Below are 53,403 nucleotides of genomic sequence, written 5' to 3'. Positions count from 1 at the left end.
CGATGAGACCACCGAAGATGGTGAGGCTCCCAGACCGGTACACATCAGGACGATTTCGGTGGCGTTGACCAGGCCGTGACGCCGGAAGACGAACAGCGACTCGTAACCGGACTCGCTGGTCATCAGTTCGGGGGAGTACCCCAGGAGATTGATACCCCACTGCGTCTGGACGGCGACGGTCTCGATGAGCCAGCCTCGGAGCGCGTCGCTCGTGAGGAAGGGGAGGTAGATGAGCCCCATCACGCCGACGGCCCGCGATGACGTCACCAGCCAACGAGTCACGGCCGCGAGCGAGGAGGTAGCCGGCGTAGAGACAGCCCGGAACCGCGACGGCGGCGGCGACGCCCTCGATGGCGCTCTGGACGACGAAGGTGAAGTGGGGGACCAGCAGCGCCCAGAAGACGGCGAAGACGCCCCACGCGAGGACACAGAGCGACCGGCCGAGGCGACGGTCGACGGTCACCAGCAGCGAGCCACCGGTGAACAGGCCGACGACGAGCCACGCCAGCAGGTCGGTCGTAGGTGATGCCATGAAATCCTGACTGTACCTCTGGCGCGGGTGGATAAGTCTCCTGTGGTCCGGGCGGGTCAGTACCAGCGAATCTCCGTCGCCCGGTGGCGCGTGTTGTACGCTTCGAGACCCTCACCCATCACGCCGCGGACGTAGAGGTCGTCGTAGAGCGTCGTGTGCGTGTAGTCGACGAACGTCGCCGGAACCACGAGGTCGCCGTCCTCGCGGACGACGCTGGCGAGTATCGTGTAGGCGTGTTTGTGCCGCGCGTCCCTGACGTAGCCGGCGACGACCGGGACCGACTGCTCGCGTGCCGGCCGCGCGTGGAACGCCTCGATAGAGCGGAAGACGAACTCGTAGCAGAACATCCCCGTCTCGCCGTTCGCCAGCAGAGCGTCGAACGCGACGGGGTCCGCGAACGAACTCCGGAGGTCAGCCGCACCGAACAGCACGTTGTCCTCGACCGACCCCGCGAGATACCGCTCGACGTCGTAGTCCGCGTACTCCCGAAAGCCGTCCGTCAGCCCGTGGACCACCGATTTGGGGTCCGTCGCGTCCGCCTCGGTGAACCGCTCGACGGTCGCCGCCGGTTCGTCGCGGAACCACGGGCCACGACTCGCCTCGACGACGGCCGGCCGTGGCTCGGCGTCTCGGCAGCGCTCGAAGAACGCGTCGACCGTCGAGAACTCGAAGCGAACGTCGCCGGCGTCGATGGCGGCCGCATCACGGACGAACGCGACCAGCGCACCGTCGAGTCCGTGGTCCGCGTCGACGGCCCGCGCTCGCTCGACGTCCGTCCGACCGAACGTGTGCTCGCCCGCCTCGGAACTGACGGTGAGGTCCGCCCCGTCCAGTCGGGCCGTCGCGTCACCGAGGGCGAACGTCTCGGCCTGTGGACCGAAGGCGTCGCCCGCGACGCTGGCGAGGTCCTGGTCGTGGAGGTTCGTGCCGACGAGCACGCCGTAGCCCAGCACGACGTTGTCGAGGGCTCTGAACCCCGCGAGGGCCGTGACACCCCCGCCGAGGAGTTTGAGGGCGCGGCGGCGACCGATGTCCATGGTGGTGTCTGTGCGGCGACCGGTAAGTATCTTCCAGAAGGAGTCGGGGCGCTGTCGCTGGCTGGTGTAGCGTCCGAAAGAAAGTATCGCGGGTGACCGGAGCGAGGTCCGGTAGTGTTACCAGTTAGTTGTCGCGGCGCACTGCGAGCAGTGCGGCGGCGACGAGTGCGACGAGCGCGACGATGATACCGAAGCCGGGCTGGCTGGTGTCAGTCGTCGGCGTGCCGTCGTCGGTCTGCTCACCCTCAGTCGTCGTCGGCTCGGACGGCGTCGGAGTCTCCTCCGTCGTGTCCGTCGGGGTGCCGGTCGTGCCGTCACCCTCTCCGCCGACCGTCAGCTCTGCGCTGTCGGTGACCGGGGAGCCGTCCTCGTTCGTGTACGGACCGTCGTCCGAGCCCTCGCTCGTGACGAAGTCGTACTGCTGGTTGTCGTTCGTGTCCATGTGCGGCATCGCGATGACCGTGGACGTGTTCTCGAACGCGGTGTCGAGCGTCACGTTGAGGTCGGTCACGTTACCGGCTTCCTGGTACTCGGACGTACCGCGGACGGACTCGATGACTGCGCCGTCCTGCAGCGTGTCGTCGTGGATGGTCACGAAGCCACCCTCGGGGAGGGAGGCGCTCGCGATGGTGACGACCGAGCCGTCAGTCGTCTGGTCCTCGACGGTGACGGAGGCCGACGTCGACTGGTTGCTCACGGTGATCTCAGCCGAGTCGACGACGGGCGAACCGTCATCGGTGTACGGACCGTCCTCGGAGCCTTCCGAGGTGACGAAGTCGTACTCCTCGTTACCGTTCGTGTCCATGTGGGCCATCGCGATGGCCGTGCCGGACTCGTTGTACGGTGCGTCGAGGGAGATCTCGATGTCCGAGCTCTCGCCCGATTCGAGGTAGTCGGAGGTGCCCCGGACCGAACCGAGGACCTCGCCGTCCTGCAGCGTGCTGTCGTGGATGGTGACGAAGCCACCGTCCGAGAGCGTCGCACTGTCGACCGTGACAGTGGAGCCGTCGGATTCCTGGTCGCTGATGGAGACTTCAGCCGACGGTGCAGGCTGGACGACACCGGGAACGTCGGTGTCAGCCTGGTCGAAGTCGCCACCGATGATGGAGGCCTCGAACGTCGTGTTCGGGCTGATGCCCGAGAAGTCGAACTCGGCCGAGAACGTACCGTTCTCGTCCGCTTCGACCTGGTCGCTGAGGAGGAACGGACTGTCGCCAGTCGCGCGGACACGGACGTTGAACGTCGTGCCGGGTGCGACGGACGTCTCGCCCGTGATGGTCGAGCCGTTCTCGGCGCTGACGACGACGGTGTCGACGTCGTCAATCTCCTCAGTGTCGAAGGATGCCGTGCGCGGAACGACAGTGAACGTGTCGTTCAGCGAGGTCTCCTCGTCGACGAGACCCGTGTCCTCGGTGAGCGTCAGCGTCGTCTGAAGCTCGCCGCTGAAGTCCTCGAGCGCGCCAGCGCTGGAGTCGACGTTGACGTAGACGACACCCTCGCCGTCGGTGACGACGTTGTAGTCGTTCTCGTCGAGGTCGTCCTCGAGGCTGATGGAGTCAGCGTCGGCGTTCGGGCCGGCGTCGACTTCCGAGATCGTGATCTCGGCATCAGTCTGCGAGAGGAACTCGCTGAGGCCACCGTTGGCCGTGACTGCGCCGAAGATGCCGGTCGCTTCGAGGCGGTGCGTGACGACGTCGCCCGCTGCGACGGTGTCGGAGTCGACAGAGACGTTCTCGACGTCGCTGACGGACTCGGCGTCACCGAAGGACGCGGCGGGAGCCGTGCCGATCTCGAAGGAGTCGACCGAGCCCTCGTTGATCGCGAGCGTTGCGACGTCGGTCTCGTCATCGTCGACGGAGGCCGAGAGGTCGTACGCTGCGTCAGCCGAGAGGATCTGGCTCAGCTTGGGTTCTGCAGACGGGTCTGCGTTGCCGTTGTCGTTGACAACGGTGACGGACGCGCCTTCAGCGCCGGAGAACGCGGTGTCCTCGCCCTCAAGCGTCTGGTAGGTGTTGAAGACGATGGTCGCGTTGCCGTCGCCGTCGGTGTCCTCGACGAGGAGGTCAACCTGATAGTTGACGTCCTCGGAACCGAGGGTGACGGTCGCCTGGTCCGTTGCGCCGGAGAAGTCGAGCGGAATCATGACGAGGTCACCGCGCGTGCCCTCGTAGACGGACTGCTCGAACTCGGCGTCAGCGTCGGGCGTGACGCCCACGCCGAGCGTCGCGTTCGCCTCTGCACCGGTGTCGACGACTTCGATGTCGAAGTCGTACTCGCCGCCCTCGAGATTGAGGTCGTCGGCGAGGTCGAGGCTACCGGTGTTGTCGACTTCCACCTGGAAGCCCTCGGCGTCGAGAGCGTCCTCGGCGGCGAAGACGCTCGAGACGTCGTCGACGTCGCTCGACGTGATCTCGACGAAGTAGTTACCACGGTTCGAGTTCAGCTCGAGGCTGTCCTCGCCGTCGAAGGAAGCAGAGATGGTCTGCTCGGCGACGGTGAAGTCGATCTCGGTATCGCTACCCTGCGTGCGGAGGGTGTACGTACCGGGCTCGAGGTCGGCGACGTCGATAGTGATCTGACCAGCGCCGTATTCCTGAACGAACTGGCCGTCACTGTCGACGAGCGTGTAGCCGTTCGCGCCACTGTCTTCGTACGTTACTGTCTGGCCAACGAAGACGACGTCCCCGTCGACGAGCGTGTCGATCGTCTCGGAGGACTCGTTGGCTGATTGAGCAGCACCGCTCCCTGCGAGCGCTGTGGCTCCGGCGAAGACCGAGAAGACCACGAGCGCAGCCAGGAAGAGGCTGCGGACTTTGTTGTTTCCTGTCATGGTTATCGTACCTGTCGGGTCGAGCACGGTTCACGACCGATGACCAGAGGGCCACCAGATTGGTCGGTACTTCGTACTGTCACCATGGGTAGGGGTACACCCGAAACGAACGCTCGGTATTATAAATGCTTTCTGGTGATGTCAGACGCGTGTGAACGCGCCACACTGCCGAATTCATGGGATATACGCTTTGTGGCAATGTCGGCCCAGCGGCCGACGGGCGTCTGACGAGAGTCGGCCAAACCGCCGTCTGGGACGACAATCGTCAGGAACCTGCCTGGTCACGACACCGGGGTAGTCACCCTATCGAGAGGCTCGAGAGTTACTCATCCGGCGAGTAACAATCGCCCGATACCCCCTCGAAACGATGTCCGTTTAAATAGTAGAGTCGGCACGCGCGGGCCGCGAGGCTCGCGCGCGAGTCGGTCTGACTCACTATGGTCCCTCCTCGGCCCGTGATGGCACCGCCCTCAGCGGGTGACGACTTCGACCTCGTGACCGTCGTTCGTCTTCGTGAAGGCGTAGTTGTGATCACAGGACTCGGGGTCGCGGTAGTCCTCGGCCTCGCGTTCCATCAGCGTCTCCCAGGCGTCGTCGAGGTCGTCACAGCGGACGGCGACGTGGCCCCAGGCGTCGCCCATCTCGTAGGAGCGCCCGTCGTAGTTGTACGTCAACTCGACGCTCATCGCCTCCTGGGCGGCCCCCCGTGGCGCGACGAAGTAGTTGGCGAAGGAGTCGGCTTCCCACTTGTAGTCCGGGAGGGTCTCGTACTCCAGTTTGCGCGCGTACCAGCCGATGGTGCTGTCGGCGTCCTCGACGCGCATCATCGTGTGGTCGAGGCTCCACTTCGCGCCGTAGTCGCGCTTGACGAGTTCTATCTCGTGGCCGTCGGGGTCCTTGACGAACGCGTAGCGGTTGTCACAGGACTCGGGGTCGCGGTAGTCCTCGACGCCCGCGTCCATCAGTTCGTCGTAGGCGTCCTGGAGACCGTCCTCGGGGACGCGGACGGCGATGTGACCCCACGCATCCCCCACGTCGTAGGAACGCCCATCGTGGTTGTACGTGAGTTCGAGCAGCGCGCCCTCCTCGTGGACGTCCTCGGGGCCGAGGAAGACGTTGGTGAACGTGTCGGCCTCCCAGCGACCCTTCTCTTCGTAGTCGATGGCTTCCGTGTAGAACTCCAGTGCGGCGTCGAGGTCTTCGACGCGCATCATCGTGTGGTCGAGAATGGCGTTCACGCCGAACTCCACTCGCGGACGAGCGATAAACGTTCGGTGCCCGTGTGTGACGCGCCGTCGGGTCAGTCGGCCCGTTCGTCGAGCCACGTCGTGAACGCGGGCCAGTAGTACCACCACGCCGCGACGAGCAAGAGGAGACTCCCCACGGGCAGGCCGAGCGTGTCGGGCCGTCGCGTGAACGACCACGCCAACGGGAACTGACTGACGCCCGCGAGCACGAGCAGCCCGCCGGTCAGTCGGCGGTCGTCCCACCCGACGACGCCGGCGAGGGCGCTCACGACCGCCGCGGCGTAGATGCCGACACCGACGAGCCACGCCTCGATGGCCGCCGAGCGGCCGTACGAGGAGAACCGCAGGTAGTCCGGGAGCCAGACGAGCGACCACGGGTCGTCGTTGAGCAACCCGAACGCGAACACGACGGTGAGGTCCCGGCCGGCGACGACGGTCCACGGCACCACCCCCAGCGCGAGCACGACCAGCACCCGGCGACGGGCGGGTCGCCCTCGCGTGCGCGTACGCGGAGACGAACCCGGCCCGTCTCCGAGAACGTCCCGTTGGTGAGCGTGTGGCGAATCGTCGTCCGGGCCGCTCGCGTCCGCCACGTCTATCGGCGCATGATGAGTCGCAGCACGTCCTCGTCCTGGAGTTCGTGCTCCATGCCGACCTGCTGTTCGTCGTGTTTGGCGCTCGGCCCCGAGACCCGTGCGAACCGGAAGCGTTGCCGGAAGTCGCTCCCGAGTTTGTCGAGCACGTCGTCGATGGTGCTCGCCCCCTTCCGAACGACGAGCGGTTCCTCGTAGTCGACGCCACGGCCGGGTTTGTCCATGTAGACGCGGATGAGACCGAGTGACTCCCAGATGGACTCCTTGAGCGACTCCAGCCCCCGCTCTTTCTCGGCGCTGATGAACACCGCCGTCTCCGGGTCGACGTCGCGCTCACGGAGCTGTTCGTTGACCGTCTCCAGGTAGTCCGGTTCGATGAGGTCGGCCTTGTTGACCGAGACGAGCGACGGGAGGTAGACGCGGTTGTCCATCAGCGCGTCGACCAGTCGGTCGATGGTCAACTGTTCGCGGACCGTGACGTCGGCGTTGATGTAGTCGTACTCCCGGAGCACCTCCTTGATGGTTCCCTCGTCGAGTCCCACGTCACCGCTCGTCGTCACCTTCAGTCCACCCTTGATGTTCTTCGAGACGCTGACGCTCGCCGGCCGACTGTCGAGGCGGACCTTGTTCTTGTACAGTTCCTCGCGCAGGCGGTCGTACTGGTCGATATCGAACACCGAGAGGACGAACAGGACGAGGTCGGCGGTCCGCACGACCGAGAGCACCTCGCGCCCACCGCCGCGGCCGTCTGCCGCCCCCTCGATGAGCCCCGGCACGTCGAGCAACTGGATGTTCGCGCCGCGATACTGGAGCATGCCGGGGTTGACGTCGAGCGTCGTGAACTCGTAGCTCCCGACCTCGCTCTCCGCGTTCGTGAGGGCGTTGAGCAGCGTCGACTTCCCGACGGAGGGGAACCCGACCAGCGCGACGGTGGCGTCACCGGTCTTCTCGACGGCGTAGCCCTGCCCGCCGCCCGCAGACGACTGGTTCTGCAGCTTCTCTTTTTTCTGTGCGAGCTTCGATTTCAGCCGACCGATGTGGGCCTCGGTGGACTTGTTGTACGGAGTGTTGGCGATCTCCTCTTCGATGGCCTCTATCTCCTCCTCAAGTCCCATTGTCCTGCCTTCGGCCACCGGGTACGAAAAGGGTGTCCTTCCGTCGCCGCGACGGGAGGAATCGCCCGACGCACACGCCTATACCGAACGGGAGCGTAGCGACGACATGGACAAGCGCACGTTGGCGAAGAACCTCGCGCTCGTCGGTCTCGGATTCGTCGCGGTGTTGCACACGGCGCTCAGCTTCTACTTCGACACGAACCTCGCCATCGTCGGAGCCGCGATTCTCATCGTCGTCTTCGTGGGACTGCTCGTCGTCAACCTCTGAGCCCACGGAAGACGACGGCTCGGTGGGCGCAGTCGGGAGGTGGCGGCCGCTCGGTGAGCGTGTTTCAGTACGTTAATACACGGGGCCGAGCAACGGCGAACGATGAGTGACGCCGCCCGGTACCGTGACAGCACGCAGATAATCCTCCCCAGCGACGCCATCGAGGACCTGCGCACGGACCTCGGGCGTGAGTTCACGCTGACGTTCGTCGACGGCGAAGCGACGAGAGGGTCGTCGAGGGACCGGGTCGGGACCGACGACCGTGACGACACCGTCCGCATCATCGGCAGTCCGGCCGAGATCAAAGACGCCAGCGAGTGGCTCACTCGCCACGGCGTGTTCGTCCCCTGAGTACCGCCGCGCCTCCGGACACGTCTCTCCCCCTCGCTCGGCAGCCCGTGTGAACCAGACCCGTGGCGCGGGAAACAAGACAACTCTTAAAACCGCGAGCGCGGAATTGAACCGATATGGGAGGTACCATCGAAGTGCTCGTCCCCGGCGGACAGGCCAATCCGGGGCCACCGCTCGGGCCGGAGCTCGGCCCGACGCCGGTCGACGTGCAGGCAGTCGTCAGTGAGATAAACGAACAGACCGCTGCGTTCGACGGCACCGAAGTGCCCGTCACCGTCACCTACGACGACGACGGGAGCTTCGACATCGACGTCGGTGTGCCGCCGACGGCCGCGCTCGTCAAGGACGAACTCGGCTTCGAGACGGGCAGCGGTCGCCCGCAGGCGGAGTTCGTCGCCGACATGTCCATCGACCAGCTCGTCACGGTCGCGGACCAGAAACTGCCCGACCTGCTCGCGTACGACACGCGCGGCGCAGCGAAGGAAGTCGCAGGCACCTGCGTCTCGCTCGGTGTGACCATCGAAGGCGAGGACGCACGAACGTTCAAACAGCGCGTCGAGGACGGCGAGTTCGACGAACAGCTCGGCTCGGCGTAGTCGCTTTCTCTCTTTCCGTCGTTCCACGCCACGAGGACCGAGAGGTCCGCCTTCGCGCGGTCGGCCTACGGCCGTCCGGCGTCCACCAGTGAGGAGAGCGCCCCCGAAACCTTCGACAGCACCTCTTTGCGGTCCTCGATACCGTGGCGGACCGCGAGATACTGTGGGTCGTTGTAGCTCACGTTGACCGTCCCGTCCGCGGCCTCCCAGACGAGCAGTTTCTGTGGCAGGTCGATGGCCGTCGTCTGTGCGGACTGCATCAACAGCGTCCCGACGGCCGGGTTCCCGAAGACGAGGAGCGTGGTCGGTCGAAGCTCCAGACCCACGTCCGCGGCGCTCGCGGCGTGGTCGACGGTCGTGACGAGCGTGAACGGGCCGGCCTCGATGGCGCTCGTGATGCGGTCGACCACCGCGTCGACCGAGTCGTCGACGGACTCGGTGACGAACCCTGGAACGGGGCGTTCGGCGACCGAGACGGAGAGTTCGTGCGTGCCGGCCTCGAACGTCCCCGACGTCGCGTCCACGAGCACCTGTTCGCTCGCCCGGTCACGGTCGAACCCCGGCCCCGACTTCTCGTAACTGACCAGCGAGAGGTCGAGCGAGCAGTCCTCGGCGACGGTGAACGTGACACGTGCCTCCCCGTCCTCGACGGCGATACCGTCGCTCTCCAGACAGCGTCGGGCCTCCTCGTCGGCGAACGCCAGTGGCGGGGAGCGACGGGTCACGGGCGTCTCCTCGCTCCCGTGGAGGAACTGGATCAGTCGCCCCTGTCGCGCGTAGAAGTCGTCTGGCGTCTCACCCAGTCGCTGCTCCGGGGTCCCGACGACGAAGTCGACCTGATAGTACGAGACGGCACCGGTCGGTCCCGGGCAGTTCGCCCGCTCCCCACCGGTCGCCGCCGCGGCGGTCGGCAGGCTCCCGAACCCCGCACCCACCCCCATCGTCCCCGCACCGAGCAGGGCGAGGTATCGGCGTCGTGCGACGCCACCGGACTCGTTCGACACTGACTGTTCGGTCTCACCGTGGCTCTCGTCGGACATCTCGGTCGAGCGTACTCTCGGAAGTGGTATAACCCCCGACACAAACGGGTTGCGACGAAGAGAGTCACGTCGTCGAACGGACCGTCGCCTCGAACCGGTCGGAGCCCGGAGCCGACCGGTGAGGGTGGTGAGCGCACGTCTCGGCACTTCCTCGCTCTGATTCACCTCGTCGCGGGTTCGACGTATTTAAGTCCGCGAAGTTAGTGACGTGAAACGAGACAGGCGTAGCCTGTTTCACGCCGTAGTAGCCTCACGGCGCACTACGGAGGTGAACAATGGCAGATCAGGAAATAGAAGATGCAGTCTCTCTCGCACTAGAGGACGCCCCGCCCCGGAACTTCCGGGAGACCGTGGACCTCGCTATCAACCTGCGAGACCTGGATCTCAACGACCCGTCTAACCGTGTCGACGAGGGCATCGTCCTTCCGAACGGAACGGGCCAAGACACACGTATCGTCGTGTTCGCAGAGGGTGAGACAGCCCTCCGAGCACGGGACGTCGCCGACCAAGTCATGGACGGAGACGACCTCGAAGACCTCGGTGACGACTCCGACGCCGCCAAAGACCTGGCCGGCGAGACGGACTTCTTCGTCGCCGAGGCGAGCATGATGCAGGACATCGGTCGCTACCTCGGGACCGTCCTCGGTCCCCGTGGGAAGATGCCGACACCGCTTCAGCCCGACGACGACGTCGTCGAAGTCGTCGAACGGATGAAGAACACGGTGCAGGTCCGCTCGCGCGACCGCCGCACGTTCCACACCCGCGTCGGTGCGGCCGACATGTCGGCCGAGGAGATAGCCGACAACGTGGACGTCATCCTGCGTCGTATCGAAGCAGACCTCGAGAAGGGGCCGCTCAACATCGACTCCGTCTACGTCAAGACGACGATGGGCCCCTCCGTGGAGGTGGCCTAAATGTCCGCAGAGTCCGAACGCAAGACCGAGGTAATCCCACAGTGGAAACAGGAGGAGGTCGACACCGTCGTCGCCATCCTCGACAGCTACGAGAGCGTCGGCGTCGTCAACCTCGCCGGCATCCCCTCGCGGCAGCTACAGGCGATGCGCCGTGACCTGCACGGCACCGCCCAGCTTCGTGTCTCGCGCAACACGCTGATGATTCGGGCGCTGGACGAGGCCGAACAGGACCTCGGTCAGCTCGAGGACCTCGTCGAGGGACAGGTGGGTCTCATCGGGACGAACGACAACCCGTTCGGCCTCTACCGCGAACTCGAAGCGTCGAAGACGCCCGCACCCATCAACGCCGGAGAGGTCGCCCCGAACGACATCGTCATCCCCGAGGGTGACACCGGTATCGACCCGGGTCCGTTCGTCGGCGAACTCCAGCAGGTCGGCGCGGACGCGCGCATCCAGGACGGCTCCATCCAGGTGCTGTCCGACTCCACCGTCCTCGAAGAAGGCGAGGAGGTCAGCGCGCAGCTCGCCAACGTCCTGAGCGAACTCGAGATCGAACCGAAGGAGGTCGGCCTCGACCTCCGTGGCGTCTACTCCGACGGCGTCCTGTTCGACCCCGAGGACCTCGCCATCGACATCGACGAGTACCGCGCCGACGTGCAGGCGGCCGCCAGCGCCGCTCGCAACGTCTCGGTCAACGCCGTCTACCCGACGGCCCAGACCGCGGGACTCCTGCTCGGCACGGCGAGCAACGACGCTCGCGCCGTCGGTATCTCGGCGGCCGTCGAGAGCCCGGCCATCGCCGACGACCTCGTCGGGAAGGCCGACGCACAGATGCGCGCGCTCGCCGCCCTCATCGACGACGAGGAGGCGCTCCCCGAGGAACTGCGCGGTGACCTCGCCGCCCCCGCCACGGACGACGGCGGCGACGAGGCCGACGAGGCCGACACCGCCGAGGACGAATCGACCGACGACCAATCCGCCGACGCGGACGCCGAGGCAGACGACACCGACGACGACGATGACGACGACGGTGGCGACGCCATGGGCGCGCTGTTCGGCTAATCACACACCCTTAGAACAATGGAATACATCTACGCAGCACTCATCCTGAACGAGACCGACGAAGAGCTCAACGAAGACAACATCACCGCGGTCCTCGAGGCCGCGGGCGTCGACGTCGAGGAGTCCCGTGTGAAGGCGCTCGTCGCCGCACTCGAGGACGTCGACATCGAGGAGGCCATCGACACGGCCGCCGCCGTCCCCGCCGCAGGTGGGGCCGCGGGCGGTGCCGCCGGTGGCGAGTCCGACGACGGCGGCGACGACGACGCCGACGAGGCCGAGGAGGCCGACGCCGACGAGGGTGGCGACGACGACGAGGAAGAGGAGGACGACAACTCCGGCGAAGGTCTCGGCGAGCTGTTCGGCTAACTGCTCGACGGGTCACCTCGCAGTCGACTCGACACGCCAATCTCCTTCGATTTTTCACGGCGGCCAGCGGCGGCGCTCCCGACCGAACGGCCGTGTGGCCCCCGTCGCTCCGAACGTTCATCAGTGAGAGCGGGGCCACTCCCGAGCGATGGTCCCCGATGTGGTCGTCGCACCGGAGTTCGCCCTCGCCGTCTGTGGGTCCGTCCTCGGCGGTATCGCGCTGGGGACGCTGAGCGGCCTCGTCCCCGGCCTCCACGCGAACAACGTGGCGCTCCTGCTGGCGGCTGGAGCGGCCGCCGCACCCGGTCCGCCGACGCTCGTCGCCTGTGCGATGCTCGCGGCGGGCGTCGTCCACACGTTCCTCGACGTGGTGCCGGCGCTCGCACTCGGCGTTCCCGATCCGGCGATGGCGGCGAGCGCACTCCCCGGTCACCGACTCGTCGTCGAAGGGCGTGGCGAGGAGGCGCTCCGACTGTCGGCGCTGGGGAGCGTCCTCGCCGTTGCGCTCGCCGTCCCGCTCGCTGTGCCCATCACCTCGGCGATGACGGCGCTCTACCCGCACGTCGTCGCCAACCTCTCGTTCGTGCTCGGCGGTATCGCGCTGGCGATGGTCCTGACGGAACCGACGTGGACCGGCCGTCTCGGCGCGACCATCGCCGTCGGCGCGAGCGGCGGTCTGGGACTCCTGACGCTCGACGCACCCGTGTCGGGACCGCTCGGCGGGTCGACGCTGATGCCGCTGTTCGCCGGCCTGTTCGGCGTCCCCGTCCTCCTCGACGCGATGGACGGGGCGGGCGTCCCCGAACAGGACGACGCGACGCTCGCGCTCTCGAAGCGCTCCGTCGCCGGACTGGGTGGCGTCGGAACGCTCTCGGGGGCGGCGGTTGGCTACCTGCCGGGCGTCTCCAGTGCCGTCGCCGCGACGCTGGCGCTGACGGCCGTCCCTGGGAGGTACGGCGCACGTGGGTTCGTCGTGGCGACTAGCGGCGTCAACACAGCGAATACGGTCTTCGCGCTGTTCGCACTGTTCGCGCTCGGAACCCCACGGACTGGCGTCCTCGTCGCCGTCGACGACACCGTCGGGACGCCGTCGCTACCGCTGTCGGTCCTCGCGGTCCTCGGGGCGGCGCTCGCGGGGTTCGCCCTCGTCGGGACGCTCGGGCCGTCGTACCTCCGACTCGTCGGTAGCGTCGACCCGACTCGACTGTCGGTGGCCGTCCTCGGCCTGCTCTGCGTGTTCGCGTGGCTGTTCGCCGGCGTCCTCGGTGTGGGTCTGCTCGTCGCCGCGGGCGTCGTCGGTCTGCTCCCGCCGCGCCTCGGCGTGAAGCGGGCACACCTGATGGGCGTGCTCGTCGGACCGCTAGCGCTCTGAGGGGGTGTGGGTGGGGTGGCGGGTTCGCGCTACAGTCGGTAGGTCGGCCCGTCGTCGCCGTCCTCGACCTCGACGCCGAGCGCCTCCAGGTCGTCGCGGATGCGGTCGGCGCGGTCGTAGTTGCCCGCTTCGCGTTCCTCCTCCCGGACGCCCAGGAGGAGGTCGGCGAGGTCGCCCGCGAGCGTCACGTCGCCCTCCGCCGAGGCCGCGCCGAACGTCAACCCGAGGACGGTTCCGCCGAGCGCGCCGAACGTGTCGACGGCGTCACCGAGCGCCCGCTGGTCGTAGCGGTCGGCCTCGTCGACGTGGCGGTTGACCGCGGTGGCGAGTTCGAGCAGCGCCGCGAGCGCACCGCGCGTGTTGACGTTCTCGTCCATCGCCTCGGTGAAGTCGGTCTGTGCACGTTGGACGACGCTCCGCAGGTCCTCGTCGCTCGCCTTCGCGGAGGCGTCCGCGGAGTCGAGCGCCTCCGTCGCCCGCTCGTAGGACCGCTGGAGGCGGTCCCACCGTTCCCGCGCTTCCTCGACGGTCGCCTCGGAGTACGTCTGCTCGGAGTCGTAGGCCGTCGAGAGCAGGAACGTTCGGACGACGTTCGCTCCGAGGTCCTCGACTGCGGTCTCGACCGTCCAGAAGTTGCCCAGCGAGGACGACATCTTCTCGCCCTCGGTCTGGAGCAGGCGGACGTGGAGCCAGAACCGGGCGAACTGCTCGCCCGTGGCGGCCTCGCTCTGGGCGATCTCGTTCTCGTGGTGCGGGAAGACGAGGTCCTGTCCCCCCATGTGGATGTCGAGGGTCTCCCCGAGGTGGGTCGTGCTCATCGCCGAGCACTCGATGTGCCAGCCCGGTCGTCCCTCGCCCCACGGTGAGGCCCACGTCTGGGCGGTGGCGCTCGCCGTCTCGGGGTCGGCGGCCCCATCGTGACGATGTTCGGCGACCGTCTCGGGGCCGACGCCGCCGGCCTTCCAGAGCGCGAAGTCCGTCGGATGGCGCTTCTCGGCCTGCTCGGCGTCGGGTGCGTTGGCTTCGAGGTCCTCGATGGACTGGTTCGACAGTGTGCCGTATCCCTCGAACGCGGTCGTGTCGAAGTAGACCGACCCGTCGGACTCGTAGGCGTAGCCCTCCTCGACGAGCGTCTCGACCATCTCGATTATCTCGGGAACGTGCTCGGTCACCGTCGGATACACCTCCGCGCGCAGGAGGTTGAGCGAGCGCATGTCGTCGATGGCCCGTTCGAGGTAGGTCCGCGCGACTTCGGCCTCGCTGTCGCCCAGGTCGTCCTCGCCGACGCGGGCGACGATCTTCTCGTTCACGTCGGTGACGTTCTCGACGTGGCGCACGTCGTAGCCGCGGAACGCCAGCCAGCGGTGGACGACGTCGGCGTGGACCCAGAGCCGAGCGTGGCCCAGATGTGGCGGGTCCGAGACGGTGAGCCCACAGACGTAGAGGAGGACCTCGTCACCGCTGGGTTCGAAAGCCTCCCGGTCGCCCGTGAGCGTGTTCCGAAGACGGATGCTCATGGCCGCGATACCGCCGGCGTCGGTTTCAACGCATCGGAACCGTGAGACGGCGTGCGACGTGGGGCGCGGGACGCACCGACCAGGGACGGGGTTGCGAACGGGGGCGAGATTGATGTGACGGCCGTGTGACCGGACGGTATGTCCCGACGCAGACAGGCGATCGCCGAGTTCGTCGCGCGCGACGATGCTCGCCCTCCTTGACGCCCTCCGCCGCCGTGTCGACCCTGACGACCACGAGTCCCTCGAGGTGCCGGAGTGGACCTCGCCGTGGACGCTCGGCGGCCTCTTCGCCGGCGTCGCCTACGGCTGGGCCACCGACACCGACTGGCACGGCGTGCGGACGAACAAGCGCCGACGCATCCTGCTCATGGCGCTCCAGAACACCGGCCGTCGACTGGTCTTCGGCGACCGGGAGGCCGACCAGCAGGCGTTCGGCCTCGGCCAGTTGGCCGGGTTCGTGCTCTACCGTCTCCGGTACGGCGTCCTCGGCGGGCTTCCCGGCGACGACCGAGCGGACTCCGGAGAGACGGGAGGGTAACCCCACGACTAAAGAACGACACGGCAGTAGTCCCACGGCAGTGGCCCCCGTCACGAACCGTCCGACCGACCGAGCGTCTCGCCCGAGCGCGGAGGGTCGATGACCCAGCCGGGCCGCAGTATCGGCGTCACCGAGTGGCTCCGTGACCTCTTCGCCGGGGTCGGGGAGCTACCGCTGGCGCTACTCACACAGCTAGGCGACGTCTGGTTCCTGTTCCTGCTCGCGGGGGGCTGTTACGTCGCGTTCAGTACGAGTACGTCACCGGCGAGACGACGACGCGGCGCGTTCGTCCTCGCGTTGCCCATCGTCTACATCGTCCTCGTCTCGGCGATGAAGGGGGCGTTCGAACTCCCGCGGCCGCCTCGGGCGGGTGTCGCCCCGACCATCCCGTGGCTCCCCACGTTCTTCGTCCCGGTGTTCGAGAACACCGCGACCGCGACGGGCTACGGCTTCCCGAGCGGGCACGCCATCGGGACGACGCTCGTCTGGGGCGGTGTCGGCCTCGTCCTCGACCGGCGGCCGCGTGGCTACCGGACCGCGCTGGTCGCCGGCGTCGTCGGCCTCGTCGCGTTCTCACGACTCGCGCTCGGCGTCCACTACTTCGTCGACGTGGTCGCCGGGACGGCCATCGGTCTGGGCGTCCTCTTCGGCCTCTACTGGCTCTCGGCGCGCGGGACCGAACCCGGTCGGGTGTTCGTCGTCGCCGTCGCCGTCGGGGTCGTCGCCGTCCTCACCCAGCAGTCGTTCGACAGCGTCATCGCGCTGGGCGGGGCGGCCGGGGCGGCCCTCGGGTGGTACGGACTGGTCGACAACGAGGTGTCGTTCTCGGTGACGCGGACGACCGTCGCGCTCAGTCTGACGGTGTTCCTCGTCACCGTCGTCGGCTTCGGAGTCCTGTACGTCGTCCAGCCCCCGTTGCCGCTGATGTTCGGCGTGAGCGTCCTCGCGGCGGCGCTCGTCGTCGGCGTTCCCGACGTCGGGCACCGTCTCGCGCGGCGAGTGGAGGCGTCGTAACGACCCTCCGGCCGACGCCTCAGACGCAGTCCTCGACGATTCGGAGCGCGTCCGGGCCGGACCGCCGCGGCACGACGACGACCAGCGCGTCGCCCGCGACGCCCGCCGCCTCGACCGCCACCGCCGCCGTCCGAAGGCGGTCGAGGATGCCGGCGAGGACGCCGGCGTCGACCGTCCCCTCCACGACGATGGCCGTCCCCGTGCCGCCGGCGGCGAGCGCCGTCCCGCCGACCCGGAGGAGCGGCTCGTCCACCTCGTCGGCGGCGTTCTCGACGGGGCCGACACCGCTCCGCATCGACACCCGAGCGTCGCCGGTCGCCGGTTCGTAGGGTGCGAGGTCGTCACCGAACCGACGCAGTGCGGCGGTCACGGTGTCCTCGTCGGCGTCGGCGAGCGCGTCGACCTCCTCACGTAAGAGGCGGGCGGCGGCGGCGTAGTTGAGCACCCCTGCCCGGAGCGCGTCGGCGAGGAACGGTCGGGCACGGACGGCGTCGCGGGTCGCTGCGGCGAGGGACATGGCCGAAGCGGAGGGGGACGTGGACATAAGCGCCCCGGACCCCGTTCTCTCGGCGTGAAATCGGTATCGGCCACTTAATAGTCGGGACGCTGCAGAGTCATCGTGTGTGTGAGGAGTCGCCGCTGCCGACGGTGCTCGACCTGCTCAGCGACGAGCACGCCCGAGCCATCCTCACCGAGACGAGCGTAGAACCAATGTCCGCGAAGACACTCAGCGAACGGTGCGACGCCTCCCTCCCCACCGTCTACCGTCGTATCGACCAACTCACCGACTGCGGTCTCCTCGACGAACGGACCCGGCCGCGACGTGACGGCAACCACACCAGCGTCTACACCGCTCGACTCCAGCGGTTCGCCGTCGCCCTCGACGACGGGGAGTTCACGGCGACCCTCGAACGTGTCGACGGACGGGCGGACGACGTCGCCGACCGCTTCACTCGCATGTGGGAGGACCTGTGATGACGGCGATACAGTTCCCGGCGACCCTCGACCTCGTCTGGGTCGCCACCGTCGTACTGGCCGGCGCGTCGACGCTGCTCGGTCTGTTCATCGGCTGGCAGGCGTATCGTGGCTTCCGACGCAACGCCAGCCGTTCGATGCGCTATCTCTCCGTCGGACTGGTGTTGCTGACCGCGGTGACGTTCAGCGCGGCGTTCGTGGGGAGCGCCCTCCTGCGCTACGGACTGCTCGATGCGTCCCTGCGTGGCCCGTTCACCCTCGTCGTCAGGTCGCTCCAGTTCGTCGGCCTCGCGTTCATCGCCTACTCGCTGTACGCCCGGCCGTAGTCGCGCCGTCGCTCCACCGCGTCCGCCCGGACCAGCGACCGAGCCACGTCGAGGAGGGTCGCTCTCGACACGACGTTGCTACTCACGCTGTAGTAGCTCCCGTTCGCCGTCCACGACACCGACCTGGACGCACCGAACTCGCGGTACTGTCCGGTAACCGGCCCGAGACTGACGTTCTCGCTCTCGCCCACGCCGGAGAACAGGTCCGTCCTGTTGCGGACGGCCACCGAGAGGACGCCCGTCTCGTTCTCGTAGGTCCGTGTCACCGTCGTGTAGTTCCGCTCCGTCGAGACGGTGTAGCGAGCCTCGCGCAACGAGAACCCGTCGGGAACGGTCGGGTCCCCGACCGAGGCGTTGGTCTCCGCTCGGAGCGCCTCGACGGAGTCGTAGGTCGTCGACTCCGGGAGCGACGTCTCGCTGACGGTGGTCCCCTCCGGCGGGTCGAACCGGAACCGGTCCGTCGAGACGTTCGGGTCGAACGTGACGTTCCGGTAGGTCACGTCGTAACGGGTCACGTTGCCGTCCATCCGGAACGCCATCCGCTGGCGAATCGGGAAGAAGTGCTCGGCGTCGAGGTAGACGGTCTGGTTGCGGACGGCGAACTCACCGTCGGTGTCCTCGGTGACCAACCGGACGACGTGGGTTTCGCGGCCGTCCACCGTCGCCGTGCCGGCGTACTCGACGGTCTGCTGGCCGACCGTCGCGTCCCCCGGTGGCTGTGGTGTGGGGGTCGCGGGGACGACCGGAAGCGGGGAGACACCGACCGACACCTCGCTGTCCTCGGTGCGGTCGAGCGCCGCGAACACTCGACGGAGGTACTCGGGGTAGCTGTCGTTGGCGGCCTCGAACCGCGAGGTGTCGATACGGGTCGCGTCGTTCTCGCTGGCGTCGTAACTCCACGTCACCGACCGGTTGGAGACGACCCGGTCGTCCGCCCGTTCGGCGGGTGCGAGCGTCTCGCGCCACGTCTCGCCCGTCGAGGGGCGCTGGACGACGTGCGCTCGTGTCTCGGTCTCGCCGTCGACTTCGGTGACGACGGTGGCTTCGAGGGCGTCGAACCCACGGTAGCTAGCCGCCGCGTCCGCGGCACTCGGCGGCGTGGCGGTTCGCTCGCCGGTGAGGTCGGTGACGGCGCTACACCCGCTCGTCACGAGCAGGAGACAGCACAGCACGGCAACGAGGGCCGGTCGGAGGGTGCGACTCATTGGGGTCGTTCGTACTCCCGGAACGGAGGCAGAAAAACGGTTCCGTGTCCGTGTTCGCAATCGCGGGACGGAGATTACTCGCAGCCCATCGACTCGGCGACGTCGAGCAGGGCGGCCTTCGACAGCGCCCCACCGACGCTGTGTCGGTGGTCGTCACAGGTCCACTGGACGGTGCCGGTGTCGGCGAACGTCCGGTAGGTGCCCGTCGTCTCGCCGACGGGCACCGTCTCGCCGCCGTCGAGCGAGCGGTTCCCGTAGACGCCGGCGTCCTGCACGCCGACGGAGACCATCGCCGTCCCGTTGGAGAACGTCATCGAGAGGGACTCACCCTCGTCGAGGTGGGTGACGACGGCCTGCTCCAGTTCGAACCCCTCGGGGAGCGCGGGGTCGGGGACGGTCATCGACGCGTTCTCGCGGAGCGCGTCGAGCGACTCGTAGCGTTCCATCGGCGGGAGTTCCGTCTCCTCGACCGTCGCGTTCGCCGGTGGCTCGAAGGTGAACCGGTCGTCGTCGATACCGGGGTTGAGTTCGACGTCGTCGTAGCGAATCGTGATCGCCATGTCGACGTCGTCGCTCTCGACGGTCTGGTGGAGTTTCACCGGGAAGCGGGTGTCGGCGTCGACCCAGACGGTGACGTTCGAGTTCGCCACCCCGGTGTTGGTGGCCGCGAACTCGATGCGGTGGACCGTCTCACCGTCGAGTTCCTCCGTGCCCGCGTACGAGACGTTCGACTGCTCGGCGATGTCGTCGAGGCGGTAGCCGAAGCCGTTCGTCCGCGGGAGGTCGCTCTCCGAGAAGTCGATGCTGTACGCGCTGTTCTCGCTGGCGTCGTAGCTCCACGAGGTGTTCATCGTCCGGACGACCACGTCACCCGTTCGTTCGTCGGGCGCGACGGTCTCCGCGCGCATCTCGCCGGTTCCCGGGCGGACCCACACCTCGTCGGTCGAGGTGGTGTTCTCACCGTCGTACGTCACCGTCGTCGTCCGCGTCGCGGTGAACCCGTCGAGGTCGTTCATCTCCTGTTCGAACTGCTGGGCGTAGCTCTGTACCGTGTCGTCCTCGACCGGACCGGTCGCCATGCACCCGCTCGTGACGAGCAGTGCGGCGAGACAGACCGCGGCGAGGGAGGACCGAAGGTTGCTGGGGACCATGCGAGTGGACGTATCCACGCACCGGACATAAGTCGAGAGCGGTGTTTTCACGTCGTGAGAACACGCACGGTACGCGACGAACACCCGAGAGCGAAGCCCCTAAGCGGCCGACGTCCCTAACTTCGTCCATGTCACAGGCGCTCGTCATCGTCGCCCACGGGTCGCACCTCAACCCCGATTCGAGCACCCCGACGTTCGACCACGCCGACACCATCCGCGCGTCGGGGGCGTTCGACGAGGTCCGCGAGGCGTTCTGGAAGGAGGAACCGTCGTTCCGCGAGGTGCTCCGGACCGTCGAGGCCGACGAGGTGTACGTCGTCCCGCTGTTCGTCTCGGAGGGCTACTTCACCGAGCAGGTCATCCCCCGCGAACTCCGTCTGGAGGGCTGGGACGTCGAGCAGTGGGACTCCGACGGGACCAGCGCGAGTCACACGACGCTCACCGCGACGGACGTCGCGGGCAAGACGGTCCACTACTGCGGGCCGGTCGGCACGCACGACGCGATGAGCGACGTCATCGTCCAGCGGGCGGAGTCTGTGACCGGCGACCCCGAGGTAGGCGAGGGGTTCGGTCTGGCCGTCGTCGGCCACGGCACCGAGCGCAACGAGAACTCCGCGAAGGCCATCCACTACCACACCGACCGCATCCGCGAGACGGGCCGGTTCGACGAGGTGGAGGCGCTGTTCATGGACGAAGAGCCCGAAGTCGACGACGTCGCCGAGTTCTTCGAGAGCGACGACGTGGTCGTCGTCCCGCTGTTCATCGCCGACGGCTTCCACACCCAGGAGGACATCCCCGAGGACATGGGCATCACCGACGACTACCGCGAGGGCTACGACGTGCCGGCGACCGTCGACGGGACGAACGTCTGGTACGCGGGTGCGGTGGGGACCGAACCGCTCATGGCCGACGTGGTGCTCGAACGCGCCGCCGAGGCCGGTGCGAACGTCGGCAACGCCATCTCCCGCGTCCGCGCGGAGACGGGCGGCGTGGTGGGCGACTGAGACCGTCGTCCCCCACGGGCCGGCGACGCCGAACGGCCCGCTTTTATCGCTCTCCCACCCATCGGTTCCGGTATGAAGGCATCCCTGTCCGAGTCGCTGCGCGGGGCAGCCACCTACGCACGGAGCGTCGTCAGTCTCGTCCACGCCGGGGCCGGTCTCTACCACGAACGGACGACCTGGCGTGACCTCCCCGAGACCCGCCGTGCGTTCCTGCAGTGGGTCGAAGGGAGCGACGAACGCGGCCTCGGAGAGCGCTACGCGATGCTCGTCGACGGCGGCATCAGTCGGACCTGGGGGCAACTGCTCGTCACGACCAGACTCGCCAGCGACGGCCGTCGTCGCTACGACCTGCGTCACGAGGCCGACGCCGACGGGTCGCTCGACGACCTGAGCGTCTACACCGACCCGCTGGCGGCCCGACACCTCGCCACCGAGACCGACGACGGCGACTACCGCCCGCTGAAGACCGCTCCGACGCTCCGGACCGGGTGGGTGTTCCCCGACCTCTCGGGCGAGCAGTTGGTGCAGGCCGTCGACTTCTTCTACCCCGCGACGGTCGCCAACTGGCACCGCGAGCAGCAGGGCGACCTCGACGTCACCCACTGGCGCGAGACGGCCGAGCGACAGACCGGCATCTACGACATCGTCGACGAACTGTCGGGCGAGCAAGTCGAGTGGCTGGCCGAATCCTGCTGTGTCGACTCACAGTGTCTCAAGCGCCGCCAGTGGGACGAGGACGCGGACACCGAACTCGACGTACCCCGCGGCGACGGCGAGTTCCCCTGTCGAGAGCCGTGTTCGGTCGTCGTCGCCGCCGCCCGCAACTGGGCGGTCCTCGAAGGCGAGACCGAACGCGAGTACACGCTCACGCTGACGCCCAGCGAGAAGAACCAACTGGAGGACATCATCGAGGCCGTCGCCGACGGTCGAACCGACGAGATACGCGAAGCCGACGTCTACGACGGGGCGAACCGCTATCGGGCGCGCTGGCTCCGGGCGAAACGCTTCGACGAGGAGGGAGGCCTCGCCGGGGGCGACGCGGCCGACGACGAGTGAGACCTGAGCGGGCACGGACGACCCACGAGCGCCGCGCGCCCGGTCAGACGGCCGAGCGGTTCGAGTAGACGTACGCGGCCGCCCCCAGTGCGCTCACGGCGGCCAGCACGCCGAGGACGATGGCGACGGTTCCGCCGGTGAGGAGTGTCGAGGCGGCCAGCAGGATGGCGACGCCGCCGAGCGCGAGCGCCGGGACGAGTTCGGCCGTCAGGACCTCGTCGGTGTCGAGCGGTCGCTCCTCGGTTCGGGTGGCGGGGTCGGCCAGCGACTCGTCGATTTCGACGGGGGGTTTCTCCGGGGCCGCGCCGAGTTCGACGCTCACCTCCTCGGTGGTGCCGCCGTGTGCCGTCGTCACCTCGAGGACTCCCCGACCGGTCGCTCCGTCCGCGACGGTCACGCGGACGACCTGCGTGTCACCCTTCTCGACGTAGTGGTGGCCCTCTTCGAGCGTGGCGTTCGTCGAGAGGTCGTCGTCGAGTTTCAGGTGGACGTGGGTGGCCTCGCCGTGGTTCTGGAGACGAACGTCGAAGCTACCGGGCGTGGTGAACTCCGATGGGACGCCGAGCGTGTGCATCCCGTCGTGGTTGACGTCGACGACGAGGCTCTCGTTCACGGCGTAGCCAGTCGGTGTGTGGGTAGAAAACCGTTACGCCGGTGCGCCCTCTCGCATGTCCGGCGGGAGGAGGTTCGGGATGCCCTCCTCGATGGGGTACTCCTCACCACACTCCGTACAGACGAGGCGGCCGTCGAGCACCTCGTCGTCGTCACGGCGCACGACCTCCAGTTCGAGGTCCTGCTTGTCGAGCGGACAACAGAGGATGTCCATCAGGGATTCGTTCATACCCGTCGAATCGAGGGAGTGGGCCAAAAGCGTGCCGACCCACGTCTCACGCCGCAGGTCGTGACAGCGCGACCGACACGGGAGCATCCTCCCGAACAGGCGGGCGCGAGTCGTGACTACCCCTGCTGTGTGGTGGTCGGACAGTTCTCTTCGTCGTCGGACAGGACCGTCACCGCCCACCGCAGCGTTCCACCGTCTTCGATGAGCAGCGTTCGCCACGCGTTCTCTCTCCTCGCACCCTCGTCGGCCGCTTCGAGTACCCGTGTGGCCGTGTCGTCGACTCGGACGGCGACCGAATACCGGCCGGGTGTGCACCCACCGAACGAAGAGCTCTCGACCGCGTCCGCCGAAGCCCCGTCACCGCTTCGCTCCGCGAGGTCGTACGCTTCCCAGTGAACGATCTCGCGATCGCGTTCGACCAGTAGGTCGACGGTGTGTGACGTCGAGTCGTCGTTCAGCAGACTGATACCCCCGATACGGTACGGCTCCGGTTTCGAGGTGTCGTCGTCGCCGAGTGCAGAACAGCCAGCGAGCGCCGAGGCCACGCCCGTGGAGAGTCCAGCGAGCAGAACGCGTCGTCGGAGGGGGTCTCTCATACTCTCTGTCACACGAATCGGAGAATAAATATTCGGACGGGCGATAGCCGTCGACGATACACCCACCCTCCGGATCTGACACACCGGTAGGTAGTCAGCAGAGTTCCGCTCGTGTTCGTTCGTCGCTCCCTTCGACCCGTGTCGCGCGTGTGATGGGTCACGGCCGGACGTCGGGGAGGCCTTCTCGACCGACACCCCCGTATATTAGTATTGGTGAACCGAACATTCGTACCGAATGCCCTCTCGGTCACTCCCGCTCGTCCTGTGTGTCGTGGTGCTCCTCGCCGGTTGTAGTGGCCTCGGCAGTCCTCTGCCGGGGCCGACGAACACGCCGCGAGCGTCCCTCCCGGACTCTCCGACGACGGTGTCGAGAACGCCAGCAGACTGGCGTCTGCTCACGATTCGTCGCTGACGGGCGTCGGTTTCACGACCCGGTTCACCGAGACCATCGTGGCGGAGAACGGGACGTCGCTACTCGACCGGACCGGACGACAACGGGTCGCAGCGAATCACTCGGTCTGGCGGGGAACGACCGAATACGGTGTTCCTCAGCGTCCGTTCGACGGCCCGACCACGGCAGTCGACGCGTGGTCGAACGGGACCGCCACGTACTACCGAATCGGCGGACCGACCGACCCCCAGTACGAAGCGTATCTGTGGGCGGGGAGCGACCGGACCGGCCAGCAGCTGCTCCTGCTCTTCTACCGGAACGTGACCGACGTGACCGTTGGGACGGACGACGGGTCGGTTCACCTCTCGGCGAACCTCTCCGGCACGTTCGAGGCGGGGCAGTATCCGGGAGTGAACATCACCGACGGGACGGTCACCGCGCGACTCTCGGAGAGTGGCCGGGTCGAACGGTACAGCGTCGACTACACCGGGAGGCTCGTCCAATCTCCCGAGATCACCGTCGAGGGCCACTACAGTCGAGAGTTCTCGGCAGTCGGCGAGACGACCGTCGACCCCCCTGCGTGGGTTCCGACCGCTCGAAACGAGAGTACACCGGCCCCGATACGAAGTCACCCATCGGGAGCAGTGACCGATGGGGCTACTCACCGGTAGACCCACGCTCTTTGCGACCGACATCGACGAGCGAGCGACGTCGCACCGACCGAGGAGCGCGTCGATTCGTCGGCGGCCGGGAGGTGTGCCGTCGGTCCGACCCGCCCCGCTCAGGCCGACTCCAGACAGAACAGCGTCGTGCCGTCGCCCTGCGTGTCCTGACAGGAGACGAAGAGCGCCCCGTCGGCGACGGCGAGGCCCACGTCCGACCCCTCGTGGGTCTCGAACGACCAGCGTTCGGCCGCTCCCCCGCCGAGCAGTCCACCCTCACTGTCGAGCGCGAACGCGCGGACGGTGTCGCCGGCGCTCGCGTACACCGTGTCGCCCGCCGCGACGGGCGGGACGCCCCCGTAGTCGCCGTCCGCGGTCCAGTGGGTCCGCTCGTCGGAGGCGCGGAACGCCGTGAGTTCGTCGTAGCCGCCCGCGACGACGGTGCCACCGGCGTTCGTGGGGATGGTCCGCGCCCCTCCCTTGCCCATCGTCCAGTCCGTCGTGCCCGCGTTCGCGCCGACTCGGAGGTTGGTGAGCGGGCCGCCGAACGTCGAGACGAGGACGCCGTTGTCGTGGGGGAGGAGTCCCTCGACCATCCCGCCGACCCGCCGTCGCCACTCCTCGGTCGGCGGGTGCTCGGCGCTCACGTCACCCCAGCTCGTGAACGCGTACACATCGCCGCCGCGCGTGCCGACGTAGTGTTGGGTGCGGTGGTAGGCGATGGTCGTGATAGCTCCGAAGAGGTCCGTCTCCCACACCGTCTCGCCGGTCGTCGGGTCGAGGAACGCCAGCACGCCGTCCTCGCCACCGACGACGACGCTCGGCGTGCCGACGTGCTCGCCGACCCAGAGGTACGGCGGCGCGGCCACGCCCGTCGTGTTGGTGTCGCGCCAGACCTCCTCGCCCGTCTCCGCGTCGAGGGCCGCGACGGTGCCTTCGTCGACCGCACTGACGTAGACGAGGCCGTCGTGGACGCTCGGCGAGGAGGGCCACGGTTGGCTCTCGGGGGCGTACTCCCACACCCGTTCGCCCGTCTCGGCGTCGAGGGCGAGAAGGCTCTCGGCCGTCGGGAAGTAGACCGTCCCGTCGACGATGGCCGGCGTCCCGCTGGCCACCCACTCCGAGACGGACCACCGCTCGCGGACCGACTCGCGTGGACCGAGCGCGTTCGGACTGTACCCGGTGTGCTCGACGTCGTAGCGGGGCATCGGCCAGTCGGTATCCGTCTCCGTCCCCGGTTCGTACGACGGCGTCTCGCTGCCGAGGCACCCGGCGAGCGCGGTCACTCCGGCGGTACCCAGACCGGCGAGCAACGTTCTGCGGGAGGGCATCTCTCGGGAGTTGTGTCGGTCTCAGAATAAGTCTTGTGAGCGGGTCGGGTCGTCGTGAACGGAAGACACTCGGCCGCAGTCGTGTCCGGACCGACCGGGACCGCACCGGACGCGACGGACCGAATCGGTCGGAGTGACGAAAGGTCGAAGTTATATCACCGGGCAGTCCAATCGCCCGGTATGCAAACACGAACCGCCGACCGGATACGGGGCTGGTCGTCCCAACCGTTCTCCGGGGGAGACGGCGGCCTCCACGAACTCGCCGCCGGGGGCTTCTCGGGAGCGGTGTCGGCCGACGGGGCGTGGCTGTTCATGCTCAACGGCCACGCCATCGGCGTCGTCGATGGGACCGTCGAGACGTTCGAGGACGCGAGCGGCACCGCCTACAGCGCACCCGACGACGCGCTCCCACTCCTGTTCGCCATGCTCGAACGGGGCGGGGAGAAACGCGGCCAGTACTACACCGAACGCACGCCGCTCTCGGAGGTCGACAGGACGCTCGCGCAGGGGGGGGTTCACCGGCTACGTCGAACTCTCGGAGAACGTCCTCAGCGGCGACTACTACGTCGTCTACTACGGCGGGACGCCGATGCACGCCGCGTTCGTCGGCCAGTCCGAGCGACTGCTCACCGGCGAGGAGGCAGGAGAGCGTACGAACGACGAAGTGGGACTGTACGACGTCGTCGCCGTCGACCTCTCGATTCTCGACCTGCCGACCCCGTCCGACCCGGCGAACGCGGACACGAACACGGCCGTCATCGGGAGCGACACCACGCCGGCCGACTCCGAGAGTCCCGATTCGACCGGACCGACCGACGCGAACGCCGCGAACGGGACGGCGAACGAGCGACCCATCGACGAACAGACGACGGAGACGGCAGAGACCGGCGACCGACCTGCCGGCCGGCCCGAGGCCACCGAGTCGACGGCCCCGGACGACCTGGACCTCGAATCGACGCTCACGGGCGACACGAGCGAGGCGGCCGACGACGGGAGTACGCCGTCACCCCCACCGGAGGCCGACGTGCCGCTCGACGACACCGCGACACCGGAGCGACCGGAGGCGGCCCCCGACGCCGACGAGGCGAGCGACGACACGGCCGAGGGGCCGACGGGGCCGGCCGACGACTCCGCCCGGTCGCCCGAGGGCGACTCGACGGACGAGGCGGTCGCTGCCTCGCTCGACGAGGTCGAACTGGACGACGCCGAAGCCGAGGGCGAGACTGGACCCGAGGCCGGAACCGAACCACCGGCCCCGCCGGCCGACCCGGACGACGACCTGACGTCGGCGGTGGACGACGCCACCGAACGCGAGGAGACGCCGGCCGACCCCTCAGCCGCGATACCGTCCCAGCCGACCGGGTTCGACACCTCGACCGACACCGATGCCGACGACGCCTCGGCCGGGGCCGAACCGAGCACCGAGACGCCCTCGACCACCGAACCGCAGTCGGCCGACGAGTCGCCACCCGAAGAATCGACGGGCGACACGTCGACGGAGGACGCGTCGGAACTCGACGACCTGTTCTCCGAGGGGGAGGGCGAGCGACTCGACGAGGAGTTCGCCGTTCCCGCGAGCGGGTCGGCCGAGTCGACCGTCGAGGACGAGCGACTCGCCGAACTGGAGTCGAAACTGGAGTCGCTCGAAGCCGAGCGTCGCCGACTCGACGAGGAACGCGAGGAACTCGCCGACGAACGCGACCGGTTGCAGTCCCGCGTGGCCGAACTGGAGACGGAGGTCGCCGCCGGCAAGCCGCCCGCGGACTTCGAGCAGGTCGGCCCGGAGGCCGCGCTGAAGGCGACGGACCTGTTCGTCCGCTACCAGTCGAAGAGCGCGGAGACGCTCGACGACGCCCACGAGGGTGCGGACAACCGCGACGCCGTCCGGGGGAACCTCGACCTCGAACACCACACCCGGTTCGACGCCGCACGGACGGCCGTCGGGGACGAGGAGTACGAGCAGTTCCTCCCGACGACGCTCGAACACGAACTCGTGACGTGGCTGGTCGGTGACCTGCTGTACGAGATTCGGGACACGGGCCACGTCGAGGGGCTCCGACCGCTGTACGACGCACTCCCGCGTATCGACCGGGCGGACCTCTACGGCGAGGTCGAGGTGCTCGGCGGCGAGAGCACCGTCGCGTTCGACGTGGTCTGTCGGGACCGCCTCGGGAACCCGCTGGTCTGCGTGGACGTCCACGACTCGCGGGACCCAGCCACAGGAGACGAGATGGAGTCGGTCCTGGAGAAGAGCGGCCGCGTCGGCGAGGAACACGACGAGTTCGCGTGTGCCTTCCTCGTCACCTCGTCGTTCTTCGAGCCGAGCGCGCTCGAACTCGCCACCGAGCGGACCGCGAGCGGTGGACTGTTCGGTGGTGGCAAACGCGAGGGGTTCGTGAAGCTCTCACGGAAGCGTGGCTACCACCTCTGTCTGGTGGAGGCGAGAGACCGTCGGTTCCACCTGACGCTTCCCGACCTGTAGCCCGCAGAAAACTATCGCTCGTTCAGCTCTCGATCTCGGGCATCTCGTCGATCTTCATACCGTCGAGTTTGTCGACGATCTCGTCGACCTTGTCGTCGAGGTCGGCGACGAACTCCGCCGTCGTCTCGGTCGTAATCGCACCCTGGCTGGAGGGCTCGATGAGGTCTTCCTCTTCGAGGACCCGGAGGGAGTAGCGCACCTTGTGGTGCGGGTACCCCGTCTCGTTAGACATCTTGACGATACCGATGGGCTCGTTCTCGATGACCATCTTGAGGACCTGCAGATGGCGTTCGAGCATGTCGACTTCCTTCTCAAGCCTATCTATCATGGCAATTGTTAACTTGTGTTTGCAACCTTTAAGTGTTGCTGTCCGTCGGCCGATTCTATCGCTGTCACCCTCTTCTGAGGGGTGACGTATAACGGTTGTGGCAGATGCCAACATGCCCGGACGACCGTGACCGTTCGGTCGGTCGGGCCGACGGGGGACCGTAATCGGTTTGGTACGGCCTCCGGAAGCGTCACTCGATGACTGTCACTATCGTCGGGTCACAGCTCGGCGACGAAGGGAAAGGCCGCGTCGTGGACCTCTACGGCGCGGACGCCGACGTCGTCGCCCGCTATCAGGGTGGGGACAACGCCGGCCACACCGTCGTCCACGGCGGCGAGGAGTACAAACTGTCGCTGGTCCCCAGCGGCGTCGTTCGCGGAACGGTCGGCGTGCTCGGCAACGGCTGTGTCGTCAATCCCGAGACGCTGTTCTCGGAGATCGACGCCCTGCGCGAGCGCGGGATGGACCCCGACGTGCGCGTCGCCGAACGCGCGCACGTCATCATGCCGTACCACCGCGTTCTCGACGGTATCGAGGAGACCGAGAAGGAGGACCTCGCGGCCGGCACGACGGGTCGCGGTATCGGTCCGACCTACGAGGACAAGGCGGGTCGTCGGGGCGTCCGTATCGGTGACCTGCTCGACGAGACGGTCCTGCGCGAACGACTGGAGTACGTCGTCCCGCAGAAACGCGCACTCTACGAGGACGTCTTCGGCGGCGACGCCGACCACCCCGACCTCGACGGCGCGTTCGATATCGAGGCGATGTTCGAGCACGCCCGCGCGTTCGGCGAGCGTCTCGCCGACGAGGACATGGCCGTCGACTGTGGGTCGTTCCTCGCCGACCACGTCACGGGCGACGAGAACGTGATGCTCGAAGGCGCACAGGGCACCTCGCTGGACATCGACCACGGCGTCTACCCGTACGTCACGTCCTCGAACCCGACCTCGGGTGGGGCGGCGACCGGCACCGGGCTCGGCCCGACCGTCGTCGGTGGCGACGGGAGCGAGGTCGTCGGCGTCGTCAAGGCGTACCTCTCGCGGGTCGGGACCGGCCCGCTCCCGACCGAACTCGGCCACGTCGAGGGGCAGACCCCCGACGACGGCGGCGACACCTCCGCGGACGCCGAGGAACTGGCGACGTACATCCGCGACGAGGGCGGCGAGTACGGCACCGTCACCGGCCGACCACGTCGGGTCGGCTGGCTCGACATGCCGATGCTGCGCCACGCCGCACGCGCCAACGGGTTCACCGGCCTCGCGGTCAACCACCTCGACGTGCTGGCGGGCCTGGACACCGTGAAGGTCGGCCACGCCTACGAGTTCCGCGGCGAGGAGACGCCGACGATGCCCGCGACCACCGAGAAGTGGGGCGAGTGCGAGGCCGTCTTCCGTGAGTTCGACGGCTGGGCGGACCCCGACTGGTCGGCCGTCGCCGAGGAGGGCTACGACGCCATCCCCGAGAACGCACGGACGTATCTGGCGTACGTCGCCGAGGAACTCGACGCACCGGTCTACGCCGTCGGCGTCGGCCCGGACCGCGACGAGACCGTCGTCGTCGAACAGCCCTGGTAGACCACCGGGTCATCACCCTTCCGGACCCCGTTTTCGGAACCGGTTCACCGGCATACACTTGTGGGTCCGTGTGGTGTGATACGCATGCTCCGTGCGCTGGCCCGTGCCGCCGTGCTCGTCGTCGCCGCGGCGGTGCTCCTCTTCGGCCTGACCTACGTCCTCCTCGGCACCCGACTGCTCCCCGACCTCCCGCTGCTGGTGTACGCCGGGGTGGTCGTCGTCATTCCGACCGTCGCGGTGCTCCGCCCGCTCGACACCCGTGCCGGCCCCATCATCGGCGTCGTCCTCCTCGGTGCGCTCGTCTTCTCCGTCGGCGTCTACGGGTCGTCGGTGACCTGTAACGACGAGGCGAGCTATCCGAACAGCGGCGGCTACGGCGTCACCTTCGAGAGCGGCGAACTCCGCTTCGGCGAGAACCTCGACGGTGCGAACTACCGCTGTACCGCGAGCACCGTCCCCGCCGTCGCCGTCGTCGGTTGGGGACTGGTCGGTGTCGGCTTCGTCGCCGCCGCCTTCGACTGGCACACCGATCCGCCGTGGGGCGACCGGTCGCTCCGTGGTGGGACGTCGGGGTCGAACTGAACCACGGGACCGCCCCGAAGACCGGTCCTCCGGGCGGTCGGGTCGACCCACGGGACGCCGACCCGCCGCGACGAAACGCGGAGATTGATACTCGCCGCGCTCGACTCCCGACCAATGGCAGAGACCGAGTCCGTCTCACGGACCAGAGCGTGGCTGATGGCCGCGCGTCCACAGACGCTCCCGGCGGGGGCCGCGCCCGTCGTCGTCGGCGCGGGCGTCGCCGTCCACGCCGGCGTGTTCAGCGCGCTCCCGGCGTTCGCCGCGCTGGTCGGTGCGCTCCTCCTGCAGGTCGGGACGAACTTCGCCAACGACTACTACGACGCCGTCAACGGGGCCGACACCGAGGACCGCGAGGGGTTCACCCGCGTCACCGCCGGCGGTCTCATCGACGCCGCGGCGGTCAAACGGGCGATGTACCTCACCTACGCCGTCGCCGTCGTCCTCGGCACCTACCTCGTCTACGTCGGCGGCCTCCCTATCGTCGTCGTCGGCCTCACCTCCGTCGCCGCCGGCATCCTCTACACCGGCGGTCCCTACCCCTACGGCTACCGCGGCCTCGGCGACCTCTTCGTCTTCGTCTACTTCGGCCTCGTCGCGGTGACCGGCACCTACTACGTCCAAGCCGCCGCCACCGAGTTCGGCTCCGTCCTGCTCGACTCGCCGCTCGCGCTCCTCCCACCCGAGGGGACCGTCACGCTCGCGGCCGTCGTCGCCAGTCTCCCCGCCGCCGGCCTCTCGACGTGCATCCTCGTGGTCAACAACGCCCGGGACAGGGAGACCGACGCCGCGACCGGAAAGCGGACGCTCGCGGTCGTGTTCGGCTACGAGTTCAGTCGCGCCGAGTTCCTCGTGATGGTCGGGATGGCCTACGTCGTCCCCGTCGTGTTCGCGCTGACGGGCTACTCGCCGCTCGTCCTCCTGCCGCTCCTGACCCTGCCCGTCGCCGCCTCGCTGACCCGAACCGTCCTGACCGAGACGACCGGCGAGGCGCTCAACCCGGCGCTGGAGACGACGGGAAAGCTGCTCGCGGCCCACTCCGTGCTGTTCGCGGCCGGACTCGTGGTGCCCGACGCGCTCGGGGTCGGGCTATGAGGCTCGGCTTCGAGCCGTTCTCGCTCCCGCTGGTCGAGCCACTGGGAACCGCGAACGGCGAACTGACCGAGCGCGAGGGGTTCGTCGTCGTCGTCGAGGTGGCCGGTCAGCGCGGTGTCGGCGAGGCGACGCCGCTGGCGGGGTGGACAGAGTCGCTCGACCAGTGTGCGTCCGCGCTCGCCCGTGTCTCGCGGTTTCCCGACCCCAGACGGGCGCTCGCCCCGCGTGGCGACGAGGCGTTCGCGGGCACGCCGGCGGCCCGTCACGGTGTGGCGCTCGCGCTGGCCGACGCCGCCGCCAACCGTGACCGACTCCCGCTGTCCCGGTGGCTCGGTGGGGCCGGTGGCGTCGAGCACGTCCCCGTCAACGCGACGGTCGGTGACGGTGGGGTCGAAGCGACCGTGACCGAGGCGACCGACGCCGTCGCCGAGGGGTTCGACTGCCTGAAGGTGAAAGTCGGTGCCCGCCCGCTCGAGGAGGACGTGGCGCGACTCCGGGCAGTCCGCGAGGCCTGCCCCGACGTCGAACTGCGGGCTGACTGCAACGGGGCGTGGGACCGCGACACGGCCCGCGAGGCCGTCGACGCGCTGGCCGACTGTGAACTGGCATACCTCGAACAGCCACTCCCCGCGACGGACGTGGCGGGCCACGCCGACCTCCGGGCGTACGTCGCCGAGGTCGGCGGGAGCGTCGGTGTCGCGCTCGACGAGTCGCTGGCGTCGACCGCACCCGAGGTGGTCGTCGACGCGGGTGCCGCCGACGTGCTCGTCCTGAAACCGATGGCGCTCGGCGGCGTCGACCGGGCGCGAACGGTCGCGCTCGACGCCATCGAGCGCGGCGTCGACGTCGTGGTGACGACGACCATCGACGCCGTCTACGCCCGGACCGCGACCGTCCACCTCGCCGCCTCGCTCCCGACCGTCCGGGCCTGTGGACTGGCGACCGCCGACCTGCTCGCGGCGGACCTGACGGCCGACCCTGCTCCCGTCAGCGCCGGTCGCATCGCCGTTCCGGAGGGAAAGGGAAATGTACCTCGCAGTAGCACCTCGGACAGTGCGTGACTGGTTCGGCCAACGAGCACGACTCTCGCCGTCGTCGACCGCCGTCGCCGACGCCACGAGCGGCCGGACCGTCACCTACCGCGAACTCGACCGGACCGTCGAGCGCCTCGCCGGCCGACTCGCAGCCGAGGGCGTCTGCGTCGACCACCACGTCGGCCTGCTCGTCGAACCGGGCGTCGAGGCCGTCGCGGCCGTCCACGCGACGATGCGGGTCGGCGCGTGTCTCGTCCCCTTCTCGGCGCGACTGACGACCAACGAACTCACCCCACGCATCGACCGGGCGGACCTCGACGTCCTGCTCTGTGACGGGTCGACCGCCGAGCGTTCGCTGGCGAGTGCCGGGGACGTACCGGTCCGGTCGCTGTCGGACCCTCCCGAAGAGTCGCCCGACGACGAACCGGACGGGGACGACCCGGAGGAGAACGGACGGGGAGACACGCGAGCCGACCCGCTCGCGGCGACCGACCCACGACCGTTCGACCTCCCGGAGTGGGACCCGGAGGACCCGCTCGTGATGCTGTTCACCTCGGGGACGACCGGCCGCCCGAAACTCGTCGTCCTCACGGTCAAGAACGTGCTGGCGAGTGCGGCGGCGAGCGCGTTCCGCCTCGGCACGCTGCCGGGCGACCGCTGGGCGTCGCCGCTCGCCCCGAGTTCGATGGGCGGGCTCGCGCCGGTCTACCGGACGACGCTCTACGGGGCGACCCTCGTCCGCTGTCCGACGGACGCCGAGGGCCTGCTCGCGGCGATGACCGACCACGGAGCGACGGGCGTCTCCGTCGTCCCGACGATGCTCCGCCGACTGCTCGACGCGGGCGACCCGCCCGACTCGCTGCGGTTCGTCCTCGTCGGTGGCGCGCCGACGCCGCCGGAACTCGTCGAGCGCTGTGCCGACCGCGGCGTCCCGGTCTGTCCGACGTACGGCATGACAGAGACGGCCTCGCAGATAGCCACGGCGGCCCCCGGCGAGGCCCCCGCGGCCCCGAACTCCGTCGGTCGACCGCTGCTGTTCACCGACGTGACCGTCGTCGACGACCACGGCGACGTCGTTCCGACGGGGACGCCCGGCGAACTCGCCGTCAGCGGCCCGACGGTGACGCCGGGGTACTACGAGGACCCGGCCGCGACGCGGGCGGCGTTCGGGACGAGCGGCCTGCTGACCGGCGACGTCGGCCACCGCGACGAGGCGGGCCGCCTCTACGTCCACAACCGGAAGGACGACCGTATCGTCACCGGCGGGCAGAACGTCGACCCCGGCGAGGTGGCGGCCGTCCTCCGGGAACTGCCGACGGTCCGGGACGCCGTCGTCGTCGGCCTCCCCGACGAGGAGTGGGGCCAGCGCGTGGCCGCGCTCGTCGAACCACAACCGGGAGTCGCTCTCGACGCCGGGACCGTCGAGGCACACTGTCGGGACCGGCTGGCGGGCTACAAACTCCCGCGTGTGCTGGCGTTCGACGACATCCCACGCACCGAGTCGGGGACCGCCGGACGCGACGCCGTCCGCGAGCGACTGGCCGGGGAGCGGCCGTGAGTCCGCGAGCCGCGCTCAACGCTTAATCCGCGCGGGCGCCTACGTCGACTCGTGTGTACGCTCACGTTCGCCTGGCAGACGTTCGAGGAGCACCCGCTGGTGGTCGCCGCCAACCGCGACGAGGCCTACGCCCGCGAGTCGTCACCCCCCGCGGCTCGAACGCTCGACTCCGGCCGACGGGTCGTCGCCCCCCGCGACGAGGAGGCGGGCGGGACGTGGATGGGTTACAACGACGAGGGCGTCTTCGTCGCCATCACGAACCGCTGGGTCGAGACGCCGCCGGGCGAGCGCTCGCGCGGCCGGTTGGTCCTCGACGCCCTCGACTCGCCGAGCGCCGAGGAGGCCGTCCGCGGCATCGAGCGTGAACTCGACCGACGTCGCTACGAGGGGTTCTTCCTGCTCGTCGCCGACGCCGCCGGCTGTTTCCTGGTCTCCGACGAGGGCGGTGGCTCCATCCACCAGTTCGACCCCGGCGTCCACGTCGTGATGAACGTCGGCTACGACACGTCGTACTTCGTTCCGGAGGTTCGTCCCGCCCCCGCGAAGCGTCAGGCAGCGAACGGTCGGCGACTGTTCGAGTATCTCCAACCCGAACCGGGCGAGACTCCCGAGGCGTGGCGGACGCGGGCGGGTGACGCACTGGGCGACCACGAGTTCGGCGTCTGCATCCACGGCGGCCAACCGGTCGAGACGAACGGCGACCCGGACGACGACGCCAACCCGGACCGCGCCCCCGAGGGGTTCGGCACGAAGTCCTCCTCGCTGGTCACCGTCGACGCGAGCGGCGACAGCCGATTCTGGTACGCCGACGGCCCGCCGTGTGAGACGCCCTTCGAGCGCGTCGACGCGTCGGTCTGAGCGCTCCGTGGCCCGTCCGCTTCGGGCCACAGGCAGGCAGACGCAAGGAGACAGTCAGATTTAATCCGGCGTGCGTTCGTAGCCACTGTATGAGCACTGCTGAGGCCGACCTCACGGAGGACGAGCGTGCCGGCTTGGACCTCGTCCGCCGGACCGGCGGCATCCACCAGAGCGAGTTCTGGAAGGAACTCGACGTCTCCTCGCGGAAGGGCAGTCGTATCGTCGAGTCGCTCGCCGAGAAGGACCTCATCGACCGCGAGGAGACGGTCTACGAGGGCCACAACACCTACCTCCTCTCCCCGACGGCGATGGACCTCGACTTCCAACTCCTGATGGCCGGCGACATGCTCTCGCCGTTTGTCGCCGACGACGAACTCGACGAGCAGTCCGACGCCTTCTCCCAGTGGGTCATGCGGTTGGCCTATCAGTAGCGCCGGTTTCTTCGTCGGGTGTCCTCGCAGACGCTTCGCGTCTGCTGCGGTACTACTGCACGTTCTTTCAAGCACCTTCCACTGAACCTGCTGTTAGACAGAGAGCGTGAGTCTAACAGTAGCTCGGCTCTATCGTGTCTCCGCTACGACGGTGGTTGGGTCACGACTAAGAGGCACTGTGTGCGTGACGGCGAGATCGTCTGACTCCCCACACCGTCGATAGTCGCATCATCAGTCCACGTCGCCGTCTCCGGGTCGAGATATCGAACGTCGTGAGGCCCCTCACCGAGAGAGAGCGTCACGTCACCACCGTCTGGCAGGTAGACGACATACGAGTCTTCGGGAACGCCAGCGCAGTACGCTTCGTCGGCCGTCCTGTCGAGGAGCGCTTCCTGTCGAGGAACCGCTCGACAGAGGTCGACGACCTCCTCTACCATACGAACTGACCGAATCTGTCGACGAGCTCGCTCACTGCTGCCGATGCCCCAGGTGGCTTCGCCAGCCGCAACTTGTCGGTGGAATCGACAGGCGGCACAGCCACCGAGCACGTTCCGCCAGAATCGCCTGACCGCTTCATCTGCAGTGCCAGCGTTCTCGTTCCCGCCGTCGAACCCACCATAGATTTTCACGTTGTTGAACGGTCGGGGTCCGACGGCCTCTTCGACCTCCGTGCGCCATTCCTGCAGTTTCTTGTAGTGTTCCGGCCCGCTCGACCCAGCAGCGTCCTGGTTGTGCTGGGACAGCTCGACGTAGGAGAACGTGTCCGGGTACTCGATTGCCTTCCTTACGGAGTCTTCCGGGTCCAAGTTCATATTCCCGACATCGACCTTGACGCCTTCGTGCTGAGCCCGTTCTAAGACGTACTCTGCCCAGTGGAGTTCCCATTCGATACCGGCCCACCCCTCGTTCGTCGCGTTGTAGATGACGTGGTCGTACTCGAGCGTGTAGTCGAGAACCTCGTCGACGAACCGCTCTTGATAGTCGAGAACGGTCTCGTTCCCGTCCTCGACCGTGCGGAAGAACTCGATTCTGTCCTGCCAGTGGTCACCTCCTGAGGTGGGCAGAGCGTCCGCCGGAAGGGTCCTGTTGTTGGCCGGATTCCACGCGTGGGTATTCCACTTCGCCCCGTTGAAATCGTGCTGATCCCATAGCGTCAGTCCGACGATGACGTCACGCGTTGCAGTCGCGTCGAGGAACGACGACAGGCGGGTCCAGTACGATTCGTTCCACCGGTCGAGGTCGTAGCTGCCGTCGTCGCTCGTCTCGAACGGTGAGACGTCCTCTTCGCCGCGGTCGGACATCGTATTACGGACGAAATTCCCACCAGCCTCGACGAGATCATCGAGTTGGTCCTGTAACCGGGTCCCGGTCCACTGGAAGAGGTTGTCTTTCTCACTTCCCCCCAAGAGTACCACCGGCTCGCCGTCGTACGACCAGTACCAGCCGTGCTCAGCACTCTGTCGGATTCCAGTAGCCATTATCTCCGGTACGGAGGCGCGGGAGGTTAACTCACGGGGCAGCCACCCCACCACAGTGGTTCGACGGGGCGGACTCACCGAGCGGTTGACCTGAGAGGCGGCTGCTGTGAGACTCGCGGCACGGGTCTACCACTACCGGCACGCTGTGCGGTGCGGTATGCTCGTACGTTGTACCGCGAGCGAGGCGCTTCGCGCCGAGCGAGCGGTCTTTTTCAGTCCAGGTTTTTGCGCTGAGCGGTCGCGCCGTGCGCGACCCGAGGCGTAAAAACGTGGGTTTACAGCTTCGACTCGGCGTCGTCGGCGAGTTCCTCCATCCGCTTGGAGATGCGTCCGGCGTCCGAGAACTCGTCCTCGCTCATCGCGCTGGCGAGGGCGTTCCCGAGGACGAAGACGGCGTGTTTGTGTTCGGATTTCGACTTGTGGACGTCGTCGGGCGAGACGTCGAGTTGGTCGTAGGGGTCGAAGAGGGTGCTGTCGACGTCTTCCTGTGCGCGGAAGTACTCCATGATGGCGACCATCTGCTCGTGCAGTTCGAGAAGTTCGTCTTTGTGCATACTCAAGCTATCTTCGAGGAGTTGGTAAACGTTACGCGCTTCACGCTATCCCGTCTCGTGGGGAACGGTCGCGCCGTCGTCGGTGGCCGACGCTCGACGGCGGCGGGAATCGAGAGGAGAGCGTCGGTCAGAAGACGTACTCGTCGTCGTGACCCATCATGCCGTCGTCCTCGAAGGCACCGGGGTCGTCGTCGTCCACCGCACCGCCCGTTCGGTAGGCCCGCAGTCCGGCCGCCAACAGGTCCTCGACGGCCTCCTCGCGGTTGACGAACTCGCCCTGCTCGATCATCTGGGTCATCTGCATCTCGAGGTGCTCGGGGATGTTTAGCTCGACTTTTGGCATCGTTACACCCCGATTTGATAGTGGGCTATTTAATTCTGACGGGGAATCTTGGCCCAGCACAAAATCCGCTTTTGGACCGGAACAATTATCTTTTCCGAAGCAAGCAGTGCCTTTTCAATTATGCAATCGGCAGACACGTCGCACGCGGGGCGTCACGCACCCTTCGCGGGTGTCGTCCGGCCCGTCGGGAGAACGGCAGGCATACCTCCACGGCTCACCGAGAGACCCCATGAGCGTTCGTGACGTCACCGACCTCCACGAGGAGTTCGACGGTGAGCGACTGCCACCGGGACAGCGCGAGACCGAACGGTTCCCCGTCCTCTCGAAGAGTGGGACGCCGTCGTGGTCGCCCGAGACGTGGAGCTTCGAGGTGTGGGGGGCCGTCGACGAACCGCTGGAGTTCTCCGTAGAGGAGTTCCGTGACCTGCCCGGCGAGACCCAGCGACAGGACTTTCACTGCGTGACGGGGTGGAGTCGCTACGACAACGAGTTCACGGGCGTCAGTTTCCCGACGCTGGCCGAACTGGCGGGCGTCCACGACGACGCGAGCCACGTCATGTTCTACGGCTTCGACGACTACACGACCGACCTCCCGCTCGACGAGTGTATGCGCGAGGAGGTGCTGTTCACGTGGGAACTCGACGGCGAACCGCTCCCGGACGACCACGGCGGACCCGTCCGCGTCGTCACGCCACACAAGTACGCCTACAAGGGCGCGAAGTGGGTCAGTGGCGTGGAGTTCCTCACCGAGGCGGAACTGGGCTACTGGGAGCGACGGGGGTACTCCGACACCGCGAACCCGTGGAACGAGGAACGGTACAGCTGACGCCGGCGTCCGGATGCCTCGGTCGCTCGTGGTGTGACGGCCCGAGGAACCGGAACGCGCACCGTCGGGCGACGAACGGCCGGTCGTCGGAGCGGCCGGGATGGATAGCCTCAAGGGTCGCCCGCCCTAATTTTTGACAATGGAATTCGCCCACAGTAGCGCGGCGACGTCGCTCGACGGGACGCTCGTCACCCGCACCTGTGAGGTACCGGACGTCTCCTATCGCGCGTTCCTCTCCGCCCACGGGACGCCACACGTCCACTGGAGCACGCCGGACGGCGTCGAAGTCGTCGGGAGCGGTGCAGCCGTCGCCGTGACGGGGACCGGCGAGGGACGGTTCGAGACGGTCCGCGAGCGGGCTGGGAGCGTCTTCGACGCGATGGACGCCGACGCGTCCGGGCCGGCCCGGCCTCGGATGCTCGGCGGGGTGGCGTTCTCACCGGACCACGGGGCCGCTCCGCCGTGGTCGGGCTTCCCCGCCGCACAGTTCCTCCTCCCGGAGCGACAGCTGACACGCACCGACGAGACGACGTTCCTGACGGTCTCTCGCTACGGCCCGGACGTCACCGCCGAGTCGGTCGAAGCCGCACTCGACGCGGCCCGAGAAGACGTCGCCGTGCTCCCCGCGATGGTCCCGAGCGGCGACCCACCGGGCGTCGTCGGGACGGCCCACCTCACCACCCGCGAGGAGTGGCACGGGATGGTCGAGACGGCCGTCGACCGCATCGAGTCGGGCGACCTCCGGAAGGTCGTCCTCGCGCTCGCACTCACCGTCGACCTCGACGCGCCCGTCGACGTCCCGAGCGTGCTCGAACGACTGCGACGGACCTACCCCGAGTGCTACCGGTTCCTCGTCCAGCCGACCGACGCGGCGGGCTTCTTCGGCGCACCGCCGGAACGCCTCGTCAGGCTCCGTGACCGTGCCGTGGAGACGGAGGCGCTGGCGGGGTCGGCCGCCCGCGGCGACACCCCAGAGGCGGACGCCGACCTCGCGGCGGAACTCGTCGAGAGCGAGAAGATACAGCACGAGCAGGGGCTGGTCGTCGACGCGATTCGTGACCAGCTCGAACCGCTGGGAGCGGTCGCGGTCGGTGACCAGCACGTCCACAGGCTCGCCACCATCCAGCACCTGCGGACGCCCATCGAGGCGACGCTCGACGACGACCGACACGTTCTCGACATCGTCAGCGCACTCCACCCGACGCCCGCCGTCGGCGGCCTCCCGCCGGACGTCGCCCAGCGCGTCATCCACGAGACGGAGTCGTTCGACCGTGGCTGGTACGCCGCCCCCGTCGGCTGGTTCGACGCCGGCGGGGACGGCGAGTTCGCCGTCGCCATCCGGTCGGGCGTCGCCGGCGGCCGGGAGGCGACGCTGTTCGCCGGGAACGGCATCGTCGCGGACTCCGACCCGGCCGCGGAGTGGGACGAGGTCCGACTGAAGTATCGTCCCATCCTCGACGAACTCGGGCACGGCGACGACGTGACGGCCGACACCGACGACCCCGCCGAGGCCGTCGAACGGACGGAGCGAGCGACCGGCGACGACTCGACTGCCGAATGAGCGTTCCGAACCGGAACACGCTGTGGGGCCGGGTCGTCGCCGACGAACTCGCCAAGGCCGGCGTCGACACGGCCGTCCTCGCACCGGGCAGTCGGAGCACGCCGCTCACGGTGGCGTTCGCCGCACACGACGGTATCGAGACCGTCTCACAGTTGGACGAGCGGTCGGCGGCGTTCTTCGCACTCGGGCGAGCGAAACGGACGGGAGTGCCCGTTCCGCTAGTCAGTACCTCCGGAACCGCGCTGGCGAACGTCCACCCCGCGGTCATCGAGGCGAACCAGGCGCGCGTCCCGATGCTCCTGTTGACCGCCGACCGTCCGCGCGTCCTCCAAGACAGCGGCGCGAACCAGACCATCGACCAGGAGAAGCTCTACGGCGACGCCGTCAGGCACTACCGGACGCTCCCGGAACCGGCGGCAGACGACCGGAAACTCCGGGCGCTCCGGACGGCGCTCTCGCGGGCGGTCGGTACCGCGACGGGGAGCCACCCCGGCCCGGTCCACCTGAACTGCCCGTTCGAGAAACCGCTGGAACCGACGCCGGTGGCGGGCGACGTGAGCGACGAGTTCCTCGCCGAACACGCCGACGTGGTCAAGGGACGTGACGGTCCCTGGGTAGAGGTGACGGTCGGTCGGATGGCGCTCTCGGACGACCGACGCGACCGACTCGCACGGGCGGTCGAGGACGCCGACCGGGGCCTGGTCGTCGCCGGTCCCGACAGCGGCCTCGACTCGGACGCACTGTGCGGTCTCGCGCTCTCGACGGGGTTCCCGGTCCTCGCGGACCCGCTCTCCGGCGTCCGATTCGGCGACCACATCGACGCCGGCGGCGTGCTCGTCTGTGGCGGCTACGACTCGTGGCTCGGCGCGTTCGGTTCGACCGACCCCACGGAAGCGCCCGACTTCGTCCTCCGATTCGGCGCGTCACCGACCTCGAAACCGCTCCGCCACTACCTCCGCGAGTCGGGAGCGCGGCAGGTCGTCGTCGACCCGGCCGGTGGGTGGCGCGAGGCGACGTTCAGCGCGACGGACCTCGTGACCGCCGACCCGACCCGACTCGCCGCGGACCTCGCCGACCGGGTCGACCGTGAGGCGGGCGCGTGGCACGACCGTATCGCCGCGCTCGAACGCGAGTACTGGAGCCTCGTCGCCGAAGACGGGGCCTGGTTCGAAGGGGCGATACTCCGCGAGACGGTGGCGAACCTGCCCGACCCCGCCACGCTGTTCGTCTCGAACTCGATGCCGCCGCGTGACCTCGACCGGTTCGGCGAACCGCGTGGGGCGAACGTCACCGCACTCGGCAATCGCGGGGCGTCGGGGATCGACGGAATCGTCTCCTCGGCGCTCGGTGCGGGCCACGGTACCGACGACCCGCTCGTCCTCGTCGTCGGTGACCTCGCGTTCTACCACGACCTGAACGGTCTCCTCGCGTGTGGCCGCGCGGCCGTGGACGCCACCGTCGTGCTCGTCAACAACGACGGCGGCGGCATCTTCCGCGTCCTCCCCATCGAACGGTTCGACCCGCCGTTCACCGACTACTTCCGGACGCCACACGGCCTGGAGTTCTCGCCCGTCGCCGACCTCTACGGCCTGGAGTTCGTCAGCACCGACACGCGCGAGGGCTTCCTCGACGCGTACCGCGCCTCTCTCGATTCGCCGGGCACGCAGATCGTCGAGGTGCGGACCGACAGCGAAGCCAGCCACCGCCACCGCGAGCGACTGCACGAGCGCGTCCACGAGACGCTGGGCTGAGCGCGCCGCGAAGCGTTTTTGTCGTCCGCAGAGATGTAGTTCGTATGTCCTCCGACAGTCACTCGCAACCGCGTCTCGGTCGGCCGGGACGAGCGTTCTGGACGACCCTCGGCGTCGTCCTCTCGCTGCTGGGACTCTGGCTCGTCGTCATCGAGGGGGCGATTCTCATCGCCACCATCGTCCTCCCGTTCGTCGTCCTCGTCGGACTCGGCGTGTGGGGCGGCTCCCGACTCGTGGGTCGGTCGAACGTCCCGTTCCGCTCGGGGCCGCTGACCGCGGCCGGCGTCCTCTCCGTACTGGTACTCGTCTACTCGTTCGTCATCGAGGGGGCGGTGCTGCTCGGTCTCGTCGCGTGTGTCCTCATCCTCGGTGTTGGGACGGCGCTGGGACTCGTCCTCGCGCAGGACCGCCAGCAGCCAGCGCCCACAGAGCAGTCACGAGTGGACGTCGAGTCGCAGTTCCGAGGGCGCACCGAGGACCGGAACGACGAGCGAGAACACGACCGCGAGCGGTAGTTCGACACCGTGGACCGACGACGCCGACTACCCGGCAGCGGCGACGCCGTCAGGCGTCTCGGTCGCTCCGACCCGCCGTTCGACGAGCGCCAGTCCCGCGTCGAGCGCGACGGCGAGCAGCGCCCCCGGAATCGCACCCGCGAGCAACTGCGCGGTGCTGAACAGTTTGATGCCGCCGATGACCCAGACGCCGAGGCCGCCCCCACCGATGAAGAACGCGAGGTAGGCCGTCCCGACGTTGAGCACGACGGAGGTCCGGATGCCCGCGAAGATGACCGGCACCGCCTGCGGGAACCGGACGTTCTTCAGCACCTCCCAGCGCGTCATACCCATCCCTCGGGCCGCCTCGACGGTTCCGTCGTCGACGCTCTCCAACCCGGCGACGGTGTTGGTCAGTATCGGGAGCAGGGCGTACACCGCGAGGCCGACCAACGCCGGCCGGAACCCCAGTCCGAGGATGGGGAAGACGAGCGCGATGACCGCGAGCGTCGGGATGGTCTGGGCGACGTTCCCGAGGGTCGTGATGACCGACGACGCCCGGTCGTTCCAGGTGGCGGCGACGCCCAGCGGGAGGGCGATACCGATGGCGACGAGTTCGGAGACGAGCACCAGTTGCAGGTGCTCGGTCAGCAGTTCGGTGAACCGCGGCCAGTTGGCGATGAGGTACTCGCCGGCATCGACGAGCACGCCGAGGACCATCAGTCCGGGCCCCCGCGCTGACGGTTACGGATGTCGGACTCCGTGACGATTCCGACGACCGACGCGTCCTCGACGACCGGGAGTGCGTCGACGCTCGCCTGGATGCACCGCGAGAGCGCTATCTGTGCGCTGTCGCCCGGTTCGACGGGGATGAGTTCCCCACCGTCGGCCATCACGCCCTCGTCGGAGCGGAACGCCTCGACGACGTCCTCGTGTTCGGCCGGGACCTCCTCTCGCATCACCTCGCCGACGCGAAGCACACGCAGTCGCTTGAGCGTCCGGTCGGGGCCGATGAAGTCCTCGACGAACTTCGTCTTCGGTCGGTCGAGCAGCGCCTTCGGCGTGTCGTACTGGACGACCTCACCGTCGTTCATCACGGCGATGTGGTCGCCCATCTTCAGCGCCTCGTCGATGCTGTGGGTGACGAAGATGATGGTGGTGTCGATGTCGTCCTGGATGCTCAGGAACTCGTCCTGTAGCTCCTCGCGCGTGATGGGGTCGAGCGCACCGAACGGCTCGTCCATCAGCATCACGTCGGGGTCGGCAGCCAGCGCCCGCGCGACCCCGACGCGCTGTTGTTGCCCCCCCCGAGAGCTCCGTCGGACTGCGGTCGCGGAACTCCTCGGGCGGGAGGTCGACGAGCGAGAGCAGTTCGTCGACTCGGTCGTCGATGCGGTCGTCGGACCAGCCCTTCAGTTCGGGGACCGTCGCCACGTTCTCGCCGACGGTCATGTGGTCGAACAGGCCGACGTCCTGGATGACGTAGCCGACCTGCCGGCGCAGTTCCGTCGCCTCCAGGTCTCGAACGTCGGTGCCGTCGTAGTGGACCGTCCCCTCGGTCGACTCTTCGAGTCGGTTGACGAGCTTCATCGTCGTCGTCTTCCCACAGCCCGAGGGGCCGACGAGCACCGTCGTCGTCCCTTCGCCGACCTCGAAGTCGAGGCCGCGGACCGCGTGCGTTCCGTCGTCGTAGCGTTTGTGGATGTTCTCGAACTCTATCATAGGGGGCGAAGCAGTCGGAGCGTCTTGGTCGCGAGCGTCGGGTCGATGTCCTCGCCGTTGCGGAGCCTGAGTAACTCCTCGACGGCGGCGATACCGTAGTCGAACGTGAGCGCCAGTGCCGACAGCACGACCGTCGTCACGACGATCATCGGCGTGTTGCCGTCGCTGATGCCGTAGAAGATGAAGTCGCCCAGCCCCGGGCCGCCGATGAACGCACCGATGGCGGCGAGGCCGACGACGATGACCACCGCGTTGCGGACGCCGGCCATCACGACCGGTAAGGCGACGGGCAGACGGACCCGGCGAAGTCGCTGCCAGCGCGTCATCCCGAGACCGGTCCCGGCTTCGACGGTCGAGGCGTCGGCCCGGTCGAGACCGACGTACGTGTTCCTGATGATGGGCAACAGCGAGTACGCCACCAGCGCCGCGATGACCGGCGGTGCGCCGATACCCAACACCGGGACCAGCACGCCGAAGAGGGCGATGCTCGGAATCGTCAGGAGTACGCCGGCGAACCACAACACCGGCGTCGACGCGCGGTCGTAGAGACTGACGAACACGCCCGCCCCGACGCCGATGGGGAGGGCGATGGCCAGCGTCTGGAGCACGAGCACGACGTGTTCGACGAGCATCCGCGCCAGCCGGGACTGGTTCTCGACGGCGAACTGGACGAACGGGTCGAGCACGACGCTCACACCAGCCCCTCCGATTCGAGGTAGTCACGGGCGACGGCCTGTGCGTCCTCGCCGTCGATGGCGACACGCTCGTTGAGGCGGATTATCTTCTCGGTGTTCAGCGTCGGCCCGATGGCGTTCAGCGGTTCGCGCATCGACGGATGTGCGTCGAGCGCCTCCTGGTTGACCGCTGGCGCGGGGTTGTAGATCGGGAAGTAATCACGGTCGTCCTCCAGGGTCTGGAGGTCGTACTTCGCCACCTTCGGGTTGGTGCTGAACACCATCCCGAAGTCCGCGTCCGTCTCGGCGATGATCTGATAGCAGAGCGCGGCGCTGATGCTCCGGAGTTCGAGCTGGCCCGCCGCCTGCTCGAACTCGTAGGCGTTGACCATCCCCGGCCAGCCGTCCTCGCGGTTGATGAACTCGGGGCCGAGGACGCCGGTGAGGTCGGTGTTCCCCGACTTGACGTAGCTCGCGAAGTCGCTCAGGGTCTCGACGCCGGTCTCCGCCGACCACTCCGGCGTGACCGCGATGGCGTAGGTGTTGTTGAACGGTGCGCGGTTGAGGTAGGCGACGCCGTAGTGTTCCGCGAGTTTCCCCTTGACCGCCTCGTAGAGTTTCTCGGCGTCGGGGATGACGCGCTCTTTTTTCGGCGGCACGCTGAGCCACGCACCCCCGGAGTAGTACCAGAACAGGTCCGTCTCACCGTTCTCGACGGCCCGGAGGTTCATCGTCGTTCCACCGAGGCCGGTCTCGTCGAGGACGGTGAGGTCGGTGTTCGCCTTCAGCGACTCGATGGCCATGTACGCGAGGACGATGTCCTCGGTGAAGCGCATCGAACTGACCTTCACGGCGTTCGGTGCGACGGCCCCCAGCGCGCCGGTACAGCCCGCTGTCGAACCGATACCGGCCGTCGCTACGGTCGCACCACCGAGCTTCAAGAAGTCGCGGCGGGTGTGCTCCACGGGCTACCTCGTTCGACCCGCTGGAGTGCTGTCCGAGCGATACAGTGCGAGTGGGTGTCGTTCGAGTGGACGGCGTACTGTCATCGAACGTCTAACAGGTACAGTGCAGCGTCCCGATTACCGGCAGTGCCTGCTCAAGCAGGCATCCCTTCTCAGTCGTCGGTAGGTTCACCGATGCGGCCGGTGAGTGCTGGCGTCGCTCGCCGCTCGCGTTCACATAGCGTTACCGACGGAAGGTCACGACTGACAAGCTTTTTCGCCGCTCCGGGCGCACGCGGGGTATGGTTTCTGCCATCTTCGACCCCGACCGCTGGGACCCCGTCGAGGGCTTCGACTTCCGGGACGTGACCTACCACCGCGCCCGCGAGCAGGGCACGGTGCGTATCGCGTTCGACCGGCCGGACGTTCGCAACGCCTTTCGCCCCCGAACCGTCGACGAACTCGCCACCGCGCTCGACCACGCCAAACGCCAGACCGACGTCGGCTGTGTCCTCCTCACCGGCAACGGCCCCTCCTCGAAGGACGGTGGCTGGGCCTTTTCGTCGGGCGGCGACCAGCGTATCCGCGGCCCGGACGGCTACCAGTACGAAGAAGACGAGGAGCGCGCGGACCAGCCGAGCGGAGAGCGAAGCGAACCGCGAGGCCGTGCCAGTTCGACGGGACGACTCCACATCCTCGAAGTCCAGCGGGCCATCCGGTTCATGCCGAAACCCGTCGTCGCCGTGGTTCCGGGGTGGGCGGTCGGTGGCGGCCACTCGCTGCACGTCGTCTGTGACATGACGCTCGCCTCGGAGGAGCACGCGAAGTTCCTCCAGACCGACCCCGACGTGGCGAGTTTCGACGCCGGATTCGGCTCGGCGTATCTCGCTCAACAGGTCGGCCAGAAGAAGGCCCGCGAGGTGTTCTTCCTCGGGAAGACCTACTCCGCCGAGGAAGCCGCCGACATGGGGATGGTCAACGAAGCCGTCCCCCACGACGAACTGGAGGAGACGGCCCTGGAGTGGGGCGAGCGAATCAACTCCAAGTCACCCACCGCGATGCGGATGCTGAAGTACGCGTTCAACATGGACTCGGACGGACTGGTGGGCCAACAGGTGTTCGCGGGCGAGGCGACTCGGCTGGGCTACATGACCGACGAGGCTGCCGAGGGGCGAGACGCGTTCGTCGAGGGCCGAGAGCCGGATTTCGACGAGTTCCCCTGGCACTACTAGAACCACCACCTTTTGTACCCGACCGGAGGTTCGTTCGTTGCGCTCACTCACCCCCGGAGGCCAAAAGCTGAACCAAAAGGATTCCCTCACCGCCTCGCTTCGCTCGACGGTTCAGTCACCCCGCTCGTTCGCTAGCGCTCACTCGCGGTGAACCGCGCTCACTTCGTTCGCGCGGACACCAACTACGAGTTGGTTTCACTGAAATTTCACCGAATCAACTGTTAGACAGAGAGCGTAGATCTATCAAGCACATCGAACTACGACCGAGCGAGAGGTCGGGGGCCTCACCAGAGGCTGGGCCATCGCATGTAGATATATTGTACCGTGCTACCAACAACCACACCTATGAGAGGAGATCTCCCGAACGGGTCCGACCTCCTGCTCGAGGTCGTAAAGCAAGCACCGATGATCGCGGCCTTGCGTGAGGGCGCGCTGGACCGACGCACCTTGCAGCACCGACTCGACGTATCGAAATCGACTGCTCATCGAAACACCACCACACTTGCCGAGTGGGGCCTCCTCGAGCGAGTCGAGGGGAGTTACAAACTGACCGAGTTCGGCGAGGTGGTCGCAGAGATCGTCGCAACGTTCGAAGCGGATATGCAGACCGCTCACCGCCTCACCCCATTGTTCGAGGTCGTCTCTGGCGTCCAACCACAGTGCCCGGTCGAGGCGTTCTCTGGTGCGACCGTCACGACAGCGGAGCGAGGCGACCCGTTCGGCCCGCTGGCTCGATTCGTCTCACTGGTCGAAGAGACCGAGACACTACGCATGTACGATTCGTACGCCGTCGCCCCGACGTACATGGACGACATTCACGGCCGAGTTCTCGACGGGTTGGTGACGGAGGTCATAGAGCAACCGGACATCGCGTTGGACATCATGGAGAACTACCCGCGGAAGTGCGTCGAACTCTGCGCGAGCGAGTTCCTACGGATGCGGTTGCACGATTCTCTCCCCTTCGGACTCGTTATCTTCGACTCCCGCATCGGCATCGGGGTTCGAGACCGAGAGTCGGGTGTCCCCCGAGCGTTTATTGATACCGACACACCAGCGGCACGTACCTGGGCCGAGACGATCTTCGAATCGTACTGGAGCGAGGCGACCCGATTGAATCGATTCCATCCGAAGGCGCTTCGGGAGGCAATCGACGCTGACACCTAGGACTGCAGTGAGTCCATGACCTCGCTCACTGATCCGGGCCATCTACGAACGGCCCACGATGAAAGACCCGTGACACCGGGATCCCCGCACAGTCAGCGTGGTCGTAGAGTGTTTCTTCCGAGTCTGCCCTGAAGTGACAGAACGTTCCTATCACCATGTCGTCCTCGTTGGTCATAATCTCCGATTGCACCCAATCGATGTCCGCACCCTCATCTCGCACCGTTTCCAGGGCGGCGGTCGACCGTTCGCTGGCACGTTCACGCTCGGCATGTGTCACCGGTGGATCGATCTCACGAAGGATGAGATAATCCGTCAGTTCTTGATCGCTCATTGCTCGACTCCTCGCGTACTCGCTACGGTTGTTACGTGACGATTCGTCGCCATCAGCCTCTTTCGATGAGACATGAACGAACGTACGATGGTTCAGAATTTGTAGTTACTCTGTGGGATTGTCCCTGAACACGGGACGCTCCACGATGGTGAATCGCAGTGGCTCTGCTGAGCGATGGACGATGGGGTTCCAGGCGAACTGAAATGCGAACGGCGATTGCAACCCGTTCACCAGTTCATCTGGCTTCGTCTCGATTGAGGAAGTGTCCGGTGTTAGACTCGCGGCACACGTCCAACAACCCCGGCAAAACTTAACCTGACGCCGGTGTGACTCTTTCAGACATGCCCTCCCAGCGTACACACGACCGAATCCACCGTGTCCGCCTGTACCTCCGCGAGCACACCGCGGTCCGCTTTTTCGCGCTTCCAATCGTGCTGATGGGCGCGATACTGCTGTTCTTCTTCCTCGCGAGCGGTCGAGCGACACCGCTCGAATCGGTGTCGATGGTCGGTCTGTTCGTCGTGGCGTCGCTCGTCGTCGTGAGTGTCTCGGTGCTCGTGGAACGGACGGTGCTGTCCCTCCGAAGTTCCTGACCGAAGCGTCGGTCTGTCTATCCTATCAACCGTTCCTCGTCCTCCCAGTACTCCTGTCTGAGTTGGTACTTCTGGACCTTGCCCGTCGCCGTCTCGGGCAGGTCGTCGACGAACTCGATGCGGCGTGGAATCTTGTACGCCGCCATGTGCTCGCGGGCGAACGACTGGATGCTGTCGGCGGTGAGGTCGACGCCCTGCTTGGGGACGACGAGTGCCGTCACCATCTCACCCCACTCGTCGCTCGGGGTGGGAATGACCGCCACCTTGAGGACGTCCGGGTGGTCGTAGAGTTTGTCCTCGACTTCGATGGAGGAGACGTTCTCCCCGCCGGAGATGATGATGTCCTTCTTGCGGTCCTGAATCGAAATCATCCCGTCTTCGTCCATCGTGGCGAGGTCACCGGTGTGGAAGTAGCCGGGGAGGCGGGCGTTGAACGCCTCGTGGGTCTCCGCTTCTTTGTTCAGGTAGCGGTCCATCACCTGGTTGCCCTTGACGACGATTTCTCCCATGCTCATGTTGTCGCGGGGGACGTCGTTGCCGTCCTCGTCGACGACGCGGACGTCGGTACAGAGCGTCTCGCTGCCCTGGAAGGTCTTGAGGCCTTGGCCCCGCTCGGCGAGGCGGCGCGGCGAGTTCGAGGTGGTGATGATGGGTGCGGTCTCGGTCAGCCCGTAGAGGTGGATGATGCGCCACCCGATGTCGTCCTCGATGGCTTCGAGCGACGCCTTCGGGGGCGCGGAACCGGCAGTCGCGAGACGGACCTCCCGGTCCCCCGTCGTCTCGACGTCCGGGTTCTCCTCGTGGAACTGGATGAGCATGTTGAGCACCGTCGGCGCACCACAGAGGAACGAGACGTCGTACTCGCGGACGCGACGGAAGGTCTCCGCGGCGTCGAATCCTCGTTGACAGACGTGTGTGCCACCGGTCCCGGTGATGGCGTAGGTGTGCCCCCAGCCGTTGCAGTGGAACATCGGCAGGGTCCAGAGGTAGACGTCGTCGTCCTCTATCTCGTGGTGCTGGTTGAGCACCAGCGCGTGGTAGTGTTCGGTGCGGTGGGTCCGGACGACGCCCTTCGGGTCGCCGGTCGTCCCCGAGGTGTAGTTGATGGAGGCGTCGTCGTCCTCGGAGATGTCGAGGCGTTCGGGGGCCTCCGCCGAGGCGTCCGCGAGCAGGTCCTCGTAGTCCATCCAGTCGCCCTCGATGTCGTCGGCCTGGTAGCCGATGAAGTGCTCGGCGGGGACCGAGTCGCGCACCGACTCGATTTCGGCGGCGTACTCGTAGTCCGCGATGACGGTGTCGGCCGCACAGTCGTTGAGGATGTACTCGAACTCCTCGCCGACGAGGCGGTAGTTCATCGGGACGAACACCGCGCCGAGCTGGTTCGTCGCGTAGAGCGATTCGAGGAAGTAGTGGGTGTTCCCGGCGAGCAGCGCCACTCTGTCCCCCTGTTCGACGCCGTGGTCGGCCAGCACGTTCGACAGTCGGTTCACCCGGTCCCCGAACTCGGCGTAGGTGTACTCCGTCCCGTCGTCAGCGACGACGCCGACGACGTCGGAGTACAGGTCGAGCGCCCGGTCGAGGAAGTCCGTGGTCCGCATCTCAACCTTCATGAACTATCGGTCGGTTGTTTCGGGGCCGACGGCTAATCTGTTTCCCCGATACCGGTGATCTCGTGGAGCTGTTCGCGGTTGATTCAGCCGGAACTGGTCTCGAAACTGACGACTCGTTGTCGAGGCTACTCCAGTGCACTGGCCGCTCGAACGATGGCGTGTTCGCCGAACGCCGGGCCGACGAACTGCATCCCGACCGGAAGGCCGTCGGTCTCTCCCGCGGGCACCGAGATGGCCGGGAGGTTGGCGAGGTTGACGGGGACGGTGTTGGCGTCCGCGAGGTAGAGCTGGAGCGGGTCGTCGAGGCTCTCGCCGAGTTCGAACGGCGGGACGGGCATCGTCGGCGAGGCGAGCACGTCGGCCTCGTCGAACGCCGCGTCGAAGTCCCGTTGAATCCACGCACGAGCGTCCTGGGCCTTCGCGTAGTACTTGTCGTGGTAGCCCGCCGAGAGCGCGTAGGTGCCGAGCAGGACGCGGCGCTTGACCTCCTCGCCGAAGCCCTCCTCGCGCGAGTCGGCGAACGACTCGTTCCAGTTGCCCTCGTACCCGCCGGAGACGCCGTAGCGAACGCCGTCGTAGCGGGCGAGGTTCGAGGAGGCCTCGGACATGGCGACGACGTAGTACGCCTGAACGGCCGTCTCGACCGAGGGGAGAGACACGTCGACCGTCTCGACACCCTGGTCGCGCAGGTCGTCGAGGGCGGCCTCGAACGACTCGCGGACGCCCTCGTCGACTCCCTCGACGAGTTCGGTCGGAACCCCGACGGTCAGTCCCTCGACGTCGCCGTCGGCGGCGTCGGCGTAGTTCGAGTTCGCGCCCGTCTCGCGGGCGTCGCCCGCTCGACTGTCCGAGGCGCGTCGCGCCTCGCTCTCCTGTCGCGTCGTCGCGTCGTTGTCGTCGGGGCCGGCGACGACGTCGAGCAGCGCGGCGGCCTCCTCGACGGTCGGCGCGAGCGGCCCGATCTGCTCCAGCGAGTTGGCGTACGCGACCAGCCCGTACCGGGAGACCAGTCCGTAGGTCGGCTTGATGCCGACGACGCCACAGAACGCCGCCGGGTTCCGAATCGACCCACCGGTGTCGGTTCCGAGCGCGAGGTCGGCGTAGTCGCCGGCGACGGCGGCCGCCGAACCACCCGACGAACCGCCGGGGACGTGGCCGGGAGCCGCGGGGTTGTCGGTCGGGCCGAACGCCGACGTCTCGGTGGTCGACCCCATGCCGAACTCGTCCATGTTGGTCTTGCCGACGATGGTCGCGCCGGCCGCTTTCAGTCGCTGGACGACCGTCGCGTCGTAGGGCGGAACGTAGTCGGCGAGCATGTCCGACCCACAGGTCGTGCGGACGCCCTCCGTGGAGATGTTGTCCTTGACGGCGACGCGTTTGCCGGCGAGCGGCCCGTCCTCCGCGCCCTCGATGGTCGCCTCGGTGATGAAGACGTTCTCGTCGGCCATCTACGACACCCGTGGCCCTTTGAAGTAGCCGTCGACGCGTTCGGAGGCGTTCTCCAGCGCCGCCTCCTGGGAGAGACTGTCGCGGACCTCGTCGGTGCGCATCACGTTGGTCAGGTCGGCCTCCCGGTCGACCTCGGGGACCTCGTCCAGCGCGTCGAAGTACGCGAGGATGTCGCCGAACTGCTCGGCGAAGCGGGCCACCTCGTCGTCGTCGAGTGCGACCCGTGCGAGGTCGGCGACGTGCCGGACCTCCTCGGGGTCGACGGATTCGCTCATAACCCGTCCTACCACGGCGCTACACTAAGGGTTTCGATAGGCAGAATCGGGAGGCAGCGGCCGCGTCTGCCGGTTCTTCGTTCAACAGTTTTAAGTCCTGCGAGACCCAACTAATTGGTAGCCAGCACAGGTTTTCGGGCGTCGGCTACCCCACATCAAATGACAGATTCCAGCATCCGCCAACGGACGAGCGAGGAGGAGCGAACCCGAGGAGAGGAGAGTAGCGAGTCCGCAGTCACCTGTCCGGAGTGTGGTGGCTCGCTGATGAACGACAGCGAGCACGGCGAGACGGTCTGTGAGGACTGCGGCCTCGTCGTCGAGGAAGACGCCGTCGACCGCGGTCCGGAGTGGCGGGCGTTCGATCCCGCGGAGAAAAGACCAGAAGTCCCCGCGTCGGTGCGCCGACGACGAACATGATGCACGACAAGGGGGCTCTCGACGAACAATCGGCTGGCAGGACAAGGACGCCTACGGGCAACTCCCCTGATCCAGCCCGCCAGCGCGAGAAGATGCAACGGCTCCGCACGTGGAAC

The 53,403-nt window shown here is 67.6% G+C and carries 55 protein-coding genes and 3 pseudogenes; 31 read left to right on the top strand and 27 right to left on the bottom strand.

The genetic code is table 11. The features are described 5' to 3' along the window. Positions 1-240, bottom strand: a pseudogene (locus tag GQS65_RS20700) (archaeosortase A); the annotation flags it as partial. Here GQS65_RS20700 and GQS65_RS20695 point away from each other — a divergent pair. Continuing rightward, positions 230-526, top strand: coding sequence for a hypothetical protein (locus GQS65_RS20695; protein WP_158206514.1), 297 nt, complete (start codon positions 230-232; stop codon positions 524-526). The pseudogene GQS65_RS20700 and the gene GQS65_RS20695 overlap by 11 nt on opposite strands. 62 nt (positions 527-588) lie before the next feature. Here GQS65_RS20695 and GQS65_RS20690 read toward each other — a convergent pair whose 3' ends face one another. The 5 genes from GQS65_RS20690 to GQS65_RS20670 form a co-directional block, all read right to left on the bottom strand. Beyond that, positions 589-1,569, bottom strand: a complete 981-nt coding sequence (locus GQS65_RS20690; RefSeq protein WP_158206513.1) for a hypothetical protein — start codon at positions 1,567-1,569, stop codon at positions 589-591. 124 nt (positions 1,570-1,693) lie between these two features. Then, positions 1,694-4,399 (bottom strand): DUF7282 domain-containing protein, encoded by a 2,706-nt coding sequence (locus tag GQS65_RS20685; protein WP_158206523.1) that lies wholly within the window; start codon positions 4,397-4,399, stop codon positions 1,694-1,696. A gap of 470 nt (positions 4,400-4,869) precedes the next feature. Then, a complete protein-coding gene (locus tag GQS65_RS20680) occupies positions 4,870-5,637 on the bottom strand; it encodes a VOC family protein (RefSeq protein WP_368280395.1) in 768 nt (255 codons plus the stop codon). 62 nt (positions 5,638-5,699) lie between these two features. After that, on the bottom strand, positions 5,700-6,119 hold the full coding sequence (locus GQS65_RS20675; protein WP_368280394.1) for a TIGR04206 family protein: 420 nt from the start codon (positions 6,117-6,119) through the stop codon (positions 5,700-5,702). Positions 6,120-6,241: 122 nt separating this feature from the next. After that, complete coding sequence (locus GQS65_RS20670) at positions 6,242-7,354, bottom strand: OBG GTPase family GTP-binding protein (protein WP_158206512.1); 1,113 nt, start codon at positions 7,352-7,354, stop codon at positions 6,242-6,244. Between the two features lie 106 nt (positions 7,355-7,460). On the opposite strand from GQS65_RS20670, the gene GQS65_RS20665 reads away from it, so the two are divergent. The 3 genes from GQS65_RS20665 (at position 7,461) to GQS65_RS20655 (ending at position 8,569) form a co-directional block, all read left to right on the top strand. Continuing rightward, entirely contained in the window at positions 7,461-7,622 is a 162-nt protein-coding gene (locus tag GQS65_RS20665) for a hypothetical protein (RefSeq protein ID WP_158206511.1), read from the top strand. Between the two features lie 102 nt (positions 7,623-7,724). After that, a complete protein-coding gene (locus tag GQS65_RS20660; RefSeq protein ID WP_158206510.1) occupies positions 7,725-7,973 on the top strand; it encodes a VNG_1110C family protein in 249 nt (82 codons plus the stop codon). A gap of 116 nt (positions 7,974-8,089) precedes the next feature. Next, a complete protein-coding gene (locus GQS65_RS20655; RefSeq protein ID WP_158206509.1) occupies positions 8,090-8,569 on the top strand; it encodes a 50S ribosomal protein L11 in 480 nt (159 codons plus the stop codon). 65 nt (positions 8,570-8,634) lie between these two features. On the opposite strand, the gene GQS65_RS21495 is transcribed toward GQS65_RS20655, so the two are convergent. Continuing rightward, positions 8,635-9,609 carry a DUF302 domain-containing protein gene (locus tag GQS65_RS21495; protein ID WP_199268517.1) on the bottom strand — a complete coding sequence of 325 codons (975 nt, stop codon included), beginning with the start codon at positions 9,607-9,609 and terminating at the stop codon, positions 8,635-8,637. 275 nt (positions 9,610-9,884) lie between these two features. Between GQS65_RS21495 and GQS65_RS20645 the strand changes: the two genes are divergently transcribed. The 4 genes from GQS65_RS20645 to GQS65_RS20630 all read left to right on the top strand — a co-directional run bounded on the left by GQS65_RS20645 (position 9,885) and on the right by GQS65_RS20630 (position 13,323). Next, positions 9,885-10,523, top strand: a complete 639-nt coding sequence (locus GQS65_RS20645; RefSeq protein WP_158206508.1) for a 50S ribosomal protein L1 — start codon at positions 9,885-9,887, stop codon at positions 10,521-10,523. Further along, on the top strand, positions 10,524-11,585 hold the full coding sequence (locus tag GQS65_RS20640; protein WP_158206507.1) for a 50S ribosomal protein L10: 1,062 nt from the start codon (positions 10,524-10,526) through the stop codon (positions 11,583-11,585). 18 nt (positions 11,586-11,603) lie between these two features. Further along, positions 11,604-11,951, top strand: coding sequence for a 50S ribosomal protein P1 (gene rpl12p / locus GQS65_RS20635; protein WP_158206506.1), 348 nt, complete (start codon positions 11,604-11,606; stop codon positions 11,949-11,951). A 148-nt stretch (positions 11,952-12,099) separates the two neighbouring features. Next, positions 12,100-13,323, top strand: coding sequence for a tripartite tricarboxylate transporter permease (locus tag GQS65_RS20630; RefSeq protein ID WP_158206505.1), 1,224 nt, complete (start codon positions 12,100-12,102; stop codon positions 13,321-13,323). Positions 13,324-13,352: 29 nt separating this feature from the next. Here the strand turns inward: GQS65_RS20630 and cysS are convergent, their stop codons facing one another. Then, the gene (gene cysS / locus GQS65_RS20625; RefSeq protein WP_158206504.1) at positions 13,353-14,840 is read right to left on the bottom strand and encodes a cysteine--tRNA ligase; all 1,488 of its coding nucleotides are present in this window, start codon (positions 14,838-14,840) and stop codon (positions 13,353-13,355) included. Between the two features lie 184 nt (positions 14,841-15,024). Here cysS and GQS65_RS20620 point away from each other — a divergent pair, with 184 nt between their 5' ends. Beyond that, positions 15,025-15,378 carry a hypothetical protein gene (locus GQS65_RS20620; protein WP_158206503.1) on the top strand — a complete coding sequence of 118 codons (354 nt, stop codon included), beginning with the start codon at positions 15,025-15,027 and terminating at the stop codon, positions 15,376-15,378. 99 nt (positions 15,379-15,477) lie between these two features. Further along, entirely contained in the window at positions 15,478-16,392 is a 915-nt protein-coding gene (locus GQS65_RS20615; RefSeq protein WP_158206502.1) for a phosphatase PAP2 family protein, read from the top strand. A 19-nt stretch (positions 16,393-16,411) separates the two neighbouring features. On the opposite strand, the gene GQS65_RS20610 is transcribed toward GQS65_RS20615, so the two are convergent. Continuing rightward, a complete protein-coding gene (locus GQS65_RS20610; protein WP_158206501.1) occupies positions 16,412-16,909 on the bottom strand; it encodes a DUF7523 family protein in 498 nt (165 codons plus the stop codon). Positions 16,910-17,013: 104 nt separating this feature from the next. On the opposite strand from GQS65_RS20610, the gene GQS65_RS20605 reads away from it, so the two are divergent. Next, the gene (locus GQS65_RS20605) at positions 17,014-17,367 is read left to right on the top strand and encodes a helix-turn-helix domain-containing protein (RefSeq protein WP_368280391.1); all 354 of its coding nucleotides are present in this window, start codon (positions 17,014-17,016) and stop codon (positions 17,365-17,367) included. Further along, positions 17,367-17,693 (top strand): DUF7521 family protein, encoded by a 327-nt coding sequence (locus GQS65_RS20600; protein ID WP_158206500.1) that lies wholly within the window; start codon positions 17,367-17,369, stop codon positions 17,691-17,693. Before GQS65_RS20605 ends, GQS65_RS20600 begins: the two co-directional genes overlap by 1 nt. Here GQS65_RS20600 and GQS65_RS20595 read toward each other — a convergent pair. Beyond that, positions 17,669-18,898, bottom strand: coding sequence for a LolA family protein (locus GQS65_RS20595; protein ID WP_158206499.1), 1,230 nt, complete (start codon positions 18,896-18,898; stop codon positions 17,669-17,671). The two genes, GQS65_RS20600 and GQS65_RS20595, sit on opposite strands and share 25 nt — an antisense overlap. A gap of 74 nt (positions 18,899-18,972) precedes the next feature. After that, positions 18,973-20,049: a LolA family protein gene (locus tag GQS65_RS20590; protein WP_158206498.1), complete on the bottom strand. Its 1,077-nt coding sequence runs from the start codon at positions 20,047-20,049 to the stop codon at positions 18,973-18,975. Positions 20,050-20,177: 128 nt separating this feature from the next. On the opposite strand from GQS65_RS20590, the gene GQS65_RS20585 reads away from it, so the two are divergent. Continuing rightward, positions 20,178-21,053: a CbiX/SirB N-terminal domain-containing protein gene (locus tag GQS65_RS20585; protein WP_158206497.1), complete on the top strand. Its 876-nt coding sequence runs from the start codon at positions 20,178-20,180 to the stop codon at positions 21,051-21,053. 72 nt (positions 21,054-21,125) lie between these two features. Next, entirely contained in the window at positions 21,126-22,109 is a 984-nt protein-coding gene (locus tag GQS65_RS20580) for a DR2241 family protein (protein ID WP_158206496.1), read from the top strand. 43 nt (positions 22,110-22,152) lie between these two features. Here GQS65_RS20580 and GQS65_RS20575 read toward each other — a convergent pair whose 3' ends face one another. From GQS65_RS20575 to GQS65_RS20565, 3 genes are all read right to left on the bottom strand, one after another. Further along, positions 22,153-22,722 (bottom strand): DUF7524 family protein, encoded by a 570-nt coding sequence (locus GQS65_RS20575; RefSeq protein ID WP_158206495.1) that lies wholly within the window; start codon positions 22,720-22,722, stop codon positions 22,153-22,155. Positions 22,723-22,755: 33 nt separating this feature from the next. Beyond that, positions 22,756-22,950, bottom strand: coding sequence for a methytransferase partner Trm112 (locus GQS65_RS20570; protein ID WP_158206494.1), 195 nt, complete (start codon positions 22,948-22,950; stop codon positions 22,756-22,758). A 116-nt stretch (positions 22,951-23,066) separates the two neighbouring features. Then, a complete protein-coding gene (locus tag GQS65_RS20565) occupies positions 23,067-23,546 on the bottom strand; it encodes a hypothetical protein (RefSeq protein WP_158206493.1) in 480 nt (159 codons plus the stop codon). Between the two features lie 450 nt (positions 23,547-23,996). Between GQS65_RS20565 and GQS65_RS20560 the strand changes: the two genes are divergently transcribed. Then, positions 23,997-24,608 (top strand): hypothetical protein, encoded by a 612-nt coding sequence (locus GQS65_RS20560; RefSeq protein WP_158206492.1) that lies wholly within the window; start codon positions 23,997-23,999, stop codon positions 24,606-24,608. Positions 24,609-24,718: 110 nt separating this feature from the next. Here GQS65_RS20560 and GQS65_RS20555 read toward each other — a convergent pair whose 3' ends face one another. Then, entirely contained in the window at positions 24,719-25,930 is a 1,212-nt protein-coding gene (locus tag GQS65_RS20555) for an outer membrane protein assembly factor BamB family protein (RefSeq protein ID WP_158206491.1), read from the bottom strand. A 589-nt stretch (positions 25,931-26,519) separates the two neighbouring features. Between GQS65_RS20555 and GQS65_RS20550 the strand changes: the two genes are divergently transcribed. Continuing rightward, complete coding sequence (locus GQS65_RS20550) at positions 26,520-28,412, top strand: DUF7527 domain-containing protein (RefSeq protein ID WP_158206490.1); 1,893 nt, start codon at positions 26,520-26,522, stop codon at positions 28,410-28,412. Between the two features lie 22 nt (positions 28,413-28,434). Here GQS65_RS20550 and GQS65_RS20545 read toward each other — a convergent pair whose 3' ends face one another. Next, the gene (locus tag GQS65_RS20545; RefSeq protein ID WP_158206489.1) at positions 28,435-28,740 is read right to left on the bottom strand and encodes a hypothetical protein; all 306 of its coding nucleotides are present in this window, start codon (positions 28,738-28,740) and stop codon (positions 28,435-28,437) included. 197 nt (positions 28,741-28,937) lie between these two features. Here GQS65_RS20545 and GQS65_RS20540 point away from each other — a divergent pair, with 197 nt between their 5' ends. The 7 genes from GQS65_RS20540 (at position 28,938) to GQS65_RS20510 (ending at position 35,869) form a co-directional block, all read left to right on the top strand. Continuing rightward, complete coding sequence (locus GQS65_RS20540) at positions 28,938-30,314, top strand: adenylosuccinate synthase (RefSeq protein WP_158206488.1); 1,377 nt, start codon at positions 28,938-28,940, stop codon at positions 30,312-30,314. An 84-nt stretch (positions 30,315-30,398) separates the two neighbouring features. Further along, positions 30,399-30,896 carry a hypothetical protein gene (locus tag GQS65_RS20535; RefSeq protein WP_158206487.1) on the top strand — a complete coding sequence of 166 codons (498 nt, stop codon included), beginning with the start codon at positions 30,399-30,401 and terminating at the stop codon, positions 30,894-30,896. Between the two features lie 114 nt (positions 30,897-31,010). Continuing rightward, a complete protein-coding gene (locus tag GQS65_RS20530) occupies positions 31,011-31,988 on the top strand; it encodes a 1,4-dihydroxy-2-naphthoate polyprenyltransferase (RefSeq protein ID WP_158206486.1) in 978 nt (325 codons plus the stop codon). Continuing rightward, positions 31,985-33,049, top strand: coding sequence for a mandelate racemase/muconate lactonizing enzyme family protein (locus GQS65_RS20525; protein WP_158206485.1), 1,065 nt, complete (start codon positions 31,985-31,987; stop codon positions 33,047-33,049). The genes GQS65_RS20530 and GQS65_RS20525 overlap by 4 nt, the downstream gene beginning before the upstream one ends. Then, complete coding sequence (locus GQS65_RS20520) at positions 33,042-34,580, top strand: AMP-binding protein (protein WP_368280390.1); 1,539 nt, start codon at positions 33,042-33,044, stop codon at positions 34,578-34,580. The genes GQS65_RS20525 and GQS65_RS20520 overlap by 8 nt, the downstream gene beginning before the upstream one ends. 51 nt (positions 34,581-34,631) lie before the next feature. Next, positions 34,632-35,438, top strand: coding sequence for an NRDE family protein (locus tag GQS65_RS20515; protein WP_368280389.1), 807 nt, complete (start codon positions 34,632-34,634; stop codon positions 35,436-35,438). 89 nt (positions 35,439-35,527) lie between these two features. Continuing rightward, positions 35,528-35,869 (top strand): helix-turn-helix transcriptional regulator, encoded by a 342-nt coding sequence (locus GQS65_RS20510; RefSeq protein ID WP_158206483.1) that lies wholly within the window; start codon positions 35,528-35,530, stop codon positions 35,867-35,869. A gap of 143 nt (positions 35,870-36,012) precedes the next feature. Here GQS65_RS20510 and GQS65_RS20505 read toward each other — a convergent pair whose 3' ends face one another. The 3 genes from GQS65_RS20505 to GQS65_RS20495 all read right to left on the bottom strand — a co-directional run bounded on the left by GQS65_RS20505 (position 36,013) and on the right by GQS65_RS20495 (position 38,244). Continuing rightward, the gene (locus GQS65_RS20505) at positions 36,013-37,347 is read right to left on the bottom strand and encodes a hypothetical protein (protein ID WP_158206482.1); all 1,335 of its coding nucleotides are present in this window, start codon (positions 37,345-37,347) and stop codon (positions 36,013-36,015) included. 275 nt (positions 37,348-37,622) lie between these two features. Further along, positions 37,623-37,901: a UPF0058 family protein gene (locus GQS65_RS20500; protein WP_158206481.1), complete on the bottom strand. Its 279-nt coding sequence runs from the start codon at positions 37,899-37,901 to the stop codon at positions 37,623-37,625. A gap of 127 nt (positions 37,902-38,028) precedes the next feature. Further along, positions 38,029-38,244, bottom strand: a complete 216-nt coding sequence (locus GQS65_RS20495) for a DUF7120 family protein (protein ID WP_158206480.1) — start codon at positions 38,242-38,244, stop codon at positions 38,029-38,031. 229 nt (positions 38,245-38,473) lie between these two features. Here GQS65_RS20495 and GQS65_RS20490 point away from each other — a divergent pair, with 229 nt between their 5' ends. From GQS65_RS20490 to GQS65_RS20475, 4 genes are all read left to right on the top strand, one after another. Further along, entirely contained in the window at positions 38,474-39,070 is a 597-nt protein-coding gene (locus GQS65_RS20490; RefSeq protein ID WP_158206479.1) for a sulfite oxidase-like oxidoreductase, read from the top strand. Between the two features lie 139 nt (positions 39,071-39,209). Next, the gene (locus GQS65_RS20485) at positions 39,210-40,631 is read left to right on the top strand and encodes an isochorismate synthase (protein WP_158206478.1); all 1,422 of its coding nucleotides are present in this window, start codon (positions 39,210-39,212) and stop codon (positions 40,629-40,631) included. Then, positions 40,628-42,382 carry a 2-succinyl-5-enolpyruvyl-6-hydroxy-3-cyclohexene-1-carboxylic-acid synthase gene (menD, locus tag GQS65_RS20480; protein ID WP_158206477.1) on the top strand — a complete coding sequence of 585 codons (1,755 nt, stop codon included), beginning with the start codon at positions 40,628-40,630 and terminating at the stop codon, positions 42,380-42,382. Before GQS65_RS20485 ends, menD begins: the two co-directional genes overlap by 4 nt. Before the next feature lie 44 nt (positions 42,383-42,426). Next, positions 42,427-42,897: a hypothetical protein gene (locus GQS65_RS20475; RefSeq protein WP_158206476.1), complete on the top strand. Its 471-nt coding sequence runs from the start codon at positions 42,427-42,429 to the stop codon at positions 42,895-42,897. A 27-nt stretch (positions 42,898-42,924) separates the two neighbouring features. On the opposite strand, the gene GQS65_RS20470 is transcribed toward GQS65_RS20475, so the two are convergent. The 4 genes and pseudogenes from GQS65_RS20470 to GQS65_RS20455 all read right to left on the bottom strand — a co-directional run bounded on the left by GQS65_RS20470 (position 42,925) and on the right by GQS65_RS20455 (position 46,237). Then, on the bottom strand, positions 42,925-43,599 hold the full coding sequence (locus GQS65_RS20470) for an ABC transporter permease (protein ID WP_394351470.1): 675 nt from the start codon (positions 43,597-43,599) through the stop codon (positions 42,925-42,927). Then, a pseudogene (locus GQS65_RS22205) lies at positions 43,596-44,598 on the bottom strand (ABC transporter ATP-binding protein). Before GQS65_RS22205 ends, GQS65_RS20470 begins: the two are co-directional and overlap by 4 nt. Next, positions 44,595-45,230, bottom strand: a complete 636-nt coding sequence (locus tag GQS65_RS20460; protein WP_158206516.1) for an ABC transporter permease — start codon at positions 45,228-45,230, stop codon at positions 44,595-44,597. The pseudogene GQS65_RS22205 and the gene GQS65_RS20460 overlap by 4 nt, the downstream one beginning before the upstream one ends. A gap of 59 nt (positions 45,231-45,289) precedes the next feature. Beyond that, positions 45,290-46,237 (bottom strand): glycine betaine ABC transporter substrate-binding protein, encoded by a 948-nt coding sequence (locus GQS65_RS20455; protein ID WP_368280388.1) that lies wholly within the window; start codon positions 46,235-46,237, stop codon positions 45,290-45,292. Positions 46,238-46,518: 281 nt separating this feature from the next. Between GQS65_RS20455 and GQS65_RS20450 the strand changes: the two genes are divergently transcribed. Together GQS65_RS20450 and GQS65_RS20445 are read left to right on the top strand one after the other, a co-directional pair. Further along, positions 46,519-47,448 (top strand): 1,4-dihydroxy-2-naphthoyl-CoA synthase, encoded by a 930-nt coding sequence (locus GQS65_RS20450; RefSeq protein WP_158206474.1) that lies wholly within the window; start codon positions 46,519-46,521, stop codon positions 47,446-47,448. 345 nt (positions 47,449-47,793) lie between these two features. After that, positions 47,794-48,612: a helix-turn-helix transcriptional regulator gene (locus GQS65_RS20445; protein WP_158206473.1), complete on the top strand. Its 819-nt coding sequence runs from the start codon at positions 47,794-47,796 to the stop codon at positions 48,610-48,612. A gap of 25 nt (positions 48,613-48,637) precedes the next feature. On the opposite strand, the gene GQS65_RS20440 is transcribed toward GQS65_RS20445, so the two are convergent. Continuing rightward, positions 48,638-48,943, bottom strand: coding sequence for a nickel-binding protein (locus GQS65_RS20440; protein ID WP_158206472.1), 306 nt, complete (start codon positions 48,941-48,943; stop codon positions 48,638-48,640). A gap of 341 nt (positions 48,944-49,284) precedes the next feature. Between GQS65_RS20440 and GQS65_RS20435 the strand changes: the two genes are divergently transcribed. Continuing rightward, positions 49,285-49,536, top strand: coding sequence for a hypothetical protein (locus GQS65_RS20435; protein ID WP_158206471.1), 252 nt, complete (start codon positions 49,285-49,287; stop codon positions 49,534-49,536). Between the two features lie 17 nt (positions 49,537-49,553). On the opposite strand, the gene GQS65_RS20430 is transcribed toward GQS65_RS20435, so the two are convergent. The 3 genes from GQS65_RS20430 to gatC all read right to left on the bottom strand — a co-directional run bounded on the left by GQS65_RS20430 (position 49,554) and on the right by gatC (position 52,870). Continuing rightward, positions 49,554-51,146: a class I adenylate-forming enzyme family protein gene (locus GQS65_RS20430; protein ID WP_158206470.1), complete on the bottom strand. Its 1,593-nt coding sequence runs from the start codon at positions 51,144-51,146 to the stop codon at positions 49,554-49,556. Between the two features lie 125 nt (positions 51,147-51,271). Then, positions 51,272-52,594: an Asp-tRNA(Asn)/Glu-tRNA(Gln) amidotransferase subunit GatA gene (gatA, locus tag GQS65_RS20425; protein ID WP_158206469.1), complete on the bottom strand. Its 1,323-nt coding sequence runs from the start codon at positions 52,592-52,594 to the stop codon at positions 51,272-51,274. After that, entirely contained in the window at positions 52,595-52,870 is a 276-nt protein-coding gene (gene gatC / locus GQS65_RS20420) for an Asp-tRNA(Asn)/Glu-tRNA(Gln) amidotransferase subunit GatC (RefSeq protein WP_158206468.1), read from the bottom strand. Between the two features lie 159 nt (positions 52,871-53,029). On the opposite strand from gatC, the pseudogene GQS65_RS20415 reads away from it, so the two are divergent. Beyond that, positions 53,030-53,403 (top strand): annotated as a pseudogene (locus GQS65_RS20415) (TFIIB-type zinc ribbon-containing protein); the annotation flags it as partial.

This window comes from Halomarina oriensis (assembly GCF_009791395.1).
GTDB classification, from domain to species: domain Archaea; phylum Halobacteriota; class Halobacteria; order Halobacteriales; family Haloarculaceae; genus Halomarina; species Halomarina oriensis.
Note: the sequence above shows the minus strand (reverse complement) of the source record. Positions and strands in the feature narration are given on the sequence as shown.

Coding starts and splice junctions, on each gene's coding strand:
- gatC (WP_158206468.1), bottom strand. CDS start 52,870: ATGAGCGAATCCGTCGACCCCGAGGAGGTCCGGCACGTCGCCGACCTC.
- menD (WP_158206477.1), top strand. CDS start 40,628: ATGAGCGTTCCGAACCGGAACACGCTGTGGGGCCGGGTCGTCGCCGAC.
- GQS65_RS20565 (WP_158206493.1), bottom strand. CDS start 23,546: ATGAGAGACCCCCTCCGACGACGCGTTCTGCTCGCTGGACTCTCCACG.
- GQS65_RS20450 (WP_158206474.1), top strand. CDS start 46,519: ATGGTTTCTGCCATCTTCGACCCCGACCGCTGGGACCCCGTCGAGGGC.
- cysS (WP_158206504.1), bottom strand. CDS start 14,840: ATGAGCATCCGTCTTCGGAACACGCTCACGGGCGACCGGGAGGCTTTC.
- GQS65_RS20690 (WP_158206513.1), bottom strand. CDS start 1,569: ATGGACATCGGTCGCCGCCGCGCCCTCAAACTCCTCGGCGGGGGTGTC.
- GQS65_RS20490 (WP_158206479.1), top strand. CDS start 38,474: ATGAGCGTTCGTGACGTCACCGACCTCCACGAGGAGTTCGACGGTGAG.
- GQS65_RS20665 (WP_158206511.1), top strand. CDS start 7,461: ATGGACAAGCGCACGTTGGCGAAGAACCTCGCGCTCGTCGGTCTCGGA.
- GQS65_RS20645 (WP_158206508.1), top strand. CDS start 9,885: ATGGCAGATCAGGAAATAGAAGATGCAGTCTCTCTCGCACTAGAGGAC.
- GQS65_RS20540 (WP_158206488.1), top strand. CDS start 28,938: ATGACTGTCACTATCGTCGGGTCACAGCTCGGCGACGAAGGGAAAGGC.
- GQS65_RS20475 (WP_158206476.1), top strand. CDS start 42,427: ATGTCCTCCGACAGTCACTCGCAACCGCGTCTCGGTCGGCCGGGACGA.
- GQS65_RS20485 (WP_158206478.1), top strand. CDS start 39,210: ATGGAATTCGCCCACAGTAGCGCGGCGACGTCGCTCGACGGGACGCTC.
- GQS65_RS20505 (WP_158206482.1), bottom strand. CDS start 37,347: ATGGCTACTGGAATCCGACAGAGTGCTGAGCACGGCTGGTACTGGTCG.
- GQS65_RS20535 (WP_158206487.1), top strand. CDS start 30,399: ATGCTCCGTGCGCTGGCCCGTGCCGCCGTGCTCGTCGTCGCCGCGGCG.
- GQS65_RS20430 (WP_158206470.1), bottom strand. CDS start 51,146: ATGAAGGTTGAGATGCGGACCACGGACTTCCTCGACCGGGCGCTCGAC.
- GQS65_RS20630 (WP_158206505.1), top strand. CDS start 12,100: ATGGTCCCCGATGTGGTCGTCGCACCGGAGTTCGCCCTCGCCGTCTGT.
- GQS65_RS20620 (WP_158206503.1), top strand. CDS start 15,025: ATGCTCGCCCTCCTTGACGCCCTCCGCCGCCGTGTCGACCCTGACGAC.
- GQS65_RS20590 (WP_158206498.1), bottom strand. CDS start 20,049: ATGGTCCCCAGCAACCTTCGGTCCTCCCTCGCCGCGGTCTGTCTCGCC.
- GQS65_RS20685 (WP_158206523.1), bottom strand. CDS start 4,399: ATGACAGGAAACAACAAAGTCCGCAGCCTCTTCCTGGCTGCGCTCGTG.
- rpl12p (WP_158206506.1), top strand. CDS start 11,604: ATGGAATACATCTACGCAGCACTCATCCTGAACGAGACCGACGAAGAG.
- GQS65_RS20570 (WP_158206494.1), bottom strand. CDS start 22,950: ATGAACGAATCCCTGATGGACATCCTCTGTTGTCCGCTCGACAAGCAG.
- GQS65_RS20510 (WP_158206483.1), top strand. CDS start 35,528: ATGAGCACTGCTGAGGCCGACCTCACGGAGGACGAGCGTGCCGGCTTG.
- GQS65_RS20435 (WP_158206471.1), top strand. CDS start 49,285: ATGCCCTCCCAGCGTACACACGACCGAATCCACCGTGTCCGCCTGTAC.
- GQS65_RS20600 (WP_158206500.1), top strand. CDS start 17,367: ATGACGGCGATACAGTTCCCGGCGACCCTCGACCTCGTCTGGGTCGCC.
- GQS65_RS20495 (WP_158206480.1), bottom strand. CDS start 38,244: ATGCCAAAAGTCGAGCTAAACATCCCCGAGCACCTCGAGATGCAGATG.
- gatA (WP_158206469.1), bottom strand. CDS start 52,594: ATGGCCGACGAGAACGTCTTCATCACCGAGGCGACCATCGAGGGCGCG.
- GQS65_RS20610 (WP_158206501.1), bottom strand. CDS start 16,909: ATGTCCCTCGCCGCAGCGACCCGCGACGCCGTCCGTGCCCGACCGTTC.
- GQS65_RS20655 (WP_158206509.1), top strand. CDS start 8,090: ATGGGAGGTACCATCGAAGTGCTCGTCCCCGGCGGACAGGCCAATCCG.
- GQS65_RS20550 (WP_158206490.1), top strand. CDS start 26,520: ATGCACGCCGCGTTCGTCGGCCAGTCCGAGCGACTGCTCACCGGCGAG.
- GQS65_RS20545 (WP_158206489.1), bottom strand. CDS start 28,740: ATGATAGATAGGCTTGAGAAGGAAGTCGACATGCTCGAACGCCATCTG.
- GQS65_RS20585 (WP_158206497.1), top strand. CDS start 20,178: ATGTCACAGGCGCTCGTCATCGTCGCCCACGGGTCGCACCTCAACCCC.
- GQS65_RS20670 (WP_158206512.1), bottom strand. CDS start 7,354: ATGGGACTTGAGGAGGAGATAGAGGCCATCGAAGAGGAGATCGCCAAC.
- GQS65_RS20525 (WP_158206485.1), top strand. CDS start 31,985: ATGAGGCTCGGCTTCGAGCCGTTCTCGCTCCCGCTGGTCGAGCCACTG.
- GQS65_RS20460 (WP_158206516.1), bottom strand. CDS start 45,230: ATGCTCGTCGAACACGTCGTGCTCGTGCTCCAGACGCTGGCCATCGCC.
- GQS65_RS20445 (WP_158206473.1), top strand. CDS start 47,794: ATGAGAGGAGATCTCCCGAACGGGTCCGACCTCCTGCTCGAGGTCGTA.
- GQS65_RS20500 (WP_158206481.1), bottom strand. CDS start 37,901: ATGCACAAAGACGAACTTCTCGAACTGCACGAGCAGATGGTCGCCATC.
- GQS65_RS20660 (WP_158206510.1), top strand. CDS start 7,725: ATGAGTGACGCCGCCCGGTACCGTGACAGCACGCAGATAATCCTCCCC.
- GQS65_RS20695 (WP_158206514.1), top strand. CDS start 230: ATGAGCCCCATCACGCCGACGGCCCGCGATGACGTCACCAGCCAACGA.
- GQS65_RS20440 (WP_158206472.1), bottom strand. CDS start 48,943: ATGAGCGATCAAGAACTGACGGATTATCTCATCCTTCGTGAGATCGAT.
- GQS65_RS20555 (WP_158206491.1), bottom strand. CDS start 25,930: ATGCCCTCCCGCAGAACGTTGCTCGCCGGTCTGGGTACCGCCGGAGTG.
- GQS65_RS20615 (WP_158206502.1), top strand. CDS start 15,478: ATGACCCAGCCGGGCCGCAGTATCGGCGTCACCGAGTGGCTCCGTGAC.
- GQS65_RS20640 (WP_158206507.1), top strand. CDS start 10,524: ATGTCCGCAGAGTCCGAACGCAAGACCGAGGTAATCCCACAGTGGAAA.
- GQS65_RS20580 (WP_158206496.1), top strand. CDS start 21,126: ATGAAGGCATCCCTGTCCGAGTCGCTGCGCGGGGCAGCCACCTACGCA.
- GQS65_RS20530 (WP_158206486.1), top strand. CDS start 31,011: ATGGCAGAGACCGAGTCCGTCTCACGGACCAGAGCGTGGCTGATGGCC.
- GQS65_RS20595 (WP_158206499.1), bottom strand. CDS start 18,898: ATGAGTCGCACCCTCCGACCGGCCCTCGTTGCCGTGCTGTGCTGTCTC.
- GQS65_RS21495 (WP_199268517.1), bottom strand. CDS start 9,609: ATGTCCGACGAGAGCCACGGTGAGACCGAACAGTCAGTGTCGAACGAG.